Origin of the sequence: Streptomyces sp. NPDC046939, from assembly GCF_040644575.1 — a bacterium.
In the GTDB taxonomy this organism is placed as follows: Bacteria; Actinomycetota; Actinomycetes; order Streptomycetales; family Streptomycetaceae; genus Streptomyces.
On record NZ_JBEYWV010000009.1, the window covers coordinates 56,073 to 112,114 of the forward strand.

The 56,042-nt window shown below is 71.8% G+C and carries 50 protein-coding genes, 1 tRNA gene and 1 pseudogene (2 of these 52 cut by a window edge); 20 read left to right on the forward strand and 32 right to left on the reverse strand.

Translation table 11 applies throughout. From position 1 onward, the window contains the following. Nucleotides 1–244, reverse strand: the 5' portion of a protein-coding gene (locus tag ABZ877_RS12270) for an ABC transporter permease (RefSeq protein WP_361068536.1). It extends 512 nt beyond the left edge of the window; 244 of the gene's 756 nt are visible here — the first part of the coding sequence; it begins with the start codon at nt 242–244; its stop codon lies beyond the left edge, outside the window. Between the two features lie 196 nt (nt 245–440). On the opposite strand from ABZ877_RS12270, the gene ABZ877_RS12275 reads away from it, so the two are divergent. The 7 genes from ABZ877_RS12275 to ABZ877_RS12305 all read left to right on the forward strand — a co-directional run bounded on the left by ABZ877_RS12275 (nt 441) and on the right by ABZ877_RS12305 (nt 6,830). Beyond that, nucleotides 441–1,610 carry a betaine/proline/choline family ABC transporter ATP-binding protein gene (locus ABZ877_RS12275; RefSeq protein WP_361068539.1) on the forward strand — a complete coding sequence of 390 codons (1,170 nt, stop codon included), beginning with the start codon at nt 441–443 and terminating at the stop codon, nt 1,608–1,610. Between the two features lie 137 nt (nt 1,611–1,747). Further along, a complete protein-coding gene (locus tag ABZ877_RS12280; RefSeq protein ID WP_361068542.1) occupies nt 1,748–3,559 on the forward strand; it encodes a phosphatidylglycerol lysyltransferase domain-containing protein in 1,812 nt (603 codons plus the stop codon). Nucleotides 3,560–3,695: 136 nt separating this feature from the next. Next, nucleotides 3,696–4,559 carry a dihydropteroate synthase gene (folP, locus tag ABZ877_RS12285; RefSeq protein WP_361068545.1) on the forward strand — a complete coding sequence of 288 codons (864 nt, stop codon included), beginning with the start codon at nt 3,696–3,698 and terminating at the stop codon, nt 4,557–4,559. Then, a complete protein-coding gene (locus ABZ877_RS12290; protein ID WP_361068548.1) occupies nt 4,556–5,113 on the forward strand; it encodes a nuclear transport factor 2 family protein in 558 nt (185 codons plus the stop codon). Before folP ends, ABZ877_RS12290 begins: the two co-directional genes overlap by 4 nt. A 211-nt stretch (nt 5,114–5,324) precedes the next feature. After that, on the forward strand, nt 5,325–5,684 hold the full coding sequence (folB, locus tag ABZ877_RS12295; protein ID WP_361068551.1) for a dihydroneopterin aldolase: 360 nt from the start codon (nt 5,325–5,327) through the stop codon (nt 5,682–5,684). Next, complete coding sequence (folK, locus tag ABZ877_RS12300) at nt 5,681–6,280, forward strand: 2-amino-4-hydroxy-6-hydroxymethyldihydropteridine diphosphokinase (protein WP_361068554.1); 600 nt, start codon at nt 5,681–5,683, stop codon at nt 6,278–6,280. The genes folB and folK overlap by 4 nt, the downstream gene beginning before the upstream one ends. Nucleotides 6,281–6,347: 67 nt before the next feature. Beyond that, on the forward strand, nt 6,348–6,830 hold the full coding sequence (locus tag ABZ877_RS12305) for a DUF3180 domain-containing protein (protein WP_361068557.1): 483 nt from the start codon (nt 6,348–6,350) through the stop codon (nt 6,828–6,830). 24 nt (nt 6,831–6,854) lie between these two features. Here ABZ877_RS12305 and folE read toward each other — a convergent pair whose 3' ends face one another. From folE to dacB, 6 genes are all read right to left on the reverse strand, one after another. Beyond that, on the reverse strand, nt 6,855–7,460 hold the full coding sequence (gene folE / locus ABZ877_RS12310; protein ID WP_361068560.1) for a GTP cyclohydrolase I FolE: 606 nt from the start codon (nt 7,458–7,460) through the stop codon (nt 6,855–6,857). A 110-nt stretch (nt 7,461–7,570) separates the two neighbouring features. Continuing rightward, nucleotides 7,571–9,586: an ATP-dependent zinc metalloprotease FtsH gene (gene ftsH, locus ABZ877_RS12315; RefSeq protein ID WP_361068563.1), complete on the reverse strand. Its 2,016-nt coding sequence runs from the start codon at nt 9,584–9,586 to the stop codon at nt 7,571–7,573. 195 nt (nt 9,587–9,781) lie between these two features. Further along, nucleotides 9,782–10,342: a hypoxanthine phosphoribosyltransferase gene (gene hpt / locus ABZ877_RS12320; RefSeq protein ID WP_043244364.1), complete on the reverse strand. Its 561-nt coding sequence runs from the start codon at nt 10,340–10,342 to the stop codon at nt 9,782–9,784. 44 nt (nt 10,343–10,386) lie between these two features. After that, the gene (gene tilS / locus ABZ877_RS12325) at nt 10,387–11,409 is read right to left on the reverse strand and encodes a tRNA lysidine(34) synthetase TilS (protein WP_361068567.1); all 1,023 of its coding nucleotides are present in this window, start codon (nt 11,407–11,409) and stop codon (nt 10,387–10,389) included. Nucleotides 11,410–11,607: 198 nt separating this feature from the next. Further along, entirely contained in the window at nt 11,608–12,753 is a 1,146-nt protein-coding gene (locus ABZ877_RS12330; RefSeq protein WP_361068570.1) for a zinc-dependent metalloprotease, read from the reverse strand. Between the two features lie 258 nt (nt 12,754–13,011). Beyond that, nucleotides 13,012–14,454 (reverse strand): D-alanyl-D-alanine carboxypeptidase/D-alanyl-D-alanine-endopeptidase, encoded by a 1,443-nt coding sequence (gene dacB, locus ABZ877_RS12335; RefSeq protein ID WP_361068926.1) that lies wholly within the window; start codon nt 14,452–14,454, stop codon nt 13,012–13,014. Nucleotides 14,455–14,600: 146 nt separating this feature from the next. On the opposite strand from dacB, the gene ABZ877_RS12340 reads away from it, so the two are divergent. Both ABZ877_RS12340 and ABZ877_RS12345 read left to right on the forward strand, forming a co-directional pair. Then, on the forward strand, nt 14,601–15,092 hold the full coding sequence (locus tag ABZ877_RS12340; RefSeq protein ID WP_111662754.1) for an inorganic diphosphatase: 492 nt from the start codon (nt 14,601–14,603) through the stop codon (nt 15,090–15,092). Between the two features lie 181 nt (nt 15,093–15,273). Further along, nucleotides 15,274–16,932: a threonine/serine exporter family protein gene (locus ABZ877_RS12345; protein ID WP_361068573.1), complete on the forward strand. Its 1,659-nt coding sequence runs from the start codon at nt 15,274–15,276 to the stop codon at nt 16,930–16,932. Nucleotides 16,933–17,033: 101 nt separating this feature from the next. Here the strand turns inward: ABZ877_RS12345 and ABZ877_RS12350 are convergent. Both ABZ877_RS12350 and ABZ877_RS12355 read right to left on the reverse strand, forming a co-directional pair. Further along, a pseudogene (locus ABZ877_RS12350) lies at nt 17,034–17,657 on the reverse strand (VTT domain-containing protein); the annotation flags it as partial. A 164-nt stretch (nt 17,658–17,821) separates the two neighbouring features. After that, nucleotides 17,822–18,583 (reverse strand): MerR family transcriptional regulator, encoded by a 762-nt coding sequence (locus tag ABZ877_RS12355; RefSeq protein WP_361068576.1) that lies wholly within the window; start codon nt 18,581–18,583, stop codon nt 17,822–17,824. 266 nt (nt 18,584–18,849) lie between these two features. On the opposite strand from ABZ877_RS12355, the gene ABZ877_RS12360 reads away from it, so the two are divergent. Continuing rightward, the gene (locus ABZ877_RS12360) at nt 18,850–20,268 is read left to right on the forward strand and encodes a glutamate decarboxylase (RefSeq protein ID WP_361068579.1); all 1,419 of its coding nucleotides are present in this window, start codon (nt 18,850–18,852) and stop codon (nt 20,266–20,268) included. 3 nt (nt 20,269–20,271) lie between these two features. On the opposite strand, the gene ABZ877_RS12365 is transcribed toward ABZ877_RS12360, so the two are convergent. Then, nucleotides 20,272–20,889, reverse strand: coding sequence for a PadR family transcriptional regulator (locus tag ABZ877_RS12365; protein WP_361068582.1), 618 nt, complete (start codon nt 20,887–20,889; stop codon nt 20,272–20,274). A gap of 26 nt (nt 20,890–20,915) precedes the next feature. Further along, a complete protein-coding gene (locus ABZ877_RS12370) occupies nt 20,916–21,452 on the reverse strand; it encodes a DinB family protein (protein ID WP_361068585.1) in 537 nt (178 codons plus the stop codon). Nucleotides 21,453–21,682: 230 nt separating this feature from the next. Between ABZ877_RS12370 and ABZ877_RS12375 the strand changes: the two genes are divergently transcribed. Further along, nucleotides 21,683–21,928 carry a DUF397 domain-containing protein gene (locus ABZ877_RS12375; RefSeq protein WP_361068588.1) on the forward strand — a complete coding sequence of 82 codons (246 nt, stop codon included), beginning with the start codon at nt 21,683–21,685 and terminating at the stop codon, nt 21,926–21,928. Between the two features lie 16 nt (nt 21,929–21,944). Here ABZ877_RS12375 and ABZ877_RS12380 read toward each other — a convergent pair whose 3' ends face one another. Further along, nucleotides 21,945–22,427, reverse strand: a complete 483-nt coding sequence (locus tag ABZ877_RS12380; RefSeq protein ID WP_361068590.1) for an ATP-binding protein — start codon at nt 22,425–22,427, stop codon at nt 21,945–21,947. 255 nt (nt 22,428–22,682) lie between these two features. On the opposite strand from ABZ877_RS12380, the gene ABZ877_RS12385 reads away from it, so the two are divergent. Beyond that, nucleotides 22,683–23,549, forward strand: coding sequence for a helix-turn-helix transcriptional regulator (locus tag ABZ877_RS12385; RefSeq protein WP_361068592.1), 867 nt, complete (start codon nt 22,683–22,685; stop codon nt 23,547–23,549). Between the two features lie 113 nt (nt 23,550–23,662). Then, complete coding sequence (locus tag ABZ877_RS12390; RefSeq protein ID WP_361068595.1) at nt 23,663–25,129, forward strand: aldehyde dehydrogenase family protein; 1,467 nt, start codon at nt 23,663–23,665, stop codon at nt 25,127–25,129. 26 nt (nt 25,130–25,155) lie between these two features. Here the strand turns inward: ABZ877_RS12390 and ABZ877_RS12395 are convergent, their stop codons facing one another. Beyond that, nucleotides 25,156–25,404 carry a type B 50S ribosomal protein L31 gene (locus ABZ877_RS12395; protein WP_361068598.1) on the reverse strand — a complete coding sequence of 83 codons (249 nt, stop codon included), beginning with the start codon at nt 25,402–25,404 and terminating at the stop codon, nt 25,156–25,158. Nucleotides 25,405–25,406: 2 nt separating this feature from the next. Continuing rightward, on the reverse strand, nt 25,407–25,571 hold the full coding sequence (gene rpmG / locus ABZ877_RS12400; protein WP_324770702.1) for a 50S ribosomal protein L33: 165 nt from the start codon (nt 25,569–25,571) through the stop codon (nt 25,407–25,409). Between the two features lie 141 nt (nt 25,572–25,712). On the opposite strand from rpmG, the gene ABZ877_RS12405 reads away from it, so the two are divergent. Then, a complete protein-coding gene (locus tag ABZ877_RS12405) occupies nt 25,713–26,201 on the forward strand; it encodes a hypothetical protein (RefSeq protein WP_361068602.1) in 489 nt (162 codons plus the stop codon). 18 nt (nt 26,202–26,219) lie between these two features. Here the strand turns inward: ABZ877_RS12405 and ABZ877_RS12410 are convergent, their stop codons facing one another. The 3 genes from ABZ877_RS12410 to bla form a co-directional block, all read right to left on the reverse strand. Beyond that, nucleotides 26,220–28,388, reverse strand: a complete 2,169-nt coding sequence (locus ABZ877_RS12410) for an FUSC family protein (protein ID WP_361068604.1) — start codon at nt 28,386–28,388, stop codon at nt 26,220–26,222. A gap of 74 nt (nt 28,389–28,462) precedes the next feature. Then, nucleotides 28,463–29,569, reverse strand: coding sequence for a DUF2786 domain-containing protein (locus ABZ877_RS12415; protein WP_361068607.1), 1,107 nt, complete (start codon nt 29,567–29,569; stop codon nt 28,463–28,465). Beyond that, complete coding sequence (gene bla, locus ABZ877_RS12420; RefSeq protein ID WP_361068610.1) at nt 29,566–30,486, reverse strand: class A beta-lactamase; 921 nt, start codon at nt 30,484–30,486, stop codon at nt 29,566–29,568. Before bla ends, ABZ877_RS12415 begins: the two co-directional genes overlap by 4 nt. A 66-nt stretch (nt 30,487–30,552) precedes the next feature. Between bla and ABZ877_RS12425 the strand changes: the two genes are divergently transcribed. Then, complete coding sequence (locus tag ABZ877_RS12425; RefSeq protein ID WP_361068612.1) at nt 30,553–32,256, forward strand: bifunctional 3'-5' exonuclease/DNA polymerase; 1,704 nt, start codon at nt 30,553–30,555, stop codon at nt 32,254–32,256. Between the two features lie 16 nt (nt 32,257–32,272). Here the strand turns inward: ABZ877_RS12425 and ABZ877_RS12430 are convergent, their stop codons facing one another. The 6 genes from ABZ877_RS12430 to ABZ877_RS12455 all read right to left on the reverse strand — a co-directional run bounded on the left by ABZ877_RS12430 (nt 32,273) and on the right by ABZ877_RS12455 (nt 37,934). Next, a complete protein-coding gene (locus tag ABZ877_RS12430) occupies nt 32,273–33,586 on the reverse strand; it encodes a hypothetical protein (RefSeq protein ID WP_361068615.1) in 1,314 nt (437 codons plus the stop codon). Nucleotides 33,587–33,607: 21 nt separating this feature from the next. Beyond that, nucleotides 33,608–34,120 (reverse strand): SigE family RNA polymerase sigma factor, encoded by a 513-nt coding sequence (locus ABZ877_RS12435; RefSeq protein WP_361068618.1) that lies wholly within the window; start codon nt 34,118–34,120, stop codon nt 33,608–33,610. Between the two features lie 159 nt (nt 34,121–34,279). Further along, a complete protein-coding gene (locus ABZ877_RS12440) occupies nt 34,280–34,672 on the reverse strand; it encodes a hypothetical protein (protein ID WP_361068621.1) in 393 nt (130 codons plus the stop codon). Between the two features lie 215 nt (nt 34,673–34,887). Continuing rightward, nucleotides 34,888–34,961, reverse strand: a tRNA-Thr gene (locus ABZ877_RS12445). 115 nt (nt 34,962–35,076) lie between these two features. Further along, nucleotides 35,077–36,654, reverse strand: a complete 1,578-nt coding sequence (locus tag ABZ877_RS12450; protein ID WP_361068624.1) for an alpha/beta hydrolase — start codon at nt 36,652–36,654, stop codon at nt 35,077–35,079. 74 nt (nt 36,655–36,728) lie between these two features. Then, nucleotides 36,729–37,934 carry a DNA polymerase III subunit delta' gene (locus ABZ877_RS12455; protein ID WP_361068626.1) on the reverse strand — a complete coding sequence of 402 codons (1,206 nt, stop codon included), beginning with the start codon at nt 37,932–37,934 and terminating at the stop codon, nt 36,729–36,731. An 81-nt stretch (nt 37,935–38,015) separates the two neighbouring features. Between ABZ877_RS12455 and ABZ877_RS12460 the strand changes: the two genes are divergently transcribed. Then, nucleotides 38,016–38,474, forward strand: a complete 459-nt coding sequence (locus ABZ877_RS12460; RefSeq protein ID WP_361068628.1) for a GNAT family N-acetyltransferase — start codon at nt 38,016–38,018, stop codon at nt 38,472–38,474. 18 nt (nt 38,475–38,492) lie between these two features. Here the strand turns inward: ABZ877_RS12460 and tmk are convergent, their stop codons facing one another. Then, nucleotides 38,493–41,741, reverse strand: a complete 3,249-nt coding sequence (gene tmk, locus ABZ877_RS12465; protein WP_361068629.1) for a dTMP kinase — start codon at nt 41,739–41,741, stop codon at nt 38,493–38,495. 108 nt (nt 41,742–41,849) lie between these two features. Next, the gene (gene topA / locus ABZ877_RS12470; protein WP_361068632.1) at nt 41,850–44,687 is read right to left on the reverse strand and encodes a type I DNA topoisomerase; all 2,838 of its coding nucleotides are present in this window, start codon (nt 44,685–44,687) and stop codon (nt 41,850–41,852) included. 392 nt (nt 44,688–45,079) lie between these two features. On the opposite strand from topA, the gene ABZ877_RS12475 reads away from it, so the two are divergent. The 3 genes from ABZ877_RS12475 (at nt 45,080) to ABZ877_RS12485 (ending at nt 46,426) form a co-directional block, all read left to right on the forward strand. Then, on the forward strand, nt 45,080–45,526 hold the full coding sequence (locus tag ABZ877_RS12475) for a TM2 domain-containing protein (protein ID WP_361068635.1): 447 nt from the start codon (nt 45,080–45,082) through the stop codon (nt 45,524–45,526). Next, the gene (locus ABZ877_RS12480; RefSeq protein ID WP_361068637.1) at nt 45,510–45,917 is read left to right on the forward strand and encodes a DUF2752 domain-containing protein; all 408 of its coding nucleotides are present in this window, start codon (nt 45,510–45,512) and stop codon (nt 45,915–45,917) included. Before ABZ877_RS12475 ends, ABZ877_RS12480 begins: the two co-directional genes overlap by 17 nt. 218 nt (nt 45,918–46,135) lie before the next feature. Then, nucleotides 46,136–46,426, forward strand: a complete 291-nt coding sequence (locus tag ABZ877_RS12485) for a TM2 domain-containing protein (RefSeq protein WP_361068639.1) — start codon at nt 46,136–46,138, stop codon at nt 46,424–46,426. Nucleotides 46,427–46,609: 183 nt separating this feature from the next. Here ABZ877_RS12485 and ABZ877_RS12490 read toward each other — a convergent pair whose 3' ends face one another. The 6 genes from ABZ877_RS12490 to bldG all read right to left on the reverse strand — a co-directional run bounded on the left by ABZ877_RS12490 (nt 46,610) and on the right by bldG (nt 53,052). Next, entirely contained in the window at nt 46,610–46,807 is a 198-nt protein-coding gene (locus tag ABZ877_RS12490; RefSeq protein WP_361068642.1) for a hypothetical protein, read from the reverse strand. 116 nt (nt 46,808–46,923) lie between these two features. Beyond that, nucleotides 46,924–48,480: a methyltransferase gene (locus ABZ877_RS12495; protein ID WP_361068645.1), complete on the reverse strand. Its 1,557-nt coding sequence runs from the start codon at nt 48,478–48,480 to the stop codon at nt 46,924–46,926. A gap of 100 nt (nt 48,481–48,580) precedes the next feature. Further along, nucleotides 48,581–49,168: a small secreted protein gene (locus ABZ877_RS12500; protein ID WP_361068648.1), complete on the reverse strand. Its 588-nt coding sequence runs from the start codon at nt 49,166–49,168 to the stop codon at nt 48,581–48,583. 219 nt (nt 49,169–49,387) lie between these two features. Beyond that, nucleotides 49,388–51,790, reverse strand: coding sequence for a sodium-translocating pyrophosphatase (locus tag ABZ877_RS12505; RefSeq protein ID WP_361068651.1), 2,403 nt, complete (start codon nt 51,788–51,790; stop codon nt 49,388–49,390). A gap of 333 nt (nt 51,791–52,123) precedes the next feature. Then, nucleotides 52,124–52,558, reverse strand: coding sequence for an ATP-binding protein (locus ABZ877_RS12510; protein WP_361068654.1), 435 nt, complete (start codon nt 52,556–52,558; stop codon nt 52,124–52,126). A gap of 152 nt (nt 52,559–52,710) precedes the next feature. Further along, a complete protein-coding gene (bldG, locus tag ABZ877_RS12515) occupies nt 52,711–53,052 on the reverse strand; it encodes an anti-sigma factor antagonist BldG (RefSeq protein WP_003975386.1) in 342 nt (113 codons plus the stop codon). Nucleotides 53,053–53,134: 82 nt separating this feature from the next. Between bldG and ABZ877_RS12520 the strand changes: the two genes are divergently transcribed. After that, a complete protein-coding gene (locus ABZ877_RS12520; protein ID WP_361068656.1) occupies nt 53,135–55,666 on the forward strand; it encodes a DEAD/DEAH box helicase in 2,532 nt (843 codons plus the stop codon). Nucleotides 55,667–55,767: 101 nt separating this feature from the next. Here the strand turns inward: ABZ877_RS12520 and ABZ877_RS12525 are convergent, their stop codons facing one another. Further along, a protein-coding gene (locus tag ABZ877_RS12525; RefSeq protein ID WP_361068659.1) for an Rv3654c family TadE-like protein crosses the window boundary here: on the reverse strand, nt 55,768–56,042 show its 3' portion. Its footprint extends 97 nt past the window's final position; only the last 275 of its 372 coding nucleotides appear in the window; the start codon falls outside the window, past its right edge; it ends in the stop codon at nt 55,768–55,770.

Genomic DNA, 56,042 nt, shown 5'->3' on the forward strand with positions numbered 1-56,042 from the left:
GCGAGAACATCGCCAGCGAGGGAACCGAGTAGAACACCGTCGTCAGACCGAGTACCGGCCCCGCCAGAGCCCGCTTGTGCCGGGCGAGCAGCGCGAGCGGAAAAGCGATCAGGACGCCGATCAGCACCGAGACCACGGTGATCCCTATGTGCTGGACGGTCGCGTCCACCAATTCCTGGCTGCGGGTGCGCAGATACTCCCCGCACACCCAGTCATTGGCCACCAGGCAGTTCTGCTCGCTCACCCCGCCCACCTCCCCCGCTTCCCCGAACGTATGTCAGTGATCCGTACGAGCGCACGCACCTTTTCTGACTGCCGACGACCCTAGCGGGGACCACTGACAATGGCCGAGACCCGTCCCCTCCCCGCAACATTCCCTTCACACGACTGCCGTGCCGGGCCGTGTCCGTGGGCGGCCCGGCGCGGCAGAATGGGGTCTCATGATCCGGTTCGAGCACGTCAGCAAGCGGTACGCGGACGGCACCACTGCCGTCGACGACCTGTCCTTCGAGGTGAACGAGGGCGAACTGGTCACCCTCGTCGGCCCCTCGGGCTGTGGCAAGACCACGACGATGAAGATGGTGAACCGGCTGATCGAGCCGACCGAGGGCCGGATTTTCCTCGACGGCGACGACATATCCGCGATCGACCCCGTCCAGTTGCGGCGCCGTATCGGCTATGTCATCCAGCAGGTCGGCCTCTTCCCCCACAAGACGGTGCTCGACAACACCGCGACCGTGCCCCACCTGCTCGGCGTCAAGCGCGCCACGGCCCGCGAGCGCGCCGCCGAACTGCTCGACCTGGTGGGCCTGGACCCCAAGACGTTCGGTGACCGCTACCCGGAGCAGCTCTCGGGCGGTCAGCGCCAGCGCGTCGGCGTGGCCCGGGCGCTGGCCGCCGATCCGCCCGTGCTGCTGATGGACGAGCCGTTCGGCGCCGTCGACCCGGTCGTCCGCGACCACCTCCAGACCGAGTTCCTGCGGCTCCAGCAGACGCTCGGCAAGACCGTCCTGTTCGTCACGCACGACATCGAGGAGGCCGTCCGCCTCGGTGACCGCATCGCCGTGTACGGGCAGGGTCGCATCGAGCAGTTCGACACCCCGTCGGCGGTCCTCGGCGCCCCCGCCACCCCGTACGTGGCCGACTTCGTCGGTGCCGACCGGGGCCTGAAGCGCCTGTCGGTGACGCCCATCGAGGAGGGCGACCTGGAGCAGCCGCCCGTCGTCCACCTCGACGACCCGCTGCCCGCGGACCTCGACGCCCGCTGGGCCGTCGTCCTGGACCGCGACAACAACCTGCACGGCTGGATCTCCGCCGAGCACGCGCGCGAGGCGGCGGCACAGGGCGCGGGCGGCACCGTGCGCGACCACGCCCGCCGCATGGAGGCGTGGCTGCCGGTCGGCGCCTCGCTCAAGCAGGCGTTCGCGACGATGCTCCAGCACGACGCGGGCTGGATCGCGGTCATCGACGCCCGCTCCGAGGGCCGCTTCCTCGGGGTCCTGACCCCGGCCAGGCTCCACGAGGCGCTGCGCCGCTCTACGGCGGCGGACGCGCGGGACATCACGCGCGCGGAGGTCGAGCTGGAGACGGTGACCCCGCTCGCCAAGTAGTCCCTTGCCTCGCTGTTTGCGGTGACTTTGCGACGGGGAGTGAACCGGTCTCCCCGTCGTCCCGTCCTAGAGGGCGCAAGTCGCGGATGCCGGATATGGCACCGCGTTCACGTTTCTCGCGGAACTACGGGAATGCGATGTTCGTCAGGAAAAGCGCGGTTCGGGGCGCGGAGGCTTCCGGGGGATCAGCGGGCCGGGCGCGGCGCGTGCCGCGGGGCCCGCGACCGGAGTCCGTACCGGCCCTGATCGCCCGGGCCTGTGTCCTGGCCGGGTTCCTCGACATCGCGGCCGGCGTCTTCCCGCGCTTCCGCCACAGCCGGATGCATACCCTCGCCGAGGTGCTGCCGGGCACGCTCGGCCCGTTCGCCGCGGCGCTCGCGCTCAGCAGCGGCGTCCTGCTGCTCCTGCTCGCGCACGGTCTGCGGCGCCGCAAGCGGCGGGCCTGGCGGGCGGCGGTGGTGCTGCTGCCGTTCGGCGCCTGCGCACAGTTCGCGTACCGGCACTCGTTCGTCGGCGTCGTCATCCCGCTGCTGCTCCTGTGGCTGCTCGCCAGGCACCGCGGGCAGTTCGACGCCCTGCCCGACCCGCGCAGCCGCTGGCGCGCGCTGACGAACTTCGTGCTCATGGGCGCGGGGTCGATCCTGCTCGGCCTCGCCATCGTGAGCGTCCATCCGCACCGGATCGTCGGCAACCCGAGCCTCGCCGAGCGCCTGGAGCACGTCCTGTACGGCCTGTTCGGCGTCGACGGGCCGCTCGACTACGCGGGCACCACGTCGCGCACGGTCGCGGTGTCCCTGGGCGCGCTCGGCCTGATCACCGCTCTGACCACCGTCTATCTGGCCTTCCGCCCCGCGCGGCCGGCCGCGTGGCTCAGCGAGGAGGACGAGGTACGACTGCGCGCCCTCCTGGACAAGCACGGCGCGCGGGACTCCCTCGGCCACTTCGCGCTCCGCCGCGACAAGGGCGTGGTGTTCTCCCCCAGCGGCAAGGCGGCCGTCTGCTACCGCGTGGTCTCCGGCGTCATGCTCGCGGGCGGTGACCCCGTGGGCGACGTGGAGGCCTGGCCCGGCGCCATCGAGCACTTCATGGACGAGGCGCGCGCCCACTCCTGGACCCCGGCCGTCATGGGCTGCTCCGAGACCGGCGGCGAGGTGTGGACCCGCGAGACCGGCCTGACCGCGCTCGAACTGGGCGACGAGGCGGTGGTGGACGTCGCGGATTTCACCCTGGCCGGGCGCGCGATGCGCAATGTGCGCCAGATGGTCAGGAGGATCGAGCGCCATGGCTACGAGACCCGGGTGCGGCGCGTCCGTGACCTCGCCCCCGCCGAGCTGGCCCGTGTCCGCCGCGCCGCCGACGACTGGCGCGGCACCGACACCGAGCGCGGCTTCTCCATGGCGCTCGGCCGGATCGGCGACGCGTCGGACGCCGACTGTCTGATCGCCACGGCCCACAGGAGCGACGCGGCAGGCACCGAGCCCGGCCCTTACGGCGATCTCAAGGCGGTGCTCCACTTCGTCCCCTGGGGCGACGACGGCGTCTCCCTCGACCTGATGCGCCGCGACCGCGACGCCGACCCGGGGCTGAACGAGCTGCTCATCGTCGCCGCCCTCGAAGCTGCCCCGAAACTCGGCATCGCGCGCGTGTCGCTCAATTTCGCCATGTTCCGCGCGGCACTCGCGCGCGGCGAGCGCATCGGCGCGGGCCCCGTCCTGCGCGCCTGGCGCGGCCTGCTGGTGTTCCTCTCGCGCTGGTTCCAGATCGAGTCGCTGTACAGGTTCAACGCCAAGTTCCACCCGCGCTGGCACCCCCGCTTCGTGGTCTACGACTCCACGAAGGACCTCCCGAGGATCGGCTGGGCGGCCATGCAGGCGGAGGGCTTCGTGACGATCCGCCTCCCCCGCCCTCTGCGCCACCGCCTCCAGGAACAGGGGACGCAGGCCGCCTGAGGTCACCGCCAGGGGCGCGGGGAACGGCGCGAGCGACCACGACGGAACCCGCACCCGGCCCCGCACACCACCGCCCCGCCCCGGTAGCCGCCCACCCCGACGCGGCCCCACCGGATCCGGCTCTAGGCTGGAGGCCATGAGCACGTCGCAGGTCCACCGCGGCCACGTAGCCCACCTCCCCGTCTGGGACCGCTGCGCGGTCATGGGCGTCGTCAACGTGACGCCCGACTCCTTCTCCGACGGGGGCCGCTGGTTCGACACCACCGCGGCGATCAAGCACGGCCTCGACCTCGTGGCCCAGGGCGCCGACCTCGTGGACGTCGGCGGCGAGTCCACCCGCCCCGGCGCGACCCGGGTCGACGAGGACGAGGAGCTCAAGCGCGTCATCCCCGTCGTGCGCGGCCTGACCGGTGAAGGGGTCACCGTCTCCGTCGACACCATGCGCGCCAGCGTCGCCGAGCAGTCGCTCGCGGCGGGCGCGGTCCTCGTCAACGACGTGAGCGGCGGTCTCGCCGACCCGGCGATGGTCCCGGTCGTCGCCGCCGCGGGAGCGCCCTTCGTGGTGATGCACTGGCGCGGCTTCCTGGAGGGCGCCACCATCCGCGGCAGCTACCAGGACGTCGTCGCCGAGGTCGTCGGCGAGCTGCACGCGCGCGTGGAGGCCATCGTCGAGGGCGGCATCGCCCCCGACCACATCGTCGTCGACCCCGGTCTCGGCTTCTCCAAGGAGCCCGCGCACGACCTCGCCCTCCTCGCCCACCTCGGCGAGCTGCGCGCCCTCGGCCACCCGGTCCTGGTCGCCGCCTCCCGCAAGCGGTTCCTCGGCCACGTACTCGCCGACGAGGAGGGCGCACCGCCGCCCGCGCGCGAGCGCGACGCCGCGACCGCCGCCGTCTCCGCCATCGCCGCGCACACCGGCGCCTGGGCGGTGCGCGTCCACGAGGTCCGGGCCACCGCCGATGCGGTCCGGGTGGCGCGCGCCGTCGAGGGAGCCCAGTGACCAGCACCGACACCCAGGCCGTCGACGCCGCCAACCGCGCCTACTACGAGGCCATGGAGCGCGGCGACTTCGAGGAGCTGACGTCCCTGTGGCTGGCGCCCGAGGACGTCTCCTACGCCGAGGACGCGGACCCCGACGACGCCGAGGACACCTCGATCAGCTGTGTGCACCCGGGCTGGCCGGTGCTCACGGGGCGCGGCGAGGTCCTGCGCTCGTACGCGCTGATCATGGCGAACACCGAGTACATCCAGTTCTTCCTGACCGACGTACGGATCAGCGTCGTCGCCGACACGGCCCTCGTGACCTGCACGGAGAACATCCTCAGCGGCGGTCCGGCCCCCGCCGACTCCGATGAGCTGGGCCCGCTCGTCGGCCAGCTCGTCGTCGCCACGAACGTGTTCCGGCGCACCCGCGACGGCTGGAAGCTGTGGTCCCACCACGCGTCCCCGGTGCTCGCGGAGTCGGACGACGACGCGGACGGCGCGCGTCTCGCCGAACGCGCCGACGACGAGGACGTCCCCGACAACCCCGGGGACGACGGACCACTCGGCTGAGTGGTAATCGCTCTTGCGGAAGCGCGAAATCCCCTCCCGGGGTTGGTTTCCGGGCTCACTGGGTAGGGGCGGCTACCAGCCGCGGGCCCGGCTGTCCATAGCCCCCGCGGGCGAGTGCTGTCCGTGCTCGCAGGTAGATTCGATCGAGGCTGCCGTGTCGACCGCACATCGGCGTGAGCGGCCTTCACCGACGACTGCAGGAGTGATTCGCGTGGATCGTGTCGCGCTGCGCGGCCTCAAGGCCCGCGGGCACCATGGCGTCTTCCCCCGGGAGCGCGAGGAGGGCCAGACCTTCATCGTGGACCTGGTGCTCGGTCTGGACACCCGGGCGGCCGCGGCCGACGACGACCTGACGAAGACCGTGCACTACGGCATCGTGGCGGAGGAGGTGGTGGCCGTCGTCGCGGGCGAGCCGGTCGACCTCATCGAGACGCTCGCGGAGCGCATCGCCCGTACGTGCCTGAAGCACGACGGGGTGGAGGAGGTCGAGGTGTGCGTCCACAAGCCGGACGCCCCGATCACCGTGCCCTTCGACGACGTGACCGTCACCATCACCCGGAGCCGAGTATGAACCAGACGCAGTTCGACCCGACCGTCCAGCCGGTGCCGACCTCGGTGACGGCGCAGGTCGACGCCGCCGACACCACGCTCTCCAACCCCCGGCGCGCCGTCCTCTCCCTCGGCGCCAACCTGGGCAACCGCCTGGAGACCCTCCAGGGCGCCGTCGACGCCCTGGAGGACACCCCGGGCGTCCGCGTCAAAGCGGTCTCGCCGGTCTACGAGACGGAGCCGTGGGGCGTCGAGCCCGGCAGCCAGCCCTCGTACTTCAACGCGGTGGTGGTGCTGAAGACGACGCTGCCGCCCGCCTCGCTCCTGGAGCGCGCGCACGCCGTCGAGGAGGCGTTCCACCGCGTCCGGGACGAGCGCTGGGGCCCGCGCACCCTCGACGTCGACATCGTCGCCTACGCCGAGGTGGTCTCCGACGACCCGACGCTCACGCTGCCGCACCCGCGCGCCCACGAGCGGGCCTTCGTCCTCGCCCCGTGGCACGACGTGGAGCCGGACGCGCAGGTGCCCGGCCTGGGTCCGGTCGCCGAGCTGCTGTCCGGTGTGCCCCGCGACGGGGTGGCGCCGCGCGCCGACCTGGAACTCCGGCTGCCCGAGTAATCGTTAAGGTCGTGCGGGCAGGCCGGGAAGACGGGGCCCGGGGACACATGAAGGGCTATGCACGGGGATGAAGCAACTGCGCATCAGGACGTTGGCGGGCCTGTTCCTGGCCGCCGGGGTGCTGTCCTGGGCCGGCGCCCGGCTGTGGGACTCCCTCGGCACGCTGCCGAAGGTCCCGCTGGCCGCGCCGATCGTCCTCGCGGTGATCGCCGCCGTGCTCCTCGCGACGGCCCTGTCCATCCGCTCCCGGCTCAAGGCCCAGCGCGAGCGGCGCCCGGAGGCGAAGGGCGTCGACCCGATGATGGCCGCCCGGGCGCTGGTCTTCGGCCAGGCCAGCGCGCTGGTCGCGGCCCTGGTGGCCGGGATGTACGGCGGCACCGGTGTCTTCCTCCTGGAGTGGCTGGAGGTCCCGGCCCGACGCGATCAGGCCATCTACGCGGGCTTCTCGGTCCTCGCCGGGATCGCGGTGATAGCGGCGGCCCTCTTCCTGGAGCGCGTCTGCAAGCTCCCGGAGGACGACGACACCGAGGGCACGGCGACGGCCGCCTGACCGGCCCACGGGCCGCTGAGGGGCTCAGCGGCCGATGATCAGGCTCATCGCCTCGTTGCGCGTCGCCGCGTCCCGGAGCTGGCCCCGCACCGCCGACGTGATCGTCTTGGCGCCGTGCTTGCGCACACCCCGCATCGACATGCACATGTGCTCGCACTCGACGACGACGATGACGCCGCGCGGCTCCAGTATCTCCATCAAGGAGTCCGCGATCTGCGTGGTCAGCCGCTCCTGGACCTGCGGACGGCGGGCGTAGACGTCGACGAGGCGGGCCAGCTTCGACAGACCGGTGATCTTGCCGTCGGCCGACGGGATGTAGCCGACGTGCGCGACGCCCACGAACGGCACGAGGTGGTGCTCACAGCTCGACTGGACCTCGATGTCCTTCACCAGGACCATCTCGTCGTGGCCCAGGTCGAACGTCGTCGTCAGGACGTCCTCGGGCTTCTGCCACAGGCCCGCGAAGATCTCCCTGTACGCGCGGGCCACCCGGGCCGGGGTCTCCCGCAGGCCCTCACGGTCCGGGTCCTCACCGACGGCGATGAGCAGTTCGCGCACGGCGTTCTCGGCGCGCTTCTCGTCGAACTCGCCGATCGTGCCGTCGCCGTCCAGCGTCACCGGGTCGGTCATGAGGTGCCTCTTCTCGTCAAGTGCAGGCGCGGTCGCACAAAAGGCCGCGTCCCCCACACCGTAAAGCGTGGGGGACGCGGCCTGCATTCCGGGCTGTGAGTCGCCTCGTGTCAGCTCTCGGGGCGGTCTTCCTTCACCGTGTCCACCGGGGTGGTGGACTCGATGGCGGGCGCCGTCCCGTTCGCCCCGTTCGTCAGCGAGAGCTCCTTGGGGGAGAGCACCGGCGGGCGGGTCGAGGGGGTGCGGCGGGAGGAGCCGGTCCACGCGGGGCGGGCCGGACGCTTCACGATCGGGGCGAAGATCTCGGCGATCTCCTCCTTGTTCAGCGTCTCCTTCTCGAGCAGCGCGAGGACCAGGTTGTCCAGGACGTCGCGGTTCTCGACGAGGATCTCCCACGCCTCGTTGTGCGCGGTCTCGATGAGCTTCTTGACCTCTTCGTCGACGAGGGCCGCGACCTCTTCCGAGTAGTCGCGCTGGTGGCCCATCTCACGGCCGAGGAACGGCTCCGTGTTGTCGCCGCCGAACTTGATCGCGCCGAGCCGCTCGGTCATGCCGTACTGCGTGACCATCGCGCGGGCCGTGCTGGTGGCCTTCTCGATGTCGTTCGCCGCGCCCGTCGTCGGGTCGTGGAAGACGAGCTCCTCGGCCGCGCGGCCGCCCAGCATGTAGGCGAGCTGGTCGAGCATCTCGTTGCGCGTGGTCGAGTACTTGTCCTCGTCCGGGAGCACCATCGTGTAGCCGAGGGCGCGGCCGCGGGAGAGGATCGTGATCTTGTGGACCGGGTCGGAGTTCGGGGAGGCCGCCGCGACCAGGGCGTGTCCGCCCTCGTGGTACGCGGTGATCTTCTTCTCCTTGTCGGACATGATCCGGGTCCGCTTCTGCGGGCCCGCGACCACGCGGTCGATCGCCTCGTCCAGCATCTTGTTGTCGATCAGCTTCTTGTCCGAGCGCGCCGTGAGCAGCGCCGCCTCGTTCAGCACGTTCGACAGGTCGGCGCCGGTGAAGCCCGGGGTGCGGCGCGCGACGGCCGACAGGTCGACGTCGGGCGCGACGGGCTTGCCCTTCTGGTGCACCTTGAGGATCTCGAGGCGCCCCTGCATGTCCGGGCGGTCGACGGCGATCTGCCGGTCGAAGCGGCCCGGGCGCAGCAGCGCCGGGTCGAGGATGTCGGGCCGGTTGGTGGCGGCGATCAGGATGACGCCGCCCTTCACGTCGAAGCCGTCCATCTCGACGAGCAGCTGGTTGAGGGTCTGCTCGCGCTCGTCGTGACCGCCGCCGAGGCCGGCGCCGCGGTGGCGGCCGACCGCGTCGATCTCGTCGACGAAGACGATCGCCGGGGCGTTCGCCTTGGCCTGCTCGAAGAGGTCACGGACGCGGGAGGCACCGACACCGACGAACATCTCGACGAAGTCGGAGCCGGAGATCGAGTAGAACGGGACCCCGGCCTCGCCGGCGACGGCGCGCGCGAGGAGCGTCTTGCCGGTTCCGGGCGGGCCGTAGAGCAGCACGCCCTTGGGGATCTTGGCGCCGACGGCCTGGAACTTGGCCGGCTCCTGGAGGAACTCCTTGATCTCGTGGAGCTCCTCGACGGCCTCGTCCGACCCCGCCACGTCGGCGAACGTCGTCTTCGGGGTGTCCTTGGTGATGAGCTTGGCCTTGGACTTCCCGAACTGCATGACCCGGGAGCCGCCGCCCTGCATCTGGTTCATCAGGAACAGGAAGACGACGACGATCAGGACGAAGGGCAGCAGGGAGAGCAGGATGCCCACGAAGGGGTTCTGCTTCGACGGGGAAACGGTGTACCCGTCGGGGATCTGCTTGTCCTCGAACTTGGCCTGCAGGCTCTTGGCCACGTCGACGCCCTGGTCGCCGATGTAGCTCGCCTGGATCTTGCTGGAGCCCTCGACCTTCTGGCCGTCCTTCAGCTCGACCTTGATGGTGCTTTCATCGCCGGTGGTGAGCTTGGCCGACTCCACCTTGTTGTCGTTGATGGCCTGAATGACCTGGCCGGTGTCCACCGTCTTGTAGCCGCCGGACGAACCGACGACCTGCATCAACACGACCACGGCAAGGACGGCCAGCACGATCCACATGACCGGCCCACGGAAGTATCGCTTCACGTCCATCCATACGGAGCGATGACGCCCCGTCCCTCCTGCCATAGTGAGTTTGATAAGGCTGTTTGAAGCTGTTTGAAGAACTGTTCTTCGGACGGTACCCCAGCATTGTCACCCGACGCCGCACGGGACGACCGACAAACGACCCTTCGCATGCTCCAACGGCGGGGAGCCCCTGAGGGTTCCCGGCCGCCTCGGGGGTGCTCAGCCGCCGTAGACGTGCGGCGCGAGCGTGCCGACGAACGGCAGGTTGCGGTACTTCTCCGCGTAGTCCAGGCCGTAGCCGACGACGAACTCGTTCGGGATGTCGAAGCCGACCCACTTCACGTCGATGGCGACCTTGGCCGCCTCCGGCTTGCGCAGCAGCGTGCAGACCTCCAGGGAGGCGGGCTCGCGCGAGCCGAGGTTGGTGAGCAGCCAGGACAGCGTCAGCCCGGAGTCGATGATGTCCTCGACGATCAGGACGTGCTTGCCCTTGATGTCGGTGTCGAGGTCCTTGAGGATCCGCACGACGCCGGAGGACTGGGTGCCCGCGCCGTACGAGGACACCGCCATCCAGTCCATCGTGACGGGGGTGGACAGGGCGCGTGCCAGGTCCGCCATGACCATGACGGCGCCCTTGAGGACCCCGACGATGAGCAGGTCCTTGCCCGCGTACTCCGCGTCGACCTTGGCGGCCAGTTCGGCCAGCTTCGCGTCGATCTCTTCCTTGGTGATGAGCACCGACTTGAGGTCGGTGCCCATGTCTTTCGCGTCCACCCGCATCACTTTCGGTCGTCCCACCGGCCGCCGCGACGTGAGCCGCGGTGTCAGCCTTGCCGGATGACCAGTCTGCCACCCTGGCGCTGAGCGACGACTTTGCCCGGGAGGTTGATCTCTCCCTGGCCGCGCCAGCCGGTGATCAGACGGTCGACTTCCTCGATGTGCCGGGCGAAGAGCGCGCCGGCCGGTGCGCCCGCCTCGATGGCGGCCTTGCGCAGGACGCGGCGGCGCACGGCGGGCGGCAGCGCGTAGAGCTTCGCGCACTCCAGGAGCCCCGCCGCGTCCCGTACGGAGTCGGCGGCCTGGCCGGCCCAGGCGTCCAGGGCGTCCGCGTCGTCCCGAGAGAGCCGGGCCGTACGGGCGAGGGCCTCGACGACGCCCTTGCCGAGCGCCTTCTCCAGGGCGGGCAGCCCTTCGTGGCGCAGCCGGGAGCGGGTGTAGGCGGGGTCCGTGTTGTGGGGGTCGTCCCAGACGGGCAGGTGCTGCACGAGGCAGGCCTTGCGGGCGGTCTGGCGGTCGAGCTGGAGGAAGGGGCGCCGGTAGCGGTTCTCGGCACCCGGCCCGCCGGAGACGGGGGCCATGCCGGACAGGGAGCGGATGCCGGAGCCGCGGGCGAGGCCGAGCAGGACGGTCTCGGCCTGGTCGTCGCGGGTGTGGCCGAGGAGGACGGCGGCGGCGCCGTGGCGCTGGGCGGCGTCGTCGAGGGCGGCGTAGCGGGCGTCGCGTGCGGCGGCTTCGGGGCCGCCCGCGCGGCCGACCTGGACGGCGACGGACTCGGCGGGGTTCAGGCCGAGGGCGGTCAGGCGCAGGACGACGTCCTCGGCCCGGGCGTCGGAGCCGGGCTGCAGACCGTGGTCGACGGTGATGCCACCGGCGCGGATGCCGAGCTTGGGCGCCTCGAAGGCGAGGGCGGAGGCGAGCGCCATGGAGTCGGCGCCGCCGGAGCAGGCGACGAGCACGAGGGGGCTCGGCTGTTCATCGCCGGGGGGCTGGGGGTGTGCGCTGAGGACGTCGTGGAGTACGCGGCGGACCGCCAGGCGTATCGCCGCGACCGCAGGATGGGGACCCATGTCCGGTTCCCTTCATTCCGTGTCTGGGAGGTGGGCGCCAGAAAGAGAGCTGGCTCAGTCGCTCAACGGTTTTCCGGTGGGATCGGTCACGCAGAGTGCCTTGATGGTGACAGAGCCGAGCCATTCCCTGAGCATCGCACGCCTACCCGCGGGCCACGGTCCCTCGGATGGGTGATCCTGAGCACTTCCGGACGCGGTTCACGGGGTGTCGTGAGCTCCGTCCGCCTTGTTGTGCACCCGCGCGACCCAGTCCGCGGGTTTGGCGATCTCCGCTTTGGTGGGGAGCGTGTTGGGCGACGTCCAGACGCGGTTGAAGCCGTCCATGCCGACCTGGTCGACGACGGCACGCACGAACCGTTCGCCGTCGCGGTACTGGCGCAGCTTGGCGTCGAGGCCGAGGAGCTTGCGCAGGGCCAGGTCGAGCCGGGAGGCGCCCTTCTGCCTGCGCTGCTGAAACTTCTCGCGGATCTCGCCGACGGTCGGTACGACGGCCGGGCCGACGCCGTCCATGACGTAGTCGGCGTGGCCCTCCAGGAGCGACATGACGGCGGTGAGGCGGGCCAGGATCTCGCGCTGGGCCGGGGACTGGACGAGCTCGACGAGGGAGCGGCCGCCGTCGTCCTCCTCGCCCTCGGGGCGTCCGCCCGCGAGGGACTGGGCGGCTTCCCTGATCCGCTCCAGGAAGGTGGAGGGGTCGACCTCGGTCTCGGCGAGGAACGACTGGATCTCGCCCTCCAGGTGGTCGCGGAGCCAGGGCACCGCGGTGAACTGGGTGCGGTGCGTCTCCTCGTGGAGGCAGACCCAGAGCCGGAAGTCGTGCGGGTCGACCTCGAGTTCGCGCTCGACGTGGACGATGTTCGGCGCGACGAGGAGCAGGCGCCCGCCGCCGTCCGGCGCGGCCGGGAGGTCACGGGAGGGCGGGGCGAAGGTCTCGTACTGGCCGAGGACGCGGGAGGACATGAACGACAGGAGCATGCCGAGTTCGACGCCGGTGACCTTGCCGCCGACCGCGCCGAGCACGGCGCCGCCCGCGCCCGAGCGGCGCTGCTGCATCTTGTCGAGGAGGGGCTTGAGGATCTCGCGGAAACCCTCGACGTTGGCCCGCACCCAGCCCGGCCGGTCCACGACCAGGACGGGGGTGTCGTGCACGTCCTCGGTCGCCATGCGCGTGTACGCGCGTACGTGCTCCTCGGACGCCTTCGCGTGTCGGCGCAGCTCCGCGACGATGGCCCGTGCCTCGTCGCGGCTGACTTCCGGACCTGGTCGTACGAGTCGGGTCGCGGTCGCCACCGCGAGGTTCCAGTCGACCATCCCTGAACTGGCAGCACCGCCGATGCTCGTCATGCGTCAACGGTACGTGACCCCTTCCGCGCGCGGAGGGGGTTGCGCCCGGCTGTGTTCAGCGGCAGCCGCGGTCGGCTCCGCCGGGAGAGGCGGATCAGAGCGGGCCCGGGCCGTCCAAGGGCGGGCGCCCACCGGCCCCGGTACGGACGCCGGTCAAGCCCCGACGGCTCACGCACGCCGACGGGGGCGCTCCGAGCATGGTGCGGCGGAAACCACTGTCGGCCCCCACCGAGCGGGGAAAGCCGCTCCCCGCCACGGTCAGCGGCAGCCGCAGTTGGCGAGTGTGGAGGCCAGGCGGTCCAGGCCCGCTTGGGCCGACTGGGGGCCGGGGGCGTTCTGGGTCAGGAAGGCGAAGACCAGGAGGCGGCCGTCGGCGTCGACGACCGTGCCGGCCAGGGTGTTCACGCCGGTCAGGGTGCCGGTCTTGGCGCGGACCAGGCCCGTTCCGGAGGCGTCGGCCGCGTCGTCGTAGCGGCTGCTGAGCGTGCCGGTGAAGCCCGCGACGGGCAGTCCGGTGAGCACGGAGCGCAGTGCGGGGCGGCGGGGTTCGGCGGCTTTGGCGAGCAGGCCGGTGAGGAGGTTCGCGGAGACCTTGTCGGCGCGGTCGAGGCCGCTGCCGTCGGCGAAGCGGGTCCCGGCGAGGGGCAGGCCGAGCTTGTCGAGCTGTTTCCTTATGGCCTTGCCCGCTCCGGCGAAGGAGTGGTCCTCGTGCGCGGCGATGGCGGCCTGCCGGGCGAGGGCTTCGGCGATGTCGTTGTCGCTGTGCGTCAGCATGCGCTCGACCAGGGCGGACAGCGGGGGTGACTCGACCTTGGCGACGTCCTCGGCCCCGGCGGGCGCCTTGGCCGCGCGCGGGTCGCCGCCCTTCGTCCTGACGCCGCGCTCGCGCAGCAGGTCGGCGAAGGTGTGGGCCGCCGACGCCGCGGGGTCCGCCGCGCGCGTGGCGGGGCCGCTGGTCGAGTCGTCGGTGCGGGCCTCGTCGGCCATGAGGGCGGTGACCTGGGCGAGGTTCTCGTTGGGGCCGATCGGGTGGGTGGTGGGCCCGGAGTAGAGCGAGGTGTCGTACGTCAGGGTGATCTCGGTGGTGCCGGCCGCCTTGAGCGACGCGGCGGTTTTGTCGGCGAGAGTGCGCAGGCTGGCGGCGCCGTAAGGATTCTTCTGACGCGCCGTCAGCGTGGGGTCGCCGCCCCCGACCAGAACGAGCTTTCGGGCCGCCTTGTCGAGCACCGTACGGGTCGCAATGCGGTGATCGGGCCCGGCCGCCGACAGCGCGGCGACCGCCGTGGCCAGCTTGGTCGTGGACGCCGGGGTCAGCGCGTCGCCCGCGGATCTGCCGTACAGCCGCTTGCCGGTGGCGGCGTCGACGACCGCGGCCGTGCGGTGCGTACCCAGCGCGGGGTCCCTCAGGAGCGGGTCGAGGACCTCGGCCAGGGCGCCCGGCGTGGGCCCCGGCACCCTCGCGCCGGGCGCGGCGAGCACCGCGGGGGCGCTCGGCGCGGCGGGCGGCGCGCCGGGTCGGGTGCCCGGCGCACCGCCGTGATCTGCGCCACCCCAGGCCACCTGAACGGCCGCCCGGTCCGCCTCGGCCTTACGCTGGCCGGAAGCGTCCCAGGGACCGGTCGTGGCCACCACGACGGCCGCCAGGGCAAGGCCCACCGCCGTCGCGCCTGCCGCGACGTGCCTGGTCCTCGCTCGTACCACCGCTGTGGCAGCGGTCTTCGCCGCGCTCGTCAAGAGCTGCGAAGCCTTCGGCTCCGGCACCGCGGACCAGCCCCTTTCGCGATCACACACCTGCGTGAGGGACACTTAACCACCAGTCGTATGTGTTGATCATGGAGGAGCCACCGGTGGAGTTCGACGTCACGATCGAGATTCCGAAGGGTTCGCGGAACAAGTACGAGGTCGACCACGAGACCGGTCGGATCCGTCTGGACCGTCGTCTGTTCACCTCGACCGCCTACCCGACGGACTACGGGTTCGTCGAGAACACCCTCGGCGAGGACGGCGACCCGCTGGACGCCCTGGTCATCCTGGACGAGCCGACCTTCCCGGGCTGCCTCATCAAGTGCCGCGCCATCGGCATGTTCCGGATGACGGACGAGGCCGGCGGCGACGACAAGCTGCTGTGCGTCCCGGCGACGGACCCGCGCATGGAGCACCTGCGCGACATCCACCACGTCTCCGAGTTCGACCGCCTGGAGATCCAGCACTTCTTCGAGGTCTACAAGGACCTGGAGCCCGGCAAGTCCGTCGAGGGCGCCGACTGGGTGGGCCGCACCGAGGCCGAGGCCGAGATCGAGCGCTCGTACAAGCGTGCCCAGGACCAGGGCGGCCACTGACCGGTCGATGACCGGTCACTGACCGAAAGGTTCACCCACGGGCCGCACGACCTCAGCCGAGGCCGTGCGGCCCGTTCGTGTGGGAGTGCGCATACTGAGTCGTACGGGAGGCAGACGCTTAGTACGTAGACGTGCGTAGGCGGACGTACGTCGGGCGAGGAAGCACAGAGGTGCCACAGAGGTGACGGAACGGGAGACGGAGGCCCTGGAGGACCGCAAGCCGCAGTCCGACGAGGCCCGCAGCCAGTTCACCCAGCCGACCGGGGTGGTGACCGCGCCTGCGCCGGTGGACGACGAGTCGTCGACGACCTCGGAGTTCGCGCTCCCCGAGGGCCTGAACGTCCAGCCGTCCGAGGCGCCGGACGCCGAGGGCTCCGCCTTCACCCCGCCGAGGACGTACAGCTCGCGCCAGTCCCCGCCCGCGTTCACCCCGGCGCACGGCATCCCCATGGTCAAGCTGACCAAGGAGGCGCCCTGGCAGGACCGGATGCGCACGATGCTGCGGATGCCGGTCGCCGACCGGCCCGCGCCCGAGGCGGTGCAGAAGCAGGACGACACGGGGCCCGCCGTGCCGCGCGTGCTCGACCTGACCCTGCGCATCGGGGAGCTGCTGCTCGCGGGTGGTGAGGGCGCCGAGGACGTGGAGGCGGCGATGTTCGCCGTGTGCCGCTCCTACGGGCTCGACCGGTGCGAGCCGACGGTGACGTTCACGCTGCTTTCGATCACCTTCCAGCCCTCGCTCGTCGACGACCCGGTGACCGCGTCACGCACCGTGCGCCGCCGCGGCACCGACTACAACCGGCTCGCGGCCGTGTTCCGTCTCGTCGACGACATCAGCGACGACGAGGTCGACGTCACGCTCGAAGAGGCCTACCGGCGGCTCGCGGAGATCCGCCGCAACCGCCACCCCTACCCGGGCTGGGCGCTGACCGGGGCGAACGGCCTGCTCGCCGGGTCCGCCTCCGTCCTCGTCGGCGGTGACCCGCTGGTCTTCGTCGCGGCGGCGGTCGGCGCGATGCTCGGCGACCGGCTGGCCTGGCTCTGCGCGGGCCGCGGGTTCCCGGAGTTCTACCAGTTCACGGTGGCCGCGATGCCACCCGCCGCGATCGGCCTGGTGCTCACGCTCGCCCATGTGGACGTGAAGGCGTCGGCGGTGATCACCGGTGGACTCTTTGCGCTGCTGCCCGGGCGGGCGCTGGTCGCGGGCGTGCAGGACGGCCTGACCGGCTTCTACATCACGGCCGCGGCACGTCTGCTCGAAGTCATGTACTTCTTCGTCGGCATCGTCATCGGCGTGCTGATCATGCTGTACGTCGGTGTGCAATTGCACGCGGAGCTCAACCCCGAGGCGGCGCTGCACCCCGTCCACCGACCGTACTGGCAGATCGCCGCGTCGATGGCGCTGTCGCTCGCGTTCGCCGTCCTGCTCCAGCAGGAACGTTCGACCGTGCTCGCCGTGACGCTCAACGGCGGGGTGGCCTGGGTGGTCTACGGGGCGATGCACGACGCGGGCGGCATCTCGCCGGTCGCCTCCACCGCCGCCGCGGCCGGGCTCGTCGGCCTGTTCGGCCAGCTGTTCTCCCGCTACCGGTTCGCGTCGGCGCTGCCCTACGTCACGGCCGCGATCGGCCCGCTGCTGCCCGGTTCGGCCACGTACTTCGGGCTGCTCGCGATCGCGCACAACGACGTGAACCACGGGATCGTCTCGCTGTCGAAGGCGGCCGCGCTCGCCCTGGCCATCGCCATCGGGGTGAACCTCGGTGGCGAGATCTCCCGGCTCTTCCTGCGCTCGCCGGGGGCGGCGAACCGCCGCGCGGCCAAGCGGACGCGCGGCTTCTAGAGCTTCCGGGGGAAACGGCCCTACCGCTTGGCGTGGCGGCCGCGCTGCCCCTGAACCGGGGGCTGTGCCTGGTCACCGGCGGGGCCCGGGTTCTCCCGGGCCGCCTTCTTGGACTTGCCCCGCGCCCGCAGGAACTCGATCGCGATCGGCACCACCGAGACCAGGACAATCAGGATCAGGATCGCCTCGATGTTCTTGTGCACGAACGCGATGTTGCCGAGCCAGGAGCCGAGCAGCGTCACGCCCGCGCCCCACAGGATGCCGCCGATCACGTTGTACGTGATGAACGAGCGGTACTTCATGCCGGAGACACCGGCGATGATCGGCGTGAAGGTGCGGACGATCGGCACGAACCGGGCCAGGACCAGCGACTTGGGGCCGTGCTTCTCGAAGAACTCGTGCGCCTTCTGCACGTTCTCCTGCTTGAACAGCTTGGAGTCGGGGCGCCGGAACAGCGAGGGGCCGACCTTCTTGCCGAAGAGATAGCCCGCCTGGTCGCCCAGGATCGCCGCGACGCAGATCAGGGCGACCGCGCCCCCCAGCGGGAAGTCCATCGTGCCCGCCGTGATCAGCAGGCCCGTGGTGAACAGCAGCGAGTCGCCCGGCAGGAAGAAGCCGATCAGGAGCCCCGACTCGGCGAACACGATCAGCAGCAGACCCCAGATGCCGAACGTGTTCAGCAGGTAGTCCGGGTCCAGCCAGCTTGGTCCGAGAGCAAGCGTCATCACGGGTCCGGGCTCCTGGGGGCTTGGGAAACGGTACGGAACAGACCGATACGAAGGTCGGGCAAGGCAATGATGGTGCAAAGTTATCAACGCCCATCGCCTGTGCCAGGTTCCAGTGGCCCCTTCAGGATGCACTGTGCCCCAACTGTGGCAAACCTGCCGGGTCAGCCGCCGTGCCGGGCGGCGTTCGCGTGGACGGCGTCCCGCAGGTGCTCCGCGACGCCCTCGCCCATGGCGTCGTAGAACGCCTTGAACCGCTCGTCGGCCACGTACATGTCGCCGAGGCAGACGTGCATCGCGTAAGGGCACTCGTAGAACCAGCGCGAGATGTGCGCGCGGTGCTCCTCGGCCAGGTCCATGGCGTCCTCGCCGGTCGCGGGGGCGCCGGAGGCGACGAGGGCCGCGTAGCGCGCGCTCCAGTCGTCGGTCTCGGCCTGGAGGCGCTTCCAGTCCTCCTTGGTGTAGCCGGCGGCCCGGCGCTGCGACTCGGCGTACGCCTCGGTGCCGCCCCAGCGCTCCTCGGCCTCCTGCGCGTACCGCTCCGGGTCCTTGTCCCCGAAGACCTCGAAGCGCTCCTCGGGCGTGAGCTGGATCCCCATCTTCTGTGCCTCCATGGCGTGTTCGACGGCCTCGGCCATCTTTCGCAGTCGTTCGATACGGGCGACGAGGACCTCGTGTTGGCGCCGCAGATGTTCGCGCGGGTCCGTCGCGGGGTCGTCGAGCAGGGTCCGCACCTCGTCCAGGGGAAAGCCCAGCTCGCGGTAGAAGAGGATTCGCTGGAGCCGGTCGAGGTCGGCGTCGGTGTAGCGGCGGTGGCCCGCGTGGTTGCGTCCGCCGGGCACGAGCAGGCCGATCTCGTCGTAGTGGTGCAGGGTCCGCACGGTGACACCGGCGAATCCGGCCACCTGGCCCACCGGGTAGCTCATCGCGGGTCCTCCTGATCGTCGTCGCGTTCCCGCTGTCGTCCGTGGTCGCAAGCCTGGCTCCTCACGCCGCGTGAGGTGCAAGCTCCCTCCGCGCCCCGAGTGTTATGCGCACTATGTCCGCATACAGTGGCGCCGTGGGCTCTGCAGCCGCGGCTTCGGCTCCTGGTGACCGGGCGGGCGCGGGTGCGACTCTCGGAGGGCGGAACGCCCTTGCGCCGATACCTCTGCCCGCCCTGGAATTCCCCTCGATCACAGGAGTTGACGGCATGTCTCCGCTGCATCAGAGCCCGTCCGACAAACCCGGCGAACCCCGCCTCTCCGTCAACCCGATCTTCGGGGAGGCCAACCCGACGGCCGGGATGGTCGACGCGCCGCCCAAGCACCGGCTGCCGGACCGGCCGCTCGCGCCCATGACCGCGTACCAGCTCGTGCACGACGAGCTGATGCTCGACGGGAACGCCCGCCTCAACCTCGCCACCTTCGTCACCACGTGGATGGAGCCGCAGGCCGGGGTGCTGATGGGCGAGTGCCGGGACAAGAACATGATCGACAAGGACGAGTACCCGCGCACCGCCGAGCTGGAGAAGCGCTGCGTGGCGATGCTCGCCGACCTGTGGAACGCGCCGGACCCGTCGGCCACCGTCGGCTGTTCGACGACGGGGTCCAGCGAGGCGTGCATGCTCGCCGGGATGGCGCTCAAGCGGCGCTGGGCCCAGAAGAACGCGGACCGCTATCCGTCCCGTGACGCCCGGCCCAATCTCGTCATGGGCGTGAACGTGCAGGTCTGCTGGGAGAAGTTCTGCAATTTCTGGGAGGTCGAGGCGCGGCAGGTGCCGATGGAGGGCGACCGCTTCCACCTCGACCCGGCGGCGGCGGCCGAGCTGTGCGACGAGAACACGATCGGTGTCGTCGGCGTCCTCGGCTCCACCTTCGACGGCTCCTACGAGCCGATCGCCGATCTGTGCGCGGCGCTGGACGCCCTCCAGGAGCGGACCGGGCTCGACATCCCCGTGCACGTGGACGGGGCGTCGGGTGCGATGGTGGCGCCCTTCCTCGACCCGGACCTGGTGTGGGACTTCCGGCTGCCGCGCGTGGCGTCGATCAACACCTCGGGCCACAAGTACGGCCTGGTCTACCCGGGGGTGGGCTGGGCCCTGTGGCGTTCGGCGGAGGCACTCCCCGAGGAGCTGGTCTTCCGCGTGAACTACCTGGGCGGCGACATGCCGACCTTCGCCCTGAACTTCTCGCGGCCCGGGGCCCAGGTGGTCGCGCAGTACTACATGTTCCTGCGCCTCGGCCGGGAGGGTTACCGGGCCGTCCAGCAGGCGTCGCGCGACGTGGCGCGCGGCCTGGCCGAGCGGATCGAGGCGCTGGGCGACTTCCGCCTGGTCACACGCGGCGACGAGCTGCCGGTCTTCGCGTTCACGACGGCGCCGGAGGTGACCGCCTTCGACGTGTTCGACGTGTCGCGGCGGCTGCGGGAGCGCGGCTGGCTGGTGCCCGCGTACACGTTCCCGGCGAACCGCGAGGACCTGGCGGTGCTCCGGATCGTGTGCCGCAACGGCTTCTCGGCGGACCTCGCCCAGCTCCTCGTCGAGGACCTGAACCGGCTCCTCCCGGAGCTGCGCCGCCAGCCGCACCCCTTCACCCGTGACCGGGGCGCGGCGACCAGCTTCCACCACTAGTTCTCAGGCTTGGGCGTACGGGTTCTCCTGGCCGTCCGCGAGCACCCCCACGAACGGCTCGCCCTCGCCCGCGAACGTGTAGGCGCCGCCCTCGATGCGGCCGATCAGGGCGCGGGTCCACTCCGCGCCGGTGTCGGCGGAGTGCACCCAGTAGTTCATGATCTCGCCGATGTGGCCGAGCTGCTCGGGGCCGCCCTCGGGCGTGTAGTCCTCGGTGACGGCGGTGCGCCACTCCTCGATGCGGCGCACCCGCTCGCCGAGCAGGGCGACGGCCTCCGCGCGCGGCAGGTCGACCATGAAGCCGAGCGCGGCGGTCAGGCTGTCGGGCCGCTGGTCGTACGCGGTGAGGGCGGAGCGGAGCTGGGCGAAGTACTCCTCGCTGCCGCGCCGTGTGATCTCGTACTCGGTGCGCGGCGGGCCGCCGGCCGGGGACGGTTCCGTCTCGTGCGCGACCAGGAGTCCTTCCTTCGCCATCTGCTTGAGGGCGTGGTAGACGGAGCCCGGCTTGGCGTTCGACCACTCGTGCGCGCCCCAGTACTCCAGGTCGCTGCGCACCTGGTAGCCGTGGGCGCGCCCGTGCTGGCGCACGGCTCCGAGGACCAGGAGGCGGATCGCTGACATACGGCCAGCGTATGGCCACCGGCCGCTCAGTTCTGCGCGAGGGCGATCAGTTCGTAGGCGGTCTTGCCGTCGAGGGACTGCCGGATGATGTCGGCGTGGCCGGCGTGCCGGGCCGTCTCGCGGATCAGGTGCAGGCCGAGCCAGCGCACGGAGACGGCGGGGCAGCCGAAGAACCACGGGTCGGGCGGGAGCGGGAACGTGTCGTCCAGGCTGGGCGCCGCGCGGAAGAACTCCTCGGTGCGGCGGGCGACGTCCTCGTAGTAGTCGAGCATGTGCTGGACCGTCTCGTCGCCGACGAGGCGGAAGCTGTCGCCCCAGTTCTCCGCCGACCGCTGGATGTCCGGGGCGATCTGTCGCGCCCTCGCGATCCATCCCTGCTCGACCTCGGCCACGTGCTTGAGGAGTCCGGAGAGGGAGAGCTCGCTGGCGCTCGGTGTCGCGGCGGCCTGCTCGTCGGTGAGGCCGAGCAGGGCCCGGCGGATGCCGCCGCGCTGTTCGTCGATGAAGGCGAGCAGGGCCCCGCGCTCGTCGCCGGGGGCTTCGGGGTTCACGTGCATGACCATGGCGGCCGCCTCTCGTGTCGGGGTGACAGAAGAACAGTAGGAGCCATGTAGGTCAGATCCTGGCCGCTATGGGGAGCGCTTGCATGAGAGGGTCGGGGAAGGGCAGATGCACAGTGTGCTGTAACCAACGGAACACCGCGCGTGCACGTGCATCTGCCCATGCAGCCGCATGTGAACGCAGCTATGCTCTCGCACAGTTGGGACAGTTGATCACCACCGGGGAGCGAACCGTGCACCACGTGTACAACGGCATGGCGGCCACGGATCTGCACGGAGTGGTCTGGCAGAAGAGCAGGCACAGCAACTCGCAGGGTTCCTGCGTGGAGTTCGCCAAGTTGCCCGGTGGCCGCGTGGCCGTGCGCAACTCCAACTACCCGGAGGGGCCCGCCCTCGTCTACACGCCCGCCGAGATCGAGGCGATGCTGCTCGGTGTGAAGGACGGCGAGTTCGACCATCTCGTGACCCCCGGCGCCTGAGGCGGGCCGCCCGCGGTCACAGCCGGAACAGCGCCCAGACCACCTTGCCGCTGAGCGTCCCGGCCAGCGGGTGCCAGCCCCAGCTGTCGCTGAAGGACTCGACGAGGAAGAGACCGCGCCCGGACTCGGCGGAGCAGTCGTCCTGCGGTTCACCGGTCGCGGGGCTGTCATCACTGGGGTCGCGCACCGCGCACACCACACGCGTCGTCCAGCGCATCAAGTGCAGCCGTACGGGCGGCTCCTGGTCGTCCGGGGCATCCCCGGGCAGCGCGTGCCGCAGGGCGTTGGTGACGAGTTCGGAGACGACCAGACAGATGTCGTCGAAGCGCTCGGGGACGTCCCACTCGGACAGCGTCCTGCGGGTGAACTGCCGTGCGCTGCCCACCGCTTCGAACCGCGCGGGCAGCGCGCACGAGGCGGAGCCGGAGACGCCCGAGGGGTCGATGGGAGGAAGCCCCTGCCGTAAAGGCTCGAGCATGGTCGATCCGTTCGTCCCCATGCGAGGCACTCCCCAGATTCGCGTGCGTAGCGAGCGGTGGTGACGGCCATCGTTCCGAATGCGTACTACGGATGCAAGGGCAGATGCACGTGCACGCGCCGGACTTGGACCTTCCCGTACCACTTCTTGGTCATTTCTTCCTACGACTTCTTGCGCAGGTCTTTCGCGATCTCTCCCTTTCTGTAACCGAACGCATACAGCCAGCCGCGTTTTAATGGCAGACTTCGGCCCTTGAACCGATGGGGAGGCAGAGACGTGACCGCTGGGGATCCGAGCGGCTCGGTGGTGCGGCGCATTCTGTTGGGCTCGCAACTGAGGCGCCTGAGGGAATCGCGCGGCATCACCCGCGAGGCCGCCGGATACTCGATCCGCGCCTCGGAATCCAAGATCAGCCGCTTGGAGTTGGGGCGCGTGAGCTTCAAGGCGAGGGACGTCGAGGACCTGTTGACCCTGTACGGAGTCACGGACGAGGCCGAGCGGGGAGCGCTGCTCTCCCTCGTGAAGGAGGCCAACGTCGCGGGCTGGTGGCACAGTTACTCGGACGTGCTGCCCAGCTGGTTCCAGACGTACGTGGGACTGGAGGGCGCCGCGTCGGTGATCCGCGGCTACGAGGCCCAGTTCGTGCACGGCCTGCTCCAGACCGAGGCGTACGCGCACGCGGTGGTCGAGCGCGGCATGCGCGGCGCCTCCGGCGAGGAGGTCGAGCGCCGGGTCGCGCTGCGGCTCGCACGGCAGAAGGTGCTGGTCGCCGAGCGCGCGCCGGAGGTCCGGCTGATCCTGGACGAGGCCGCGCTGCGCCGGGTGCACGGCGGTCCTTCGGTGATGCGCGAGCAGTTGAACCACCTGGTCGAGGCCGCGCAGCGGCCGCACATCACGCTCCAGGTGGTGCCGTTCAGCCACGGCTGGCACGCCGGCGAGTCCGGCACCTTCACGCTGCTCACGTTCCCGGAGTCCGACCTCTCCGACGTCGTCTTCCTCGAACAGCTCACCAGCGCCCTCTACCTGGACAAGGCCGAGGACGTGGCCCAGTACGAGAAGGCCATGGCGCGGCTCCAGGAGGACTGCCCCTCGCCGGAGGAGAGCCTGGAGCTGTTGCGGCGCATCGCGGCCGAATTCGACTGACGGGTGCGGCAGTTGTGGGCACGAGTTGTCCGGAGTTCATCCACAACTGACAAGTAACCACCCTACGATGACGTCACATCAGGTGCCCGGCGCAGCAGCAGAGGATCTCGGCCATGACGTCACACGCGTACTTCACGGATCTCGACCGGCAGTACATCGACGGTGCGTGGCGCACGGGGCGCGGATCCTGGGACATCCTCGACTTCAACCCGTACAACGGTGACAAGCTCGCCTCCATCACCGTCGCCTCCGTCGAGGAGGTCGACGAGGCGTACCGGGCGGCCGAGCGGGCGCAGAAGGAGTGGGCGCGGACCAACGCGTACACGCGCCGCCTCGTCTTCGAGCGGGCCCTGCGCCTCCTGGAGGAGCGCGAGGACGAGATCGCCGAGGCGATCATCGACGAACTGGGCGGCACCCGTGTGAAGGCCGGGTTCGAGCTGCACCTCGCCAAGGAGTTCCTGCGGGAGGCCGTCCAGCTGGCACTGCGCCCGCAGGGCCGTGTCATCCCCTCCCCCGAGGACGGCAAGGAGAACCGCGTCTACCGCGTGCCGGTCGGGGTCGTCGGAGTGATCTCGCCGTTCAACTTCCCGTTCCTGCTGTCCCTGAAGTCGGTGGCGCCCGCGCTCGCGCTGGGCAACGGTGTCGTGCTCAAGCCGCACCAGTGCACGCCGGTCGTCGGCGGCGCGCTGGTCGCGAAGCTCTTCGAGGACGCGGGCCTGCCGCCCGGCCTGCTGAACGTCGTCATCACCGACATCGCCGAGATCGGCGACGCCTTGCTCACGCACCCCGTGCCGAAGGTCATCTCCTTCACCGGCTCGGACGCGGTCGGCCAGCACGTGGCGACGGTGTGCGCCTCGCAGTTCAAGCACGCGGTGCTGGAACTCGGCGGCAACAGCGCCCTGACCGTCCTCGACGACGCCGACATCGACTACGCGGTCGACGCGGCGGTCTTCAGCCGGTACGTGCACCAGGGCCAGGTCTGCATGGCCGCGAACCGCATCCTCGTGGACCGCAAGGTCGAGAAGGAGTTCACGGAGAAGTTCGTCGCGAAGGTGGCGACGCTCAAGGCGGGCGACCCGCGCGACCCGGAGACGGTCATCGGCCCGCTCATCAACTCGACGCAGGCCGACGCGGTCTCCGGCGTCGTGGAACAGGCGGTGCGGGAGGGCGCCAGGGTGCTGCTGCGCGGTGAGGTGGACGGCAACCTGGTCGAGCCGGTCGTCCTGACCGGACTGCCCGCCGACTCACCGGTGCTGCGCCAGGAGATCTTCGGCCCGGTCGCGCTCCTCGTCCCGTTCGACGGGGACGAGGAGGCGGTGCGGATCGCGAACGACACCCCGTACGGGCTGAGCGGGGCGGTGCACACCGGCGACATCGAGCGGGGCGTGGCGTTCGCCCACCGCATCGACACCGGCATGATCCACGTCAACGACGGCACCGTGCACGACGAGCCGCTGGTCGCCTTCGGCGGGGAGAAGCGGTCGGGGCTCGGCCGCCTCAACGGGGAGGCGACCGTGGAGGCCTTCACGACGCAGAAGTGGATCTCCGTGCAGCACGGCCGGAGCCGCTTCCCCTTCTGAGGCCCCTGTTACTTCTGAGGTCCCTGCTACGAGGCGGAGCCGTAGCGGCGCTGGAAGCGCTCGACGCGGCCCGCCGTGTCCAGGACGCGCTGGTTGCCCGTGTAGAAGGGGTGGCTCACGTCCGAGATCTCGACGTCCACGACCGGGTACGTGTTCCCGTCCTCCCACTCGATCGTGCGCTCGCTCGTCATGGTCGAGCGGGTGAGGAAGGCGTGGTTCGCGGCGCGGTCGCGGAACACGACCGGCCCGTAGGCGGGGTGGATGGCGTTGTTCATGGTCAGCGCTCCTCTCGGAAGTCGACGTGGCGGCCGGCGACGGGGTCGTACTTGCGCAGGGTGACCCGGTCGGGGTCGTTCCTGCGGTTCTTGCGGGTCACGTAGGTGTAACCGGTCCCCGCTGTGGACCTGAGCTTGATCACTGGGCGGAGTTCGTTGCGTGCCATACAGGCAGTATATGAAAATGGGAGCCATTTTCAATAGGGCGGGGTCCCGGCGGGCTGAGAGATGCGTCACGCCGACCGCCGTGGTTGCCGGCTGGTAACTTCTGCGCAATCCAGGTCGGCGGTTGGAACGAGGGGGACGGTGTGCGGATCGGGAAGCGGGTCGTGGCGGGCGTCGCGGTGGCAGCGGCGGCGCTGGCGGTGACGGGCTGCAGCAGCGACGACAGTGACGGCGGCAAGGACAAGGGCGCCTCGACGTCCTCGGCGGCGCCCGACAGCGGGGCGTCGTCCAGCGCGCCGTCCGGGTCCGCGCGGGACACCGAGGGCGTCTGGAGCGCGACGACGGACGGCAAGGCCGTCGTCCTGGTGGTGGGCGGCGAACAGGTGGCCCTGTCCACCGGCGACGGACACCTGTGCAACGGGACCGTGTCCGGCACCGGCAAGCCGACGCTCGACCTGAAGTGCGCGGACGGGAGCACCGACCGGACCAAGGGCACGATCGAGTCCAACGACGGCTCGACCATGAAGGTGTCCTGGGGCGCGGGGGCGACGGACACCTTCACGAAGTCCAAGGACGGGAACCTGCCGACGGGCCTGCCCACCAGCCTGCCCAGCGGTCTCCCGACGGGCTGAACCGGCCCGGCGCCGCCCCTATTCCGCGGACGTCTCCCGCGACTCCACGCTCATCGGCGGGTCGTCGGTGTCGAGCGCCTCGGAAAGCTCCTCCAGGCTCTCCACGAGCATGCCGGCGCCGCGCCGCACGACCCGGTCGGGGACGCCCTCGCCGTCCCAGGCGTCGAGCGCGGCACGGACCGCTCCCCACTCCGGGACACGGCGCTCGCGGATGGCGCGGGCGCCGTCGCGGACCGCGGTGCGCAGGGCGTCGGCGAGGGCGGCCGCCGCCGGTACCGGGGTGGCGTCGCGCTCGGGCAGGTGCGCCTCCATCAGCATGGCGACGCGGCCCAGGCGGTGCAGGGCGTGCGCCGCGTCGTCGGCGGCCGCGTTCGACAGGCCGCGATGGCGTACGGGTTCGTCCTTGGCCCGGTCGACCGCCTCCTGCCAGGCGATGTGCGCGTCCCGCGCCTTCAGCAGCGCCTCGCGGACGTCCGGGGAGGCCCGCCCCGCCGGATGGGCGTAGTGGTCGACGACGACGGCCGCGTACTCGCCGAGCGCGGCCAGCCAGTCCGCGAGGCGGGTGCGCAGACGCGGGGTCTCCCACGCCGGGTAGAGGGCGTAGGACAGCATGGCGAGGACGCCGCCGACGAGCGTGAGCACGAGCCGCTCGGGCACGGTCTGGCTCCAGCCCTCGCCGCCCATGCCGAGCAGGAAGACGACGTACGCGGAGACGCACGCCTGCGAGACGAGCTGGCCCGTGCGCATGAGCAGGTACATCAGGGCCGCGCACAGGACGGCCAGCGCGGCGGACAGCTCGGTGTCGGGGTGCGCGAGCCGGACGACCCCGGTGGCCAGGGCCACGCCGACGAGGGTCCCGCCGAACCGGGCCACGGCACGTGAGTACGTCTGCGAGAAGTCCGGCCGCATGATCATCACGGCGGACATCGGGACCCAGTAGCCGTGCCCAAGCGGAAGCGCGTTCCCCAGGAGATACCCGGCCACCGCCACCGCACAGACCCGGTACGCGTACCGCGATACCGACGCCCCCGCCCGCACCTCCCGCTCCATGGCCCGCACGACGACGGGGAGGAGCTGGAGGAGGGTGGGGCGGTGCAGGGGGCGGGTCTTCGCGGACGGGGCCGGGCGGGGCGCGGTGCGGCGAAGAGGGGCGCGGGCCGTCAGACGGCGGCGGAAGGCGGGGACCCGGGGTTCCGGGGTAGGGGTGCCGCCCGCTGTCTCCACCACGTCCCTCAGGAGGGAGCCGAGGCGGGTCGCCGCCCGCTTCGCTGGACCGGACAGGATCGCGTCGAGGTCGGGGCTGTCGAACGCCGCGATCGCGTCCGGCGGGATGTCGACCGGGGTGCCGTGCCGGATGGCGCGCGCCGCCGCGTCCAGGATCGAACCGGCGGCGGCCAGCAGCTCACGGGCCCGGTCGCGCTCGGGCCCCTCGGCGGGCACCCCGACCGCCGGATCGGCGAGCGACGCGAGCACCGGCCGGATGCGTTCGGCGACACCCCGCGTGCCGTGCAGTTGGGCCGGTCGGGTGCGGGCCTGGCGCGGGGTGAGCGCGGCGGCGTTGCGGGCCAGCATCAGCGGCGCCGGGTCGAACGGGGCGACCGGGTCGTGGCGCAGGCGGCGCGCGTAGTCCGCCTCGGCGGCGAGCGCGTCGGCGAGTGCGTCCCGGTGCGCTCCCCAGCGTCGTACGGGGAAGAGGACCACCAGCGCCGCCTGGACCAGGCCGCCGAGGGCCATGACCGCCGCGTGTCCGGCGGCCTCCGCGACCGTCGTCGGCAGGGTGATGGTGACCAGCATCATCGCCACGTTGGACGAGGCGATGATGCCGGTGGTGGGGCCCGCGGCCCAGGACAGACCGGCGAGGAAGGTCCACAGGGCGAGCAGGGGCAGGAAGAGGACGAGGTGGGAGCCGGTGAGATAGCCCAGGAACGTCGAGACGCCGAGGCTCGCCCCGGAGGCCAGCGCCAGTTGCGGCCGGGGCCGCCAGCTGCGCTGGAACGTGGCGATCGCCGCCTGGAACCCGCCGAACGCCGAGCCGGCCGCCGCCGCCGGGCCGAACAGCGTCAGGCTGACGGCGATCACGAGGGCGAGCCCGGCCGCGCCGCGCAGCGCGACGAGCGGTTCCAACCGCTTCCGCTCGACGGTCAGCCCCGAGCGAGCGGCGCCCTTCAACGCCCGGAACCAACTCACTCCACAACAATAGGGGTGAATCCGGCAAACAGGTCGCGCGACTGCTGCAACACCGACCCGCCGCCCCGGCCGGGCTACGAGCCCGGTACCCGCGCCCGCGCAGCCGCCGCGGCCCCCTCCACCCACCCCGCCTCGTCGGAGACCCCCCGCATCCGCGCGGTCACCGTCTCCGGGAACATCTCCTCGGCCCGCCCGGCGACCGCCACGTCCCGCGCCGCGAGCACCGGAAGCACCTCGCCCCGCTCCCCCACGACCTCCTCCGCGACCGCCGACAGCCGTTCCCCGATGCGATGGGCGTACGCCGCGAGGAAGGACTGCCGGAACGTCTTCGTCCGCTTCCGTCCGGCCGCCCGCTGCTCCGCCTCCGCCCGGGTCATCGCCGCGGACGCCTGCACGAGCAGCGACGTGTACAGCACCTCGACCGCGTCGAGATCCGGCTCGAACCCGACCACGGTGGAGAACCCGAACGCGCTGTTCCACACGGACCGGCACCGGTTCGCGGAGGCGACCGCGTCGAGCAGCACCGCCTTCGCCGTCTCGTAGGGCGCGTCGACCCCGACGCGCCGCGCGCCGGGCGCGTCCTCCGCGCGCGTACGGGAGGCGAGCACCGCCTCGTCGACCGAGTGCCGGGCCATGAGCTCCTGCGCCTTGGCGGAGAGCGCCTCGGCCTCCGGCGGATACCCGGTCGCCTCCGCCTTGGCGAGCAGCGCCCGGATGCGGGCGAGCACGCGCGGCTCCCCGGCGACGGGCGCCGTGAGGGACTCCCCCGGCACGGGCCCGACGGCCTCGATCGCGGGCAGCCGCACCAGCAGCCGGTACAGCTCCAGCGTGGTCGTGGCGGCGGAGAACCGGTCCTGCCGCGGCGGCTCGTCCGCGGGCAGTACGGCGATCTGCTCGGCCCAGCGCGGCGGCAGCGCCTCGTACCGTCCGGTCTCGGCGCGCACGAGCCGGGCGGCGAGCCCCACGTGCTCGGACGACAGTTCGCGTACGACCATCCGGATCACGTCGGCGGGCTGCCACCCCCGCTCCCAGCACCGCCGTACGAACTCCCGTCCGCGCAGGGCGAGCTCCGCGTCGGCGCCCGGGTCGGCGGCGAGCAGGGACGCCCCGGTGTCGAGGTCGTCGTCGGCGGTGAACAGCGCGGCGGCGAACGCGCGCTCGACCGTGGATCCGGTGCTCATGCCACGGACGCCATGATCTCGGCGGCCCGCGCCACGAGCCGGTCGTCGGGCGTCGCGTCCCGCGCGGGCTTCGTGGTGAGCACGGAGAGGACGACCGGGTCACCGGACGGCGCCCAGGCGATGCCCACGTCGTTCGCCGTCCCGTACGAGCCGGTCCCGGTCTTGTCGCCGAGGACCCACCCGTCGGGCAGCCCGGCACGGAACCGCTTGTCGCTGGTGGTGTTGGAGAGCAGCCACCCGGCGAGCCGGCCCCGGTCGCCGTGGTCGAGGGCGCGGCCGAGGACGAGCCGCGCGTACGTCGTCCCGATGGCGCGCGGCGAGGTGGTGTCCGTACGCCGTCCGGGTTCGGCGGAGTTCAGCTCGGGCTCGACGCGGTCGAGCCGGGTCACGCGGTCGCCGACCGAACGGGCGAGGCGGGTGACGGCGGCGGGCCCGCCGAGCCGGTGCAGGAGCAGGTTCGCGGCGGTGTTGTCGCTGAAGGAGATCGCGGCGCCGCACAGCTCGGCGACGGTCATGCCGTGCGCCAGGTTCACGGGCCTGCCGGTGACGGGCGCGCCGCCCGCCCGGTCGATGTCGGCCTGCGTGTAGTGGACGCGGCGGGCGAGGTAGGAGCCGTCGTGGTCGAGGTCGCGCAGGACCGCCGCGACGGCGAGAGTCTTGAAGGTGGAGCAGAGCGGGAAGCGCTCGTCGGCGCGGTGCGCGAGGGCAGTGCCGGTGCGCACGTTGAGGGCGTACACGCCGAGGCGGGCGCCGTGCTCGCGCTCCAGGGCGGCGAGCCGTCGGACGGCCCCGTCGGCGGCCCGCGCGTTCGTCGTCGTTCCCACGAGGGCGCTCGCGCCCACGGCGGAACCGGTGGTCAGCAGGGTGCGGCGGCTGATGCGCACGTCTTTCCCGTCCTCTACGTCGCTGCGTTGCATGACTGGCCCTGCCGAGTGAAACAGGCCGCACGGCGAATGTCAGTGCCGGGTGTGACACTCAGCCATGTGAACGAGCGCTGGGCTCTCGCCCCCACCGAGCACGGCGGCGCCGACGTCGTGCCGCTGGGCCGGGACGGGCTGCCCGCCGCGCCCGTCACCAGGGAGCCCGACCTGGTGGAGGCGGTGCGGAGCAGACCGGGCGTGGCCCGCTGGGTGTGGCGGGACACGCACGCGGTCTACCCGCGCCTGGTCGCCGCGGGCGTCGTGGTGGAGCGCTGCTACGACATCGAGGCCGCCGAGAACCTGCTGCTCGCGCACGAGGGGCGGTACGGCGAGCCCCGGTCGGCCGCCGCCGCGCTCGCCCGGCTCCGGTCGCGGCCCGTGCCGCCGGACCCGCCGCCCAGGGTCGCCGAGCCCGGCTCCCAGTCGCCGCTGTTCGAGCCGCGCCCGCCCGTCCACGTCCCCCTGGCCGACCTCGTCGACGTCTACGCGGACCAGCAGCGAAGACACACGGCGACGGCCCTGCCGGACCGGATGCGGCTGCTCACCGCGTCGGAGTCGGCGGGGATGCTGATCGCCGCCGAGATGCGCGCGGCCGGTCTGCCGTGGCGCGCCGACGTGCACCGGGACCTCCTCCACGAGCTGCTCGGCGAGCGGTACGCGGGCGGCGGCGAGCCGCGCCGCCTGGCGGAGCTGGCGGACGAGGTGTCGGCGGCGTTCGGCAGACGCGTGCGCCCCGAGCTGCCCGCGGACGTGGTGAAGGCGTTCGCCGAGGCCGGGATCAAGGTGTCCTCGACGCGGCGCTGGGAGATCAGGTCCATCGACCACCCGGCCGTGCGCCCGCTCCTGGAGTACAAGAAGCTGTACCGGATCTACACCGCGCACGGCTGGTCCTGGCTGCAGGACTGGGTGCGGGAGGGCCGGTTCAGACCGGAGTACCTGCCGGGCGGCACGGTCTCGGGCCGCTGGACGACGAACGGCGGCGGGGCGCTGCAGATCCCGAAGGTCATCCGCCGCGCGGTCGTCGCCGACCCGGGCTGGCGGCTCGTCGTCGCCGACGCGGCGCAGATGGAGCCGAGGGTGCTCGCCGCGATCTCCCGCGACCCGGCGTTCATGGCGGTCGCGGGCCAGGACGGCGACCTGTACCAGTCGATCTCGGACCGCGCGTTCTCCGGCGACCGCGGCCGGGCCAAGATCGCCGTGCTCGGCGCCATATACGGGCAGACGGCGGGCGACGGCCTGAAGAACCTCGCCGCGCTGCGCCGCCGCTTCCCGACGGCGGTCGCGTACGTGGACGAGGCGGCCCGCGCCGGCGAGGAGGGCCGCCTCGTGCGCACCTGGCTCGGCCGCACCTGCCCGCCGGCCGTGGGCGCGGCCGAGGCGGAGGAGGCGGGCCTGCCGCAGGAGGTACCGGACGACCCCGACACCGACGGCGGCGGCCCGTCCCAGGGGTACACCCACGGGTACGCGTCCTCGAACTCGCGCGCCCGGGGCCGCTTCACGCGCAACTTTGTGGTGCAGGGCAGCGCCGCCGACTGGGCCCTGCTGTTGCTGGCCGCGCTGCGGCAGGCCCTCACCGGGATGGCGGCCGAGCTGGTCTTCTTCCAGCACGACGAGGTGATCGTGCACTGCCCCGAGGAGGAGGCGCCCCGGGTGTGCGAGGCGATCCGGACCGCCTCGGACCTCGCGGGCCGCCTCACGTTCGGCGAGACACCGGTCCGCTTCCCGTTCACGGTGGCGGTGGTGGAGTGCTACGCCGACGCCAAGTAGGAAGCGGCGACGCCACCTACCGCCACTTCTCCGAGAGCGCGATCCTCTTCAACTCGGCCAGTGTCAGAGCGGGTTGCTCGCGCGTCGCGTCCGTCCTCTGCGACGCCGAGTTGAACGCGGAGACCGCGACCCGCAGCCCGTCCGGGCGCAGCGTGTCGACGGTCCACATGACGGTCCCGGAGCCACCCTTGTCGTCACCGGGCCCCTCGTGGGTTGCCACGCGCGTGCCGTCCGGCAGGGTCTCATCGCCCGGTCCGAACAGGTCGTCCGCCACGTCCCGTATGCCGGACTGCACGTTGATCTGCACGAAGGACCCGCCCTTGCCGTCGTCGACGACCACGTACGCGTAGCCGCCGTCCTGGCCTCCCTCGCCGGTGACCCCCACGCGCTTCGGCAGCAGGGACTTCAGCTTCTTCAGGACCGCCGCCTTGCCGAGCCCCGCCGCCGCCGGAGGCGCGGCCTTCTCGGGCTCGGCCTCGCCGATCGCCTTCATCACGGGCACCCACTCCGGCGAACTGACGATCGCCCTCAACCGCTGGATGCTCAAAGCCGGTTCGGGCCGGGTGACCGGAGCGTCCTTCTCGGCGGCGGCGTTCCACTCAGTGGCGTCGACGGTGTACCCCTCGGGAGACATGTAGACGCCGCGCCACGCCTTGGTGTCGACACGCTTGTCCGGATACTCGTACCCGCGGATGAGCAGCAGCCGTGACCCGTCGGCCATCTTCCGGTCCGTGCACGAGTCGTACGGTACGAACGCCTTGTCGGGGCAGGTGAGCTGCTCGTCGGCGCTCGTCCCGGCCGGATCGACGGCGCCGACGGTGACGCCGATGGCACTCTTGCCGCGCCCGTCGTCGAACACGAGGTGTGCGTACGGCCTGTCGTCGGTGCCCCGCCCCTCGCGCTCGCTCACCTTCCCCTCGGGGAGCAGCCCTTCAAGGATGCCGACGACCTGGTCGGCGCTGAGCTGCGGGCCGCCGCCGTGCGCCGTGCCCTTCGGGCTCCGCCCGGGCGAGGGGGCCGACGCCACACCGCTCTGCGCGGTGGTGGTGCCGCCGGTGCCCCCGGTCCCGAAGGCCCCGGCGGCGTACGACGACCCGAGCCCGACGACGGCCAGCGCCGCCACGCTCCCGGTCACCGCGCCGACACGCCCGCGCCGCAGCCTGCGGCGGCCGCGCAGCATCCCGCCGTCGACCAGCGTCCGCCCCTCGGCGGTGAACCCCTCCCCGGTGCGCCGCAGCGCCACCGCGAGATCGTCCTCGAACCCGTTGCCTCGGCCGTCGTCCGCTGCGGACACCCCGACCACTCCCCTCTCGCCTGCGCGTACGGTCATCGATGAACGTCCATAGGTCCGTCAGGACGCGACGAACTCGGTGACGGAGCCGCCGAGTTGCTCGCGCAGCCTGGCCAGGGCCCGGCTGCTGCGCGTGCGCACCGCGGCCGAGCTGAGGTGCAGCGCGTCCGCCGTCTCCTCGACCGAGCGGTCCTCCCAGTAGCGCAGGACGACCACCGCCCGGTCCTTGGGCGGCAGCCGGCGCAGCGCGTCGAGCAGCGTCAGCCGCAACGAGGGATCACCGGCCCCGGACGCCACCGGCTCCGGCAGCGCGTCCGAGGGGCGTTCGCCCGCCGAGCGGCGCCGCTGGTGCGCCAGGAAGGCCCGTACGAGCACGGTCTGGGCGTACGCCGCCGGGTTCCCCTGCCGGACGGCGGACCGCCCCCAGACCACGTACATCCGTCCGAGGGTCTCCTGTACGAGGTCCTCGGCGAGATGGGTGTCACCGCTGGTCAACAGGCACCCGGAGCGGAAGAGCTGGCCCGTGCGGGCCTCCGCGAACTCGCGGAACGCGCCCTCGAGCGACCGTCTCATCCCCGGTGTCCTCCCCCGTCGCCTCACCTACACGTGATGAATGCGCCGACCCCCCGGAAATGTTGCACGCGATTTCCGGGGGGGCTTGACCTCCTTCAACGCGAGCGGCCCCGCTCCTGGTCAGGAGCGGGGCCGCCGCGGTTCACATCGTCGACCGGGTCAGTGGTCGTTGAGGAACTTGTAGTCCTTGCACTCGCCGTCAGGCGACCGGCAGAACTTGAACCCGATGTAGGTGTTCTCCGGCAGGTCGTACTTGCCGCCCATCGACGCCTTCTTGGTGGCGGTGTTGCCCTCGCCGCCCACGCTGAAGGAGTAGCGCGGGTTGCCCGTCGGGCTGCCGATGTACACGTTCATCGTGACACCACGGCCGTCGGCGTCGTTGTCCTTGATCGTGACGACGTCACCGTACTCATTGAAGAATCCGGTGCCGCTCCAGTCGACGCCAGGAACGTTTCCCCAGGCGTCGCCCGTGTGCATGGTGTGGTCAGCGGCCATCGCGGAGTTGGTCACCCCCACGACGAGCACGGCGCTCGCGGCGGCCACACCGGCCATACGTCCGAGTTTCAACTAATGCCCCCTGTTTGCATGTTGTCCCCGCAGGTGCGGGAACGGCCATGATCGTAAAGGTCTCGATTCACAGAAATCAACGCCGTTTCCCCCGGCGAGCCGACGTGACAAGACCCACACACCCCGTACTCACCACCCACCCCGAACAACGACAAAGCCCCAGGTCCCACGGCTTTCACCGGGAACCTGGGGCTTCACTGAGCCGCCTTCGGGATTCGAACCCGAGACCTACGCATTACGAGTGCGTTGCTCTGGCCATCTGAGCTAAGGCGGCGCCGCCGCGCGCACGGGAGTGCGTCAGCAACATCGCCAATCCTACACGCTTCCCAGGGGTGCTCCGCCCACCCTTTTACGGCCGCGGATCTTCCGGCGTCAGCCGGGCCCACCCGTCACGAGCAGCGCTTTCCGTCCCTCGGAGGGGTGCCGGAGACGAGGTAGGTGTCGATGGCGCCGTCGATGCAGTCGCTGCCGCGGCCGTACGCCGTGTGGCCGTCGCCGTCGTAGGTGAGGAGGCGGCCGGAGGAGAGCTGGGCGGCGAGGGCCTTGGCCCACGGGTAGGGGGTGGCCGGGTCGCGGGTGGTGCCGACGACCACGATCGGGGCGGCGCCCTCCGCGGTGATGCGGTGCGCCTCGCCGGTGGCCTTGACCGGCCAGGACGCGCAGTTCAGCGCGGACCAGGCGAGACCCGCGCCGAAGACCGGGGACGCCTTCTCGAAGGCGGGCAGCGCCTCCTCGACCTCCTTGGGGGAAGTGAAGGCCGGCGGCTGGTCGAGGCAGTTCACGGCCGCGTTGGCGAACATGAGGTTGGCGTACTTGCCGTCCGCGTCGCGCTCGTAGTAGCTGTCGGAGAGGGCGAGCAGGCCCGAGCCGTCCCTCTTGGTCATGGCCGCGGTGAGCGCCTCGCGCAGTTGCGGCCAGGCCCCCTCGTCGTACATCGCGGCGATCACCCCGGTCGTGGCGAGGGACTCGCCCAGCTTGCGGCCGTCGGCGTCACCGGTGGCGAGGGGGGCGGCGTCGACCTCGGTGAAGAACGACTTGAGCCGCTGCCCGGCCTGGTGCGGGGTGCCGGTGCCGAGGGGGCAGCCGGAGCGGGCCACGCAGTCCTTCGCGAAGGACTGGAACGCGGTCTCGAAGCCGGCGGTCTGCTGCTCGTTCAGTTCCCGCGCCGGAAGCGACGGGTCCATGGCCCCGTCGAGGACGAACCGCCCCACCCGCTCCGGGTACAGGCCCGCGTACGTGGCGCCGAGGAACGTGCCGTAGGAGGCGCCCACGTAGTTCAGCTTCTTGTCGCCGACGGCGGCGCGGACCAGGTCCATGTCGCGGGCCGCCTCGACGGTCGAGACGTGCGGCAGCACGCGTCGCGAGGTCCGGTCCTTCGTCTCGCAGCCCTTCGCGAACGTGGCGAAGGCGGCCGTCAGCTTCTTCTGCTCGCCCCTGTCGTCCGGGGTCACGTCGGTCTGCGTGTACGCGTCCATCTGCTTGCCGTCGAGGCAGGTGACGGGGGCGCTGCGGGCGACGCCGCGCGGGTCGACGGCGACCATGTCGTAGCGGGCGCGGACCTCCTTGGGGTAGCCGATGCCCGCGTACCCCTGGAGGTAGCCGATCGCGGAGCCGCCCGGGCCGCCCGGATTCACCAGGAGCGAGCCGAGCCGCTTGCCGGGGCCCGTGGCCTTCTTGCGGGAGACGGCGAGGTCGATGTCGCCCGCGGACGGCTTGTCGTAGTCGAGCGGCGCCTTGAGCGTCGCGCACTCGAACCCGGGCGCGCCGCACTTGCGCCACTTCGGGTCCTGTTCGTAATAGGTGCGCAGCCGGGCCTCGTCGGAGCTGGGCAGCGCGGCGAGCGTGCCCTCCGCGGCCTGCGAGCTCTTCGGCGAACAGGCCGGGATGCCGACCAGCAGCAGCCCGGCTGCGGCGGCGAACAGGGCGGCACGGCGGCGGGCGGTGGAGGGGTGGCGCCTGGAGTACATCACCCGAGCGTAACGCTCCGCGCGGACGAGGTCACTTTCCGTGCCCCGACGGCGGGGCCGGTCGCCTGCCCGTCCTAACCCGCCCGCAGCGCGAGCGTCATCGCCTCCACCGCGAGGAGCGGCGCCACATTGCGGTCCAGTGCGTCGCGGCACGCGCCGATCGCCTCTATGCGTCTGAGGGTGGACTCCGGGGACGTGGAGCGGGCGAGGCGTTCCAGCGTGTCCTGGATCTCGGTGTTGGCGAGGGCGACGCGGGAGCCGAGCTGGAGCGCGAGCACGTCGCGGTACACGCTGGTCAGCTCGGTGAGGGCCAGGTCGAGGGAGTCGCGTTGCGAACGCGTCCTGCGCCGCTTCTGCTTGTCCTCCAAGTCCTTCATCACACCGGCGGTGCCGCGCGGCATCCGGCCGCCGCTCTGCGCGCCGAGCGCCGCCTTCAGCTCGTCGGTCTCCTTGGCGTCGACCTCCTCGGCGAGCTGCTTGGAGTCCTCCGCCGCCGCGTCGACCAGCTCCTGCGCCGCCTTGAGGCAGCCGCCGACGTCCTCGACGCGCAGCGGCACCTTCAGCACGGCGGCCCTGCGCTCCCGCGCGCGCGGGTCGGTGGCCAGGCGCCGGGCCCGGTCGATGTGGCCCTGGGTGGCGCGGGCGGCGCTCGCCGCGACCTCGGGCTCGATCCCGTCCCGCCGTACGAGCATGTCGGCGACGGCGTCCACGGCGGGCGTGGCCAGCGTCAGCAGACGGCAGCGGGAGCGGATCGTCGGCAGCACGTCCTCGACCGAGGGCGCGCAGAGCAGCCACACCGTGCGCGGGGCGGGCTCCTCGACGGCCTTGAGGACGGCGTTCGCCGATTTCTCGTTCAGCCGCTCGGCGTCCTCGACGAGGATCACCTGCCAGCGGCCCGTCGCCGGTGACGTGTACGACTTCCGTACGGTGTCGCGCATGTCCTCGGCGAGGATCTGGGTGCCGACCGCCGCCACCGTCGTGACGTCGGCGTGCGTGCCGAGCAGCGCGGTGTGGCAGCCGTCGCAGAATCCGCAGCCGGGGGCGCCGCCGAGCGCCCGGTCCGGGGAGACGCATTGCAGCGCCGCCGCGAAGGCCCGCGCCGCGGTGGTCCGGCCCGCGCCGGGCGGCCCGGTGAACAGCCAGGCGTGGGTCATCTTCGACGCCTCGGGCGGCGCCTGCCCGGTACCGGCGGCGGTCACCAGGGCGTCCGCGTCCCGCGCCGCCGCGTCCAGCTCCGCGACCACGCGCTCCTGACCCACCAGGTCGTCCCATACCGCCATGGGGACACCGCCCTTTCTCGTACTCCCGCCATTGTGCCGGGCGCCACTGACAACACCCCCCGCACCCGCTTGGCTACGCGGATGACCGATCTCCGCATCGAGAGGCTGACCGGTGACGCGGACGGCGACAGCGCCCTCGTCCGCGACTGGCAGCACGCGCACAACACGACCGTCCCGGCCGACTCCGCGTACCTCTCCCTGGACGACGTGCGCGAACGCGCCGGGCGCAACGTCCTGGAGGTCGCCTACGCCGGGGACGTCCTCGTCGGCTGCTCCACCGTGCGGGCCCCGAAGGAGGGGGTGGCCACGGTGATCGCGCGCGTCCTGCCGGAGCACCGGGGGCGCGGGCACGGCAGGGCACTGTACGAGCGCGGGCTCGCCACGGCCCGCGCGCTCGGCGCCGAGCACATCGAGACGGTCGTGCTGACGTCGAACGAGGCGGGGCTGCGCTTCGCCGAGCGTGCCGGGTTCACCGTCGAGGTCGACCGCTACCGCCTCGACGGGGACACGGTGGACTGGGTGGAGCTCCGGCTGGCCTGAGCCCCACCCGTACGCCGGTCAGCGGCGGCGCCGCCCGCGCCGCCCGTCGCCCTCGGCGGGGTCGTCCTCGTCGTCCTGGCCGCCGAGCAGTTCGTCGGCGAGGGTCGGCAGGTCGTCCAGCGGGGTCTCCTCCGCCCACTCCGGGCGGGGGCGGCGGCGCGGCCGGCCCTGCTCGTCGATCTGCGGCAGCTCGGCCGTGCGGTCGGCGGCGCTCTCCGGCGTCTGCGCGGGCCGTTCGTCGCGGAAGTAGCCCTGCGGCACCCGGTCCTCGGCGGGGTCGGGGACCCGGGGCAGGACGGCCGTGTCGTCGGCCGCGCCGACCGAGGGGCGCGGCAGCTGGGCCGTCTCCTCGGCGTCCCGGACGGGCGGGAGCACAGCGGTCTCCTCGGCGTCCCGGACGGTCTCCGGCTCGCGGACCGGCTCCCGTACGGGCGGGAGGACCGCGGTCTCCTCGGCGTCGGACGGCGCCTGCGGCCGGACGACCGGTGTCTGCAGCGTCGTCTCGCTGTCGGGCTCCGGCGCCCGCTCGGACGGCTTGCCCTTACGAAGGTCGGCCGCACCGGACGAAGCGTTCCCGGCCGGGGCGTTCCCGGCCGACGCGCTCCCCGTCCAGGCGGAGCCGGTCGCGGCGGGCCCGCGCGGTGCGGACGGGGTCGGACGCGCCGCCTGTGCCGCCTGCGCGGCCGCAGCCGCCTGCGCCGCGAGCCGCCGGGCCTCCTCCGCGCGCAGCAACGCCTCCTCGGCCTTGCGCTGCTTCTCCAGGCGCCGCTCCTCGGCCTCGGCCCGCAGCCGGGCCTCCTCCTCGGCCTGCTTGCGGCGGCGCTCCTCCTCGGCGGCGCGGGCCTTCTCCTCGGCAAGGAGGCGGGCCTTCTCGGCCTCGGCCTTCTTGCGGGCCTCCTCGGCGCGCTGCCTGGCCTCCTCGGCCTGGCGCTCGGCCTCGATGCGCTGCGCCTCCTCCAGCTCGCGGCGCTTGCGCTCCTCCTCCTCGGCGCGCAGCTTGGCGAGCTGCTCCTGGCGCTCGCGCTCCAGCCGCTCCTCCTCGGCCTTGCGCGCGGCCTCTTCCTCCGCCTTGCGGCGCGCTTCTTCCTCGGCCTTGCGGCGCGCTTCCTCCTGCGCCTTGATCTCGGCCTCGGAGAGCGGCAGGAGGACGTCGAGACGGTGGCGGATCACGGTCGTGACGGCCTCCGGCTCCTGGCCCCCGTCGACCACGAGGTAGCGGCCGGGGTCACCGGCGGCGAGGGTGAGGAAACCGGAGCGCACGCGCGCGTGGAACTCCATCGGCTCCGACTCCAGGCGGTCGGGCGCCTCGGTGAACCGCTCGCGGGCGGCCTGCGGGTCCACGTCGAGCAGCACGGTCAGGTGCGGGACGAGTCCGCTGGTGGCCCACCGGTTGATGCGGGCGACCTCGGTCGGCGACAGGTCGCGGCCCGCGCCCTGGTAGGCGACGGAGGAGTCGATGTAGCGGTCGGAGATGACGACGGCGCCGCGCTCCAGGGCGGGCCGTACGACGGTGTCGACGTGCTCGGCGCGGTCGGCGGCGTAGAGCAGTGCCTCGGCGCGGTGCGAGAGGCCAGCGGAGGAGACGTCGAGAAGGATCGAGCGCAGCCGCTTGCCGACGGGCGTGGCGCCGGGCTCGCGCGTGACGACGACCTCGTGGCCCTTGCCGCGGATCCACTCGGCGAGCGCCTCGGCCTGCGTCGACTTGCCCGCGCCGTCGCCGCCCTCCAGGGCGATGAAGAAGCCGGTGGCGGCGGGGGCCGCGACCGGGTCGTTGCCGCCGAGCAGGGCGTCGCGCAGGTCGTGGCGGAGCGGGACGCCGCTGCGGTCGTCGGTCTTGGCGAGGACCAGCGCGGCGACGGGCAGCAGCAGCGCGCCGACCAGCATCATCGTGAACGCGGCGCCGCCGTGCGCGAAGACGAACTTGCCGTTCTCCAGGCGGTGCGGGCCGATGAGCGCGGCGAGCAGCGGCGCGACGAGCGCGCCGAGCGCGACGCTGACCCGTACGACGGCCTGGAGGTGCTCGGTGACGCGGGCGCGCCGGTACTCCTCGCTCTCCTGGTCGAGCAGGGTGTGGCCGGTGTTCGCGGCGATGCCCGCCGTGGCCCCGGCGAGCGTGACGACGAGGAGCACGGTGGTCACGTCGGGGACGAGACCGGCGGCGAGCAGGGCGATGCCGGTGAGGGCGATGGCGAGGGCGAGCAGGCGGCGCCGGGACAGGGTGGGCAGCACGGCCGGCGCGGTGCGGATGCCGATGACGGTGCCGCCGGTCAGGCCGATCACGAGCAGGCCGAAGGTGACCGGGCCGCCGCCGAGGTCCTTGGCGTGCAGGACGGAGACGGCGACGGCGGCCGCGACGGCTCCGGCGACGGCGGCGCAGGCGAGGACGAGCAGCGGGATCGCGTGAGTGCGGCCCTTGTCGACGGTCCCCGAGGTCTTCGGGCGGCGCAGCCCTTCGAGCGGCGACCGCGCGCGCGGGGTCTGCACGCCGGGGAGCTGGAGGAAGTACACGACGGACAGGGCGGCGGCGAACAGGCCCGCGCCCACGTACGAGGCGAGCGCGACCTGGTGCTGCGCGAACCAGTCGACGCCCGCGCCGATCAGGTTCTGCACCAGCGTGACGACGACGAGGATGGCGGCGGCGAGCGGGATCGCGACGAAGCCGGTGCGCAGCGACAGGCGGCGCAGGGCGTCCATGTGGTCCGGCAGCGGCCGCACGGCCGCGCCCTCGATCGGCGGCGCGGGCAGCAGGGCGGGCGCCGCGCTCTCCTTGGCGACGGTCCAGAACCGCTCGGCGACACCGGCGACGAACGCCGTGACGAGGAGCAGCGCCAGTGCGTTGTCCGGGGTCCAGTCGATCCAGAGCGGGGCGACGATCAGCAAGGCCGCCCGCAGCCCGTCGGCGCCGATCATGGTCCAGCGCCGGTCGAGCGGGCCGCCCGGCGTCGTCAGCGAGGTCAGCGGTCCGAGCAGGACGGCGCCGAACAGCAGGGTGGAGAGGATGCGCGTGCCGAACACCGCGGCGACGGCGAAGGCCACGCCCCGGTACCCGCCGCCGAAGGACCCTTGCGCGATGGCCGCTTGCAGCGCGAGCACGACGAGCACAAGCAGCCCGAGCACATCACCGACCCCTCCGACGAGCTGCGCGGACCACAGTCGCCTCAACCGGGGTTCGCGCAGGAGGGCGCGCACGGCGCGCTCTCGGGAGTCCGCTACCAGGGCGTCGTCTGGGGCCGCGTGGGGGGCCGTTGGCTGCTCGGCAGGGGTCATTCGTCCAGCCTATCGGGACGGGCCGACACTCCGGGGGACCACCCGAACAAACGGACGCCTCCGGGTACGGAACCCGGAGGCGTCCCCTCCACACATGTGACGTACGGCCTACTCGACCGGCGCCGAGGCCGCCTTCTTCGCGGGCGCCTTCTTGGCGGCCGTCTTCTTGGCGGCGGTCGTCGTCTTGGCCGCGGTCGTCGTCTTGGCCGCGGTCGTCTTCTTCGCCGCGGTCTTCTTGGCGGCCGTCTTCTTCGCGGGCGCCTTCTTGGCGGCCTTCTTCGCCGTCTTCTTGGCCGGGCCCTTGGCCCGCTTCTCCGCGAGCAGCTCGTAGCCGCGCTCGGGCGTGATCGCCTCCACGGAGTCGCCGGAGCGCAGTGTGGCGTTCGTCTCGCCGTCGGTGACGTACGCGCCGAAGCGGCCGTCCTTGACGACGACGGGCTTCCCGCTGACCGGGTCCTCGCCCAGCTCCTTGAGCGGCGGCTTGGCTGCCGCGCGACCGCGCTGCTTGGGCTGCGCGTAGATCGCCAGCGCCTCTTCGAGCGTGATCGTGAAGAGCTGGTCCTCGCTCTGCAGGGAGCGCGAGTCCGTGCCCTTCTTCAGGTACGGCCCGTACCGCCCGTTCTGCGCGGTGATCTCGACGCCCTCGGGGTCGGTGCCCACCACGCGCGGGAGCGACATCAGCTTCAAGGCGTCGTCGAGCGTGACGGTGTCCAACGACATGCTCTTGAAGAGCGAGGCGGTCCGCGGCTTCACCGCGTTCTTGCCCGTCTTCGGCGTCCCTTCGGGAAGGACCTCGGTGACGTAGGGACCGTAGCGGCCGTCCTTGGCGATGATCTGGTGGCCGCTGACCGGGTCGGTGCCCAGCTCGAAGTCGCCGCTCGGCTTGGCGAGCAGCTCCTCCGCGTACTCCACGGACAGCTCGTCGGGCGCGAGGTCCTCGGGGACGTCGGCGCGCTGGTGGTTCTCGGAGTCGCGCTCGCCGCGCTCGATGTAGGGGCCGTAGCGGCCGACGCGGAGCACGATGTCGTTCCCGACCGGGAAGGACGAGACCTCGCGGGCGTCGATCGCGCCCAGGTCCGTGACGAGCTCCTTGAGGCCGCCGAGGTGGTCGCCGTCCCCGTTGCCCGCCTCCGCGGCGGAGCCGGAACCGTCGCCCTCACCGAAGTAGAAACGCTTCAGCCAGGGCACGGACTGCGCCTCACCGCGCGCGATGCGGTCGAGGTCGTCCTCCATCTTGGCCGTGAAGTCGTAGTCGACGAGCCGCCCGAAGTGCTTCTCCAGGAGGTTCACGACGGCGAACGACAAGAAGGACGGAACCAGGGCGGTCCCCTTCTTGAAGACATAGCCGCGGTCGAGGATCGTGCCGATGATCGACGCGTACGTCGACGGGCGGCCGATCTCGCGCTCCTCCAGCTCCTTGACCAGGGACGCCTCGGTGTAGCGGGCCGGCGGCTTGGTCGCGTGGCCGTCGACCGACATCTCCTCGGCGGTCAGCGGGTCGCCCTCGGAGACCTGCGGCAGGCGCCGCTCGCGGTCGTCCAGCTCCGCGTTCGGGTCGTCGGCGCCCTCGACGTACGCCTTGAGGAAGCCGTGGAAGGTGATCGTCTTGCCGGACGCGCTGAACTCGGCGTCCCGGCCGTCGCTCGACCGGCCCGCGATCTTCACGGTGACCGAGTTGCCGACCGCGTCCTTCATCTGGGAGGCGACGGTCCGCTTCCAGATCAGCTCGTACAGCTTGAACTGGTCACCGGTCAGACCGGTCTCGGCGGGCGTGCGGAAGCGGTCGCCGGAGGGGCGGATCGCCTCGTGCGCCTCCTGCGCGTTCTTCACCTTGCCCGCGTACGTGCGCGGCCTGTCCGGCAGGTAATCGGCCCCGTACAACTGCGTGACCTGCGCACGAGCCGCCGCGACCGCCGTGTCCGACAGCGTCGTGGAGTCCGTACGCATATAGGTGATGAAGCCGTTCTCGTACAGCTTCTGCGCCACCTGCATGGTGGCCTTGGCGCCGAAGCCGAGCTTGCGCGAGGCCTCCTGCTGCAGCGTCGTCGTACGGAACGGGGCGTACGGCGAGCGGCGGTACGGCTTGGACTCGACGGAGCGGACCGCGAACCGCGTGTCCTGGAGGGCGGCGGCAAGGGCGCGGGCGTTCGCCTCGTCCAGGTGCAGCGTGTCCGACTTGAGCTGCCCGAGCGAGTCGAAGTCGCGGCCCTGCGCGATGCGCTTGCCGTCGACCGCGCTGAGGCGCGCGACGAGGGACGACGGGTCGGAGGGGTCGCCGGCGCGGCCGGTCGCGAAGGTGCCGGTCAGGTCCCAGTACTCGGCGGAGCGGAAGGCGATGCGCTCGCGCTCCCGCTCGACGACGAGCCGGGTCGCGACCGACTGCACGCGGCCCGCCGACAGGCGCGGCATGACCTTCTTCCACAGGACCGGCGAGACCTCGTAGCCGTACAGACGGTCGAGGATGCGGCGGGTCTCCTGGGCGTCGACCATGCGCTTGTTCAGCTCGCGCGGGTTGGCGACGGCGGAGCGGATCGCGTCCTTGGTGATCTCGTGGAAGACCATCCGGTGGACGGGGACCTTGGGCTTCAGGACCTCCAGGAGGTGCCACGCGATGGCCTCGCCCTCGCGGTCCTCATCGGTGGCGAGGAAGAGCTCGTCGGAGTCCTTCAGCAGGTCCTTGAGCTTCTTGACCTGCGCCTTCTTGTCGCTGTTGACGACATAGACGGGCGCGAAGTCGTGCTCGACGTCCACGCCGAGACGGCGCACCTCACCCGTGTACTTCTCGGGTACCTCGGCCGCGCCGTTGGGGAGGTCGCGGATGTGCCCGACGCTCGCTTCGACGACGTACCCAGGACCGAGATAGCCCTTGATCGTCTTCGCCTTGGCGGGCGACTCGACGATGACGAGTCGGCGGCCGCCCTGTGCGGTCTCGCTGGTCGGGGACAACTTCGCTCTTCTCTCCGGTCGGCGGTTGTGGCTGCTTCCGTGTCACTGCTGCGGAGTGTGACGGTACCTCCCGCCGGTGTGTCAAACGGGAAAAGCGCGCAGCAGCCACTCGGAACGGTAACCCGACTCTTCGTGATCCTGCCCCTGGACCGGGGAGCGGAAGCCCCGCCTCCGCGTCACCGCAAGATCACTGGGTGTACCGGTCGGCGGTTCCCCGTGCCACGTTCCCGTCACGACCGTCCCCGTCCCGTCCCCATTCCCGCTCCCTCACTCCCCTCCCTTATCCGCTCCTGACAAGATGGCGGGTGGCTGGGGGGAGCCCGAGGGCGATGGATGACCAAGGGAGACCCCCCGCTCCGTCCCCACCGGCATCCCGACCCAGGAGCATCCGCATGTCCGACAGCAACCCCTACGGCCAGCAGCCCCCGCCGCAGCAGCCCGGCGGCAACCCGTACGGCTACCCGCAGCAGCCCCCGCAGGGCCCGCCGCCCGGCGGCCAGCCCACGTACGGCTACCCCTACCCGGGCTCCGCCCCGGCCGGCGGCGGCTACCCGCCCCCGCCGCAGCCCGGCATGCCCACCGCGTACGACCCGATGGCGCCCTACGGCTACGACCCGTACGGCCGCCCCTACTCGGACAAGTCGAAGATCGTCGCCGGTGTCCTCCAGCTGTTCCTCGGCACCTTCGGCGTCGGCCGCTTCTACATCGGGCACGTCGGCATCGGCCTCGCCCAGCTGTTCACCTGCGGCGGCCTCGGCTTCTGGGCGCTGATCGACGGCATCATCCTTCTCACCAGCAACAACACGACGGACGCTCAGGGCCGTGTCCTACGGAGCTGACCGCGTCCCCGCGCTGCTGAGACGCCCGGCGGTGGCGCCCCTCGCGGTGCTGGCCGCCGGGGTCGTCGGCGCGCTCTACCTGTACGGCACCGATCCGCACGAGCCGGGCCACTGGCTGCCGCGCTGCCCGTTCCGTCTGGTGACGGGGCTGCTCTGCCCGGCGTGCGGCGGGACGCGCATGGTGTACGACCTCATGCACGGCCGGCCCACGGCGGCCTGGCACGACAACCGGGCGCTGCTGCTCGCGGCACCGTTCGCCCTTGCCCTGCTCGGGCGTTGGGCCTACGAGGGGCTGCGGGGCCGCCGCTGGCGGCCCTCCCTCAGCGGGCGCGCCCAGGGGGCGATCCTGCTCGCGGCTGTCGTCTGGACGGTGCTGCGGAACGTGGTCTGACCGCAGGGTCTGACCGCCCATCACCGGAGCACGTCTACCCCGCCTTACAGGTCACAAACCCGCCACGATTCCGCCAAGATCGGCACTTGGCACGCGACTGCCCTTATTTTGGGGCCCTCCGAGGCTGCGCCACGTCCCCCACCGGCGCGTATGCCTCACCCATCCGCTCAGGAGCACGGCCGCGCCGTGCCCTTTTGGTGTCTCCGAGGAGCAACCGCATGTCCTACTCCGCTCAGCCCGGCCAGCCCGGCGCCGCCGACCCGAACGCCCCCTTCGGCTACGACCCGCAGGGCCGTCCGTACTCCGACAAGTCGAAGATCGTCGCCGGTATCCTCCAGCTCTTCCTGGGCACCCTGGGCATCGGCCGCTTCTACGTCGGCAACGCCGGGGTCGGCATAGCCCAGCTCCTGACCTGCGGTGGCCTCGGCTTCTGGGCCCTGATCGACGGCATCCTGTTCCTCACGAGCAACGACCGCACCGACTCGCAGGGCCGCGTGCTGCGCGGCTGACCCGCACACGCTGTCGACGGCGCCCGCTCCTCGTCCGGATGCCCGGATTCCGGGGGGCGGGCGCCGTCGTACGTATAACGGAATCTGGGCCGCACACGTCTTACGTATGACGGGACTTGGGCGGCACCACGTCGTACGTACAACGGGACCTGAGCCGCGCCACGTCGTACGTATGACGGCGTGTCACCCCTGGCTGAAACACCACGCCGCCAGCGCCAGGCACGCCACCCCCGCCGCCCCGGCGACCACCGCCGCCGCGACCGGACGGGCGCCGTACACCACGGGTTGCCGGTGCGCCGTGCGCGCGCCCGTCCACACCACGAGCGCCGCGCCGAACAACGCGAACACCGTCCCCGCGAACACCGCAGGTGCACTCTCCATCGCCTTGCCTCCCGGACTCCCCGAAGCCGGGGCGGCCCCCGCCGCCCGGTCCGGTGACGCTGGCACGGGCGGGGGAATGCGGGGTGAACTCCGGGGCAGCGCAGGGCGAAGAGGAGCTATCCGGCCTGTCCGGGGCGAGAGCCGCCTGGGACGCCGGCCGGTTCCAGGAAGCCCTGCTCGACCAACGTGCGGATCTGCGCGGGCGTACGGTCGCGCAGCAACACCTGCTCCTCGCCGACCAGTTGCGCGATGGCGTCGAGGATCCGCCCGGCGCTGAGCGTCCCGTCGCAGACGCCCGCGAACCCGGCACCGACCGTGTCCACCTTCGTGGCCCGGCGCATCCCGCGCCCCTGCCGCAGCACGACGTGCTCGGGATCCTCGGCGCCCGGCAGCCCGACCTGCTCCTGCACGACCTCACCGGCGAGCAGGAAGGACGATTCGAGCAGGGCCGCGTCGTCGTGCGTGCGCAGCCAGTCGAGCCGCTCGAAGTGGGCGCGGACGGTGTCGCCGAGCGGCTGCTCGACGGGGTGCGGCCACTCCTCGACGACGATCGACGGCTCGGCGGCGGACGTCTTGCGCAGGGCGATCCAGCCGAACCCGACGGCCGTCACCTTGCGCGCCTCGAACTCGTCGAGCCAGGCGTCGTAGCGGGCGGCGTACGCGGCCGGGTCGTCGCGGTGGTCACCGGCGTCGCGCAGCCACAGCTCGGCGTACTGCGTGACGTCCTGCACCTCGCGCTGCACGATCCAGGCGTCGCAGCCGCGCGGCACCCAGGAGCGCAGCCGCTCGGCCCACTCCTCGCCCTCGACGTGCTGCCAGTTGGCGAGGAACTGGGCGTACCCGCCCTCGTTCAGGTGCTCCCCCGCGCCCTGGACGAGCGCGCGACACAGATCGTCCCCGCCCATGCCGCCGTCGCGGTAGGTGAGCCGGGCGCCGGGCGAGATGACGAAGGGCGGGTTCGACACGATGAGGTCGTACGTGGCGTCGCCCACGGGCTCGTACAGCGAACCTTCCCGCAGGTCGGCGGCGGGCACCCCGGACAGCGCGAGGGTGAGCGCGGTGATGTGGAGGGCGCGCGGGTTGAGGTCGGTCGCGGTGACGCGGGTGGCGTGGCGCGCCGCGTGCAGCGCCTGGATGCCGGAGCCGGTGCCGAGGTCGAGGGCGGAGTCGACGGGCGTACGGACGGTGATCCCGGCGAGCGTGGTGGAGGCGCCGCCGACGCCGAGGACGACGCCCTCGTCGTTGCTGCCGATGCCGCCCGCACCGCCGACCGCGCAACCGAGGTCGGAGACGATGAACCAGTCCTCGCCGTCAGGCCCGCCGTACGGCCGTACGTCGACGGTCGCGGCGACCGCGGCGTGGTCCTGGCCGCTCTCGCGCAGCCAGCCGCTCTCCAGGCACGCCTCCACGGGCAGCACGGCGGCGACGCGCTCGCGCGCGGCCGGCTGTTGCAGCAGGAAGAGCCGGACGAGCGTCTCCAGGGGCGAGTCCCCCCGGGTGGCGCGCAGGGCGGGCACGATCTCGCTGCGGGCGAGCGCCGCGTAGGCGGGCGCGCCGAGCAGTTCGAGCAGCCCGTCGGCGGTGAACTCGGCGGCGATCAGGGCGTCGCGCAGCGAGGCGGCGACGTCGTCGCGGTCGGCGGCGGGCAGGGCGGGGGAGGCGGGAGAACTCACGCGTCCATTGTGACGCTTCGAGCCTCACGGCATCGCCCCCACCCGGGGCCTGTCGGGCCCGGACGGACCCGAACGGTGGGTCAGCCGGGCACGGCCGGGGCTAGGAGGAGGCCGAGGGCGTGGCGGACGCGCTCTTGCAGCTCTCCTGCTCGGACATCGCCTTGCCGACGTCGCCCTCCTCGAGCTTCTTCAGCGCGTCGCTGCCGGACTGGCTGAGCTTGCTCAGCTCGCCCGCGACGCTCTTGAGGCCCTCGGCGAACTTGCCCTGGTCGCCGGTGTCCAACTTGTCGACCTGCGTCTTCAGGTCGGCGTACGAGGACGAGATCTTGTGCAGCTCCTTGACGGCGTTCTGCTGTTTCTTCTCACCGCCATCGACGTTCGGGGCGCCCGCCTTGTCGACGGCGTCGCCGATCGCCTTGTACGCGGCGGACATGTCCTGGAACGCCTTGGAGTCCGTCTTGCGGACATCGGCGGGCGAGCTGTTGTCCGAGGTCTGCTTCTGGATCGCGGCGTTCGCCGATTCGATCTTCTTGGCCTGCGGCTGGACCGCGTCGCAGACCTGCTTGGCCCAGGAGTTCAGCTTGTCGTTGCTGTCGTCGCCGCCGCAACCCGACAAGGCCAGTACCAGTACCGCACCGCCGGACAGTGCGGCCGCGAGCTTCTTGTTCACCGGATCGGTCCCTTCCATGGCTCTCGGCCCCGGAACTTACACGCCGAGCACACGTCTCTCGCTCCTCAGGCCCACTATATGACCGCGTTTTTCGCGTTTAGCCGCCATTTGCACCAAGGGAGAGAAGGCTCACGGAGGGACGACGGGAGGAGCTGGACACGGCATCGGACACGATAGTGGGCGGACAGTGCGTCAGAGACGCCTGCCCGCCCACTCGTTGACCATGCCTGAAGGCGGCTACGTACGGGACGGTGCCACGGCCGGATCGGCCGGCTTCGGCACGCGCCCCGGGCCCTGCTCGCCGTTCCCGTCCTCGTCGTCGCCGACCGCGATGCCGCGCCGCTTGGAGGCGTAGACCGCGCCGACGATCACGCCGAGCGCGACGACCGCGATCACGACCCGTACGGGCACGCTCGCGTCGTCCCCGTAGCTGAACTTGATGACCGCGGGCGCGATGAGCAGCGCGACGAGGTTCATCACCTTCAGGAGCGGGTTGATGGCAGGTCCGGCCGTGTCCTTGAACGGGTCGCCGACCGTGTCGCCGATCACCGTCGCCGCATGGGCCTCGCTGCCCTTGCCGCCGTGGTGCCCGTCCTCGACCAGCTTCTTCGCGTTGTCCCAGGCACCGCCCGAGTTGGCGAGGAAGACGGCCATCAGGGTGCCGGTGCCGATGGCCCCGGCCAGATAGGCGCCGAGCGCGCCGACGCCGAGCGTGAAGCCGACCGCGATCGGCGCCATGACCGCGAGCAGGCCCGGCGTGGCCAGCTCCCGGAGCGCGTCCTTGGTGCAGATGTCGACGACGCGCCCGTACTCCGGCTGCTCCGTGTAGTCCATGATCCCGGGGCGCTCGCGGAACTGCCTGCGCACCTCGTAGACCACCGAACCCGCCGACCGGGACACGGCGTTGATGGCGAGCCCGGAGAAGAGGAACACGACGGCCGCTCCGGCGACGAGCCCCACGAGGTTGTTGGGCTGCGATATGTCCATGACGAGGTTCATCGGCCCGCCCTCGCCGACCTTCTCGCCGACGTCCCGCGCGGCGGTGAGGATCGCGTCGCGGTACGAGCCGAACAGCGCCGAGGCCGCGAGCACGGCGGTGGCGATGGCGATGCCCTTGGTGATCGCCTTCGTCGTGTTGCCGACCGCGTCCAGGTCGGTGAGCACCTGCGCGCCCGAGCCCTGGACGTCACCGGACATCTCGGCGATGCCCTGCGCGTTGTCGGAGACCGGCCCGAACGTGTCCATGGCGACGATGACGCCCACGGTGGTGAGCAACCCGGTGCCGGCGAGCGCGACGGCGAACAGGGCGAGCATGATCGACGTACCGCCCAGCAGGAACGCCCCGTACACGCCGAGCCCGATCAGCACGGCCGTGTAGACCGCCGACTCGAGCCCGATGGAGATGCCCGCGAGGACGACGGTGGCGGGGCCGGTCAGCGACGTCTTGCCGATGTCCCTGACCGGGCGCCTGCTCGTCTCGGTGAAGTAGCCGGTGAGCTGCTGGATGAGCGCGGCGAGGACGATGCCGATGGCCACGGCGACGACCGCGAGGATCCGCGGGTCGCCGTCCTTGACGCGGATCGCGGCGTCGGTGACCCCGTCGAGCTCGGTGTACGTGCCCGGCAGGTAGACGAAGACGGCCACGGTGACGAGGACGAGGGAGATCACCGCGGAGATGAAGAAGCCGCGGTTGATCGCGGTCATCCCGCTGCGGTCGGCGCGGCGCGGCGCGACGGCGAAGATGCCGATCATCGCCGTGATCACCCCGATCGCGGGCACGATCAGCGGGAACGCGAGCCCGGCGTCGCCGAAGGCCGCCTTGCCGAGAATGAGGGCGGCGACGAGCGTGACGGCGTAGGACTCGAACAGGTCGGCGGCCATTCCGGCGCAGTCCCCGACGTTGTCCCCCACGTTGTCCGCGATGGTCGCGGCATTGCGCGGGTCGTCCTCCGGAATGCCCTGCTCCACCTTGCCGACGAGGTCGGCGCCGACGTCGGCGGCCTTGGTGAAGATGCCGCCGCCGACACGCATGAACATCGCGATCAGCGCGGCGCCGAGCCCGAAGCCTTCTAGGACCTTGGGCGCGTCGGCCGCGTAGACGAGCACGACACAGGAGGCGCCGAGCAGACCGAGCCCCACCGTGAACATGCCGACGACGCCGCCCGTACGGAAAGCGATCTTCATGGCTTTGTGCGAGACAGCGGTGAGATCCTTTTCCGGCTCGCCTTCCGCCGGTGTCGCTTCCCGGGCCGCGGCGGCGACACGCACATTGCTGCGCACCGCGAGCCACATTCCGATATAGCCGGTGATCGCCGAGAACAGGGCGCCGATCAAGAAAAAGACCGAGCGCCCGGCCCGCTGATTCCAGTCGTCCGCGGGAAGCAGCATGAGCAGGAAGAACACCACGGCGGCGAATACGCCGAGGGTGCGCAACTGCCGGCCCAGATAGGCGTTCGCGCCTTCCTGGACCGCGGCCGCGATCTTCTTCATGGAATCCGTCCCCTCGCCGGCCGCGAGCACCTGGCGCACCAGGACCCCGGCGACGGCGAGCGCCGCGAGCGCGACGACGGCGATGACGATCACGATCAGACGGTTGTCGTCCGTCAGGACTGCGGCTGCGATGGTTGAGGGCTCCGCCATTCGTCCTCCTTGACGCTTGGGCTGAGCTCAAGATTGTGGACGGATTGTAGGGAGCGGAACCTGATCTAAAACAGTACGCCGCGACCTTCGATGTTCTTTCTCTGCCTACCCGGAGAATGATCGCCGAACACATTTCGCGCCATGCGCTCTGGGTATGGGAATAACGCCTTCAAGGCATTATGGGAGACCTCATTGGCGATCGCGAATGATCGGCGATCAAGAAAGCGCGGAGATCGAATTCTGCGGCCCGATAATGGGCGCATGAAAAAAGCCCTGTTCACCGGGGGTGGTGAGCAGGGCGTCGACCGACGGGCCACGGGGGCCCGATGACCGCTACGGAAGCGTCAACGGCGTGGTGGGCCAAGTCATCCGAAGGAGACCACCGGACTCGTCCGCGGTGACCTCCACGTCGTCCACGAGCCCGCTGATGACGGCGAGACCCATCTCGTCCTCGCCCTCGGCCTCCAGCTCGTCACCGCTGCCGGCGACACCGGGCGCGGCGGGCACGGCGACCGTGCGGGGCGCCTCGTCACCGACCTCGATGGAGAACTGCTTCTCCTCCTCGATCAGCGCCACCCGCACCGGCGCCGCGATGTCACTGCTCCGGTGCAGTCCCACGGCGCGGGAGCACGCCTCGCCGACGGCGAGCCTGACCTCGTCGAGGACCGCCTCGTCCACGCCCGCCCTGCGCGCCACGGCGGCCGCCACCAGACGGGCGGTCCTGACGTGCTCGGGCAGAGGGCTGAAGCGGAGTTCGACGGTGGCCATGCATCCCCCTCGGACGTACGGGCGTGCTCTCGGGGACCGGACCGGCCAAGACCCGATCCCCGCCATCTGCCGGTTCCGCCGGACCGGCCGCCGGGCCGGGCCCCAAGGGCCCGGGGACGGCGCGATCCAGCGGATCCACCTGCTCGGTCTGGTCAGTCGGTCGCCGCTACGGCTTCCTCGACGGAGGTGTGGATCGGGAACACCTTGGTCAGGCCGGTGATCCGGAAGATCTTCAGAATGCGCTCCTGGTTGCACACCAGACGCAGCGAGCCCTCGTGGGCGCGCACGCGCTTGAGACCGCCGACCAGCACGCCGAGCCCGGTGGAGTCGAGGAAGTCCACGCCCTCCATGTCGACGACAAGATGGAAACTGCCGTCGTTCACCAGCTCGACCAACTGCTCGCGCAGCTTGGGCGCGGTATATACATCGATTTCGCCACCGACCTCGACGACCGTACGATCGCCGACGGTACGGGTCGACAGGGACAGGTCCACGGATCCTCCAGCACCTTGCTATCGAGCGGTCGCCCCTTGGGGATACCTCGGCTTGACCCCCCGGGACGGTTCGCCAGCCGCGATGGCATTCAATCACTTACCGGCAGGCGTGCACGACGCCTTGGAAGCATTGTCCGTCACGCCAGTGACACACTCGATGCCGATGGCCAAGAAACACCGACCCGATCTTCCCCAGCCGTCCGCTGCCTCGCGCCCCTCTCCCGGGGCGGTTCTGGAGCGGCTCGCCTCGGGGCCGAACAGGGCTGCGCGCATCACTCATACGGAGCACTTGCCCCCTCGGCCGGGTCGTCATGCAGTCTGGCCGGACCGGATCCGTTCCGAGGTCATCGCCGCTGTCCAGGCAGCGGGGATCGAACACCCGTGGGCACACCAGGCACGCGCGGCGGAGCACGCCCTGGACGGCGAGTCGGTGATCGTCGCCACCGGTACGGCGTCGGGCAAGTCCCTGGCCTACCTCGTCCCCGTCCTGTCGACCTTGCTGGACGGTTCCGAGGCCCCGAACGGGCGTGGCGCGACCGCCCTGTACCTCGCCCCGACGAAGGCGCTCGCCGCGGACCAGTGCCGCTCTGTGAAGGAACTTTCACAACCGCTCGGCTCCGCGATCCGCCCCGCGGTCTACGACGGCGACACCCCGTTCGAAGAGCGCGAATGGGTGCGCCAGTACGGCAACTACGTCCTCACCAACCCCGACATGCTGCACCGCGGGATATTGCCCTCCCACCCGCGCTGGTCCTCCTTCCTGAAGGCGCTCAAGTACGTCGTCATCGACGAGTGCCACACCTATCGCGGCGTCTTCGGCTCGCACGTCGCCCAGGTGCTGCGACGTCTGCGCCGCCTCTGCGCCCGCTACGGCTCCTCCCCCGTCTTCCTCCTCGCCTCCGCCACGGCCGCCGAGCCCGCCGTCGCCGCGGGGCGCCTGACGGGCCTGCCGGTCGTCGAGGTCGCCGACGACGCCTCCCCGCGCGGCGAGCTCGTCTTCGCCCTCTGGGAGCCGCCGCTCACCGAGATGCAGGGCGAGAAGGGCGCCCCCGTGCGGCGCACCGCCACCGCCGAGACCGCGGACCTCCTCACCGACCTGACCGTGCAGGGCGTCCGCTCGGTCGCCTTCGTACGGTCCCGGCGCGGCGCCGAGCTGATCTCGGTGATCGCGCAGGAACGCCTCGCCGAGGTCGACCGCTCCCTGGCCCGGCGTGTCGCCGCCTACCGGGGCGGTTACCTCTCCGAGGAGCGCCGCGCTCTCGAAGCCGCGCTGCACTCCGGTGAACTCCTCGGCCTCGCCGCCACCACCGCCCTCGAACTCGGCATCGACGTCTCCGGCCTCGACGCCGTCCTCATCTCCGGCTACCCCGGCACCCGCGCCTCCCTGTGGCAGCAGGCAGGCCGCGCGGGCCGCTCCGGGCAAGGCGCGCTCGCCGTCCTCGTCGCCCGCGACGACCCGCTGGACACCTACCTCGTCCACCACCCCGAGGCCCTCTTCGACCAGCCGGTCGAGTCGACGGTCCTGGACCCCGACAACCCCTACGTCCTCGCCCCCCACCTGTGCGCGGCGGCGGCGGAACTCCCGCTGACCGAGTCCGACCTCGAACTGTTCGGCCCGGCGACGACCGACCTCCTCCCACAGCTGGAGGCCGCCAAACTGCTGCGCCGCCGGGTCAGGGCCTGGCACTGGACGCGCCGCGAGTCCGCCGCCGACCTCGCCGACATCCGCGGCGCGGGCGGCAACCCCGTCCAGATCGTCGAGGCCGCCACCGGCCGGCTCCTCGGCACGGTCGACGCGGCCTCCGCCCACACCACCGTCCACGACGGCGCCGTCCACCTCCACCAGGGCCGTACGTACGTGGTCAAGCACCTCGACCTCGACGACGACGTCGCCCTCGTCGAACCGGGCAACCCCACCTACTCCACGACCGCCCGCGACACCACCGCCATCTCCATCCTGGAGACGGACGTCGAGGTCCCCTGGGGCGACGGCCGGCTCTGCTACGGCTCCGTCGAGGTCACCAACCAGGTCGTCGGCTACCTCCGCCGCCGCCTCATCACCGGCGAGGTCCTCGGCGAGACCAAGCTCGACCTCCCTCCGCGCACCCTGCGCACCCGCGCCGTCTGGTGGACGGTCACCGAGGACCAGCTCGACGCCGCCCGCATCAACCCCGAGATCCTCGGCGGCGCCCTGCACGCCGCCGAACACGCCTCCATCGGCATGCTCCCCCTCTTCGCCACCTGCGACCGCTGGGACATCGGCGGTGTCTCCGTCCCCCTCCACCCCGACACGCTCCTTCCCACGGTCTTCGTCTACGACGGCCACCCCGGCGGCGCGGGCTTCGCCGAACGCGCCTTCCACACGGCCGAACGCTGGCTCACCGCCACCCGCGAGGCCATCGCCTCCTGCGAATGCGACTCCGGCTGCCCCTCCTGCATCCAGTCCCCCAAGTGCGGCAACGGCAACGATCCGCTGCACAAGCGGGGGGCGGTGCGGTTGCTCTCGGTACTGCTCAGCGGGGCGCGGGGCGCGTCCGCTTCGGGGCGGGATGAGGGGGCGCGGGGTTTGTTGGGGGGCGGGGTGGGGGCTTCGTCGGGGGGTGAGGGGGCTTAGGGGGCGGGGGCGGGCGAAGGCTTCGTCGGGGCTGAGGGGATGCATGGCTCGGGGCGAGGTGGGGGCTTGCGGCATTGTCGGCCCGGCCCCTTCCGGTGTGCTCACACGCCCGGCCCCGCCGGGCCCGCTCGGGCGCTCACGCGGGCCTTGAACGGGGCTCTGCCCGATGTCGCCGTCACGTCGGAGATCTGCCCGTGCAACGCGCACCGTTCGACTTCCGCGCCCTGGGCCCGCGCCACCTTCCGCGCCAGCGCGCACGCCGACGTACGGCCCTCCGGCCAGTGGGCCGCTGCCGCGAGGGCCGCCAGGTCTGCCGCGTCGCCCGCCTTGTGCCGGGCCTCGATCGCGTGAGCCATTGCCAGGACTCCGCCGAAGA

Bases quoted from the DNA above. Each gene is read 5' to 3' on its own strand.
- ABZ877_RS12275 (WP_361068539.1), top strand. From the start codon at position 441: ATGATCCGGTTCGAGCACGTCAGCAAGCGGTACGCGGACGGCACCACT.
- ABZ877_RS12280 (WP_361068542.1), top strand. From the start codon at position 1,748: ATGTTCGTCAGGAAAAGCGCGGTTCGGGGCGCGGAGGCTTCCGGGGGA.
- folP (WP_361068545.1), top strand. From the start codon at position 3,696: ATGAGCACGTCGCAGGTCCACCGCGGCCACGTAGCCCACCTCCCCGTC.
- folK (WP_361068554.1), top strand. From the start codon at position 5,681: ATGAACCAGACGCAGTTCGACCCGACCGTCCAGCCGGTGCCGACCTCG.
- ABZ877_RS12305 (WP_361068557.1), top strand. From the start codon at position 6,348: ATGAAGCAACTGCGCATCAGGACGTTGGCGGGCCTGTTCCTGGCCGCC.
- folE (WP_361068560.1), bottom strand. From the start codon at position 7,460: ATGACCGACCCGGTGACGCTGGACGGCGACGGCACGATCGGCGAGTTC.
- ftsH (WP_361068563.1), bottom strand. From the start codon at position 9,586: ATGGACGTGAAGCGATACTTCCGTGGGCCGGTCATGTGGATCGTGCTG.
- hpt (WP_043244364.1), bottom strand. From the start codon at position 10,342: ATGCGGGTGGACGCGAAAGACATGGGCACCGACCTCAAGTCGGTGCTC.
- tilS (WP_361068567.1), bottom strand. From the start codon at position 11,409: ATGGGTCCCCATCCTGCGGTCGCGGCGATACGCCTGGCGGTCCGCCGC.
- ABZ877_RS12330 (WP_361068570.1), bottom strand. From the start codon at position 12,753: ATGACGAGCATCGGCGGTGCTGCCAGTTCAGGGATGGTCGACTGGAAC.
- ABZ877_RS12355 (WP_361068576.1), bottom strand. From the start codon at position 18,583: ATGAGCTACCCGGTGGGCCAGGTGGCCGGATTCGCCGGTGTCACCGTG.
- ABZ877_RS12360 (WP_361068579.1), top strand. From the start codon at position 18,850: ATGTCTCCGCTGCATCAGAGCCCGTCCGACAAACCCGGCGAACCCCGC.
- ABZ877_RS12365 (WP_361068582.1), bottom strand. From the start codon at position 20,889: ATGTCAGCGATCCGCCTCCTGGTCCTCGGAGCCGTGCGCCAGCACGGG.
- ABZ877_RS12370 (WP_361068585.1), bottom strand. From the start codon at position 21,452: ATGGTCATGCACGTGAACCCCGAAGCCCCCGGCGACGAGCGCGGGGCC.
- ABZ877_RS12380 (WP_361068590.1), bottom strand. From the start codon at position 22,427: ATGGGGACGAACGGATCGACCATGCTCGAGCCTTTACGGCAGGGGCTT.
- ABZ877_RS12390 (WP_361068595.1), top strand. From the start codon at position 23,663: ATGACGTCACACGCGTACTTCACGGATCTCGACCGGCAGTACATCGAC.
- ABZ877_RS12395 (WP_361068598.1), bottom strand. From the start codon at position 25,404: ATGAACAACGCCATCCACCCCGCCTACGGGCCGGTCGTGTTCCGCGAC.
- rpmG (WP_324770702.1), bottom strand. From the start codon at position 25,571: ATGGCACGCAACGAACTCCGCCCAGTGATCAAGCTCAGGTCCACAGCG.
- ABZ877_RS12415 (WP_361068607.1), bottom strand. From the start codon at position 29,569: ATGAGCACCGGATCCACGGTCGAGCGCGCGTTCGCCGCCGCGCTGTTC.
- bla (WP_361068610.1), bottom strand. From the start codon at position 30,486: ATGCAACGCAGCGACGTAGAGGACGGGAAAGACGTGCGCATCAGCCGC.
- ABZ877_RS12430 (WP_361068615.1), bottom strand. From the start codon at position 33,586: ATGACCGTACGCGCAGGCGAGAGGGGAGTGGTCGGGGTGTCCGCAGCG.
- ABZ877_RS12435 (WP_361068618.1), bottom strand. From the start codon at position 34,120: ATGAGACGGTCGCTCGAGGGCGCGTTCCGCGAGTTCGCGGAGGCCCGC.
- ABZ877_RS12440 (WP_361068621.1), bottom strand. From the start codon at position 34,672: ATGGCCGGTGTGGCCGCCGCGAGCGCCGTGCTCGTCGTGGGGGTGACC.
- ABZ877_RS12450 (WP_361068624.1), bottom strand. From the start codon at position 36,654: ATGTACTCCAGGCGCCACCCCTCCACCGCCCGCCGCCGTGCCGCCCTG.
- ABZ877_RS12455 (WP_361068626.1), bottom strand. From the start codon at position 37,934: ATGGCGGTATGGGACGACCTGGTGGGTCAGGAGCGCGTGGTCGCGGAG.
- ABZ877_RS12460 (WP_361068628.1), top strand. From the start codon at position 38,016: ATGACCGATCTCCGCATCGAGAGGCTGACCGGTGACGCGGACGGCGAC.
- tmk (WP_361068629.1), bottom strand. From the start codon at position 41,741: ATGACCCCTGCCGAGCAGCCAACGGCCCCCCACGCGGCCCCAGACGAC.
- ABZ877_RS12475 (WP_361068635.1), top strand. From the start codon at position 45,080: ATGTCCGACAGCAACCCCTACGGCCAGCAGCCCCCGCCGCAGCAGCCC.
- ABZ877_RS12485 (WP_361068639.1), top strand. From the start codon at position 46,136: ATGTCCTACTCCGCTCAGCCCGGCCAGCCCGGCGCCGCCGACCCGAAC.
- ABZ877_RS12490 (WP_361068642.1), bottom strand. From the start codon at position 46,807: ATGGAGAGTGCACCTGCGGTGTTCGCGGGGACGGTGTTCGCGTTGTTC.
- ABZ877_RS12500 (WP_361068648.1), bottom strand. From the start codon at position 49,168: ATGGAAGGGACCGATCCGGTGAACAAGAAGCTCGCGGCCGCACTGTCC.
- ABZ877_RS12505 (WP_361068651.1), bottom strand. From the start codon at position 51,790: ATGGCGGAGCCCTCAACCATCGCAGCCGCAGTCCTGACGGACGACAAC.
- ABZ877_RS12510 (WP_361068654.1), bottom strand. From the start codon at position 52,558: ATGGCCACCGTCGAACTCCGCTTCAGCCCTCTGCCCGAGCACGTCAGG.
- ABZ877_RS12520 (WP_361068656.1), top strand. From the start codon at position 53,135: ATGGCATTCAATCACTTACCGGCAGGCGTGCACGACGCCTTGGAAGCA.